Raw genomic sequence first — 50,390 nt, 5'->3', positions numbered from 1 at the left:
CTCACTTGAATAAGATTTACGCATATCCAAACACCTCAGATTTGGGCGCCATCATAGCGCCCGATTGAGGTGTCCAAAATCATTAGGCCAGTTCACAGCGGCCCCCAATTAGAGTATTTCAATAAACCGAGTTCTCAGATCTTGCGACTGCTTCGCAGCCGAACGGGGGCAAGCCCCCTCGCCACAAAAGCCCCACTTGCCACAAAAGCTCACTTGCCACAAAAGCCCCACTTGCCACAAAAGCTCACTTGCCACAAAAGCCCACTTGCCACAGAAGCTCACTTGCCACAGAAGCCCACTTGCCACAAAAGCTCACTTGCCATAAAGACACTTGCCACAAAGGGTGTGTGAGTTCGATGGATGCTATCAGCCTAGAACCACCAACCGGTTCGGCAATTCATTGCGCACTTGCGTCACCGGCACGTGCACCTTCAGCAACTCGCCGCAGGCCTCGATGCACGTGACAAATCCTTGCAAGGTCTGCCCTTGTTTCACCTGCTGGGTGAACGCCGCGACAATCCCCTGCCAATGCGTGTTGTCTAGCCGTTTCGAAATCCCTTCGTCCACCAGAATTTCCACGTAGCGCTCCGCCTCGCAGACGAAAATCAGCATGCCGGTGCTGCCGACCGTGTGGTGCAGGTTCTGCTCGAGGAATTGCCGACGCGCCAGATTCGATGCGCGCCAGTGACGTACCGAGCGCGGCACCAGGTAGGGGGTGACTTTGGGAATGCGAAACACCAGGCACAGCACGATGAAGCTGATCCACTGCACCAGCAACAAACTGTGCATCGTCAGCCAACCGGTCAGGTAATGCACGATGCCCGGCACCATCAGCGCCAGCAGGCTCGCCCACAGCAACGGGATGTAGGCGTAGTCGTCGGCACGGGCGGCGAGCACAGTCACCAGCTCCGCGTCGGTGTCGCGCTCGACCCGGGCTATCGCCTCGGCGACTTTGCGTTGTTCGTGTTCAGTCAGTAATGCCATGTCACCCATGCCTGTTCATTATTGTTATCACCAGCCGCCCGACGAACCGCCGCCCCCGAAACTGCCCCCGCCGCCGCTGAAGCCTCCGCCTCCCCCGCCGCCACCAAAACCACCACCGCCAAAGCCGCCGCCGGAACCGCCCGAGCCTCCCCGGCCGGCGGGCAGCAGCCCAAGCATCTGCAACACGAAAATCGTCAGGATGAACAGCATCACCAGAAACACGAAAACGCCCGGATGTCGCGAAACGAAGTCGCTGTCTTCATCGCCGCGCGGTTCGTAAACCGTCGACGGCTCATCCAGTGGACTGCCGCCCAAGACCACCAGCATTGCCGCGACCCCGTCGCTGATACCTTTGCTGAAGTTGCCGGCCTTGAACGCCGGGGTGATGACCTGATTGATGATCACCGAACTCTGCGCGTCGGTCAGGCGATCTTCCAGGCCGTAACCGACTTCGATGCGCAACTTGCGCTCGTCACGCGCGACGATCAGCAGCGCGCCGTTGTTTTTGTCCTTCTGGCCGATGCCCCAGGCCCGACCGAGTTGATAGCCGAAATCGGCAATGTCGGTGCCCTGCAAATCCGGCAGCGTGACCACCACCAGTTGCTCGCCGGTCGCGGCTTCATGGGCCTGCAGTTGCTGCGTCAGTTGCTCGCGCACCGACGGCTCGATCATCTGGGCGTTATCGACCACCCGCCCGGTCAGCAGCGGGAACTTCAACCCGGCCTGTGCCGTCAGGGCAAACATCCAGACCAACAGGATCAGGCCCACCTTCAACGCGCGCATTGGCAACCTCTTCCGTGATGACGTTTCAGCCGATCAAAACTTCACTTGCGGCGCTTTATCGGCATCCGGCGTGGTCGCTTCGAAGGTCTCGCGAATCGGCAAATCGCTGTACATCACCGAGTGCCACAGGCGACCGGGGAAGGTGCGAATTTCCGTGTTGTATTTCTGCACGGCGAGGATGAAGTCGCGTCGTGCCACGGCGATGCGGTTTTCGGTGCCTTCAAGCTGCGACTGCAATGCGAGGAAGTTCTGGTTGGCCTTGAGGTCCGGATAACGCTCGGACACCACCATCAAACGGCTCAAGGCACCGGTCAACTGGTCCTGCGCCTGCTGGAATTGCTTGAGCTTTTCGGGGTTGTCCAGGGTGCTGGCATCCACTTGTATGGAGGTCGCCTTGGCCCGCGCCTCGATCACTGCGGTCAGGGTTTCTTCTTCGTGTTTGGCGTAGCCCTTGACGGTTTCGACCAGGTTGGGAATCAGATCGGCGCGGCGCTGGTACTGGTTCTGCACCTGGCCCCAAGCGGCTTTGGCCTGTTCGTCGAGGGTCGGAATGGTGTTGATGCCGCAGCCGGCCAGCAGCGTGGTCAGCAACATCAAGGCTGCAACGTGCAGGCTCGACCGAGTGTGGTGTCGTACGTTCATCTGGTTGACGCTCCCTTGCACATTCCGTTGAAAAAGCAACCGGCGAACTTTGCATGCGCCTCTTGGGGCATAATCGGCGCCGCCACTGGATTGAAGCGTGCCGATGGGCTAAAAGATGCCCCAGCACAAAAAACAGTTCGCGAGTTTGCTGCATTTACCTGAACAACAATAGTCGCTCCCTAAATTTTGGCTGACCGGCGCGTGATTCACGGCCGTTTAGGCTTTTGAGAAAACTATTCATGAAGAAGCTGTGTTTGCTGGGCCTGTTCGTCAGCCTGGCCAGTCATAACGTATTGGCCGCCACGACCCCCGCACCTCTGGAGAACAAGGACGCCTTCATCAGCAACCTGATGAAGCAAATGACCCTCGATGAAAAAATCGGCCAGTTGCGCTTGATCAGCATCGGCCCGGAAATGCCTCGGGAGCTGATCCGCAAGGAAATCGCCGCTGGCAACATCGGCGGCACGTTCAACTCGATCACCCGTCCGGAAAACCGTCCGATGCAGGACGCGGCCATGCGCAGCCGCTTGAAGATCCCGATGTTCTTCGCCTACGACGTGATCCACGGTCACCGCACCATTTTCCCGATCCCGCTGGCCCTGGCCTCGAGCTGGGACATGGACGCCATCGGCCTGTCCGGGCGCATCGCCGCCAAGGAAGCCGCGGCTGACAGCCTCGACATCACCTTCGCGCCGATGGTCGATATCTCCCGCGACCCACGTTGGGGCCGCACCTCCGAAGGCTTCGGCGAAGACACCTACCTGGTTTCGCGCATCGCCGGCGTCATGGTCCGGGCGTTCCAGGGCACGGGCGCCAACGCCGCCGACAGCATCATGGCCAGCGTCAAGCACTTCGCCTTGTACGGCGCGGTCGAGGGCGGTCGCGACTACAACGTCGTCGACATGAGCCCGGTCAAGATGTACCAGGACTACCTGCCGCCGTACCACGCCGCGATTGACGCCGGCGCTGGCAGCGTCATGGTCGCGCTGAACTCGATCAACGGCGTGCCGGCCACCGCCAACACCTGGCTGATGAACGATCTGTTGCGCAAGGAATGGGGCTTCAAAGGCCTGGCCGTCAGCGACCACGGGGCGATTTTCGAGCTGATCAAACACGGCGTCGCCGCTGACGGTCGCGAAGCCGCGAAGCTGGCGATCAAGGCCGGTATCGACATGAGCATGAACGACACCCTGTACGGCAAAGAGCTGCCGGGGCTGTTGAAGGCCGGCGAGATCGAGCAAAGCGACATCGACAACGCCGTGCGTGAAGTGCTGGGCGCCAAGTACGACATGGGCCTGTTCAAAGACCCGTACCTGCGCATCGGCAAGGCTGAGGATGACCCGGCCGACACCTACGCCGAGAGCCGTTTACACCGTCCGGAGGCCCGTGACGTCGCACGCCGCAGCCTGGTGCTGCTGAAGAACCAGAACGAAACCCTGCCGCTGAAGAAAACCGCGAAAATCGCCCTCGTCGGTCCGCTGGCCAAGGCGCCGATCGACATGATGGGCAGTTGGGCCGCCGCCGGTAAACCCGCGCAGTCGGTCACCCTGTTCGACGGCATGAACGCCGCCGTGGCCGACAAAGCCACGCTGATCTACGCCCGTGGCGCCAACATCACCAGCGACAAGAAGGTCCTGGATTACCTGAACTTCCTCAACTTCGACGCCCCGGAAGTGGTCGATGATCCGCGTTCGGCGCAAGTGCTGATCGACGAAGCGGTCAAAGCCGCCAAGGACGCTGACGTGGTGGTCGCGGCGGTCGGCGAGTCCCGTGGCATGTCCCACGAATCGTCGAGCCGCACCGACATCAACATCCCGGCCAACCAGCGCGAGCTGATCAAGGCCCTGAAAGCCACCGGCAAACCGCTGGTATTGGTGTTGATGAATGGCCGTCCGCTGTCGATTCTCGACGAGAAAGAACAGGCTGACGCGATTCTGGAAACCTGGTTCAGCGGCACCGAGGGCGGCAACGCCATCGCCGACGTGCTGTTCGGCGACTACAACCCGTCGGGCAAACTGCCGATCACGTTCCCGCGTTCGGTGGGTCAGATTCCGACCTACTACAACCACCTGAGCATCGGCCGGCCGTTCACGCCGGGCAAACCGGGCAACTACACCTCGCAATATTTCGATGACACCACCGGGCCGCTGTTCCCGTTCGGTTTCGGCCTGAGCTACACCGATTTCAGCCTGAGCGACATGGCGCTGTCGTCGACCACGCTGAACAAGACCGGCAAGCTCGACGCCAGCGTGATGGTGAAGAACACCGGCAAGCGTGATGGCGAAACCGTGGTGCAGCTGTACATCCAGGACGTGACCGGGTCGATGATTCGCCCGCTCAAGGAACTGAAGAACTTCCAGAAAATCATGCTCAAGGCCGGCGAACAGAAAGTCGTGCACTTCACCATCACCGAGGATGACCTGAAGTTCTACAACACCCAGCTCAAATACGCGGCAGAGCCAGGCAAGTTCAACGTGCAGATCGGCCTGGACTCCCAGGACGTGACGCAGCAGAGCTTTGAACTGCTGTAATTTCTCAGGCAATACATAACAACTGTGGGAGCGAGCTTGCTCGCGATGAGGCCATAACATTCAACATCTCAGTTGACTGTTACGCCGCCATCGCGAGCAAGCTCGCTCCCACAATTGGTTTTGAGGTGTGACGACTAGCCCCGCCGATCCAGCAGATTCACCACCACCCGGTCCACCCATCCCCAAATCCTCTGCTTGACCCGCCGCCACAGCGGTCGGCGTTGCCATGCCTCCAGGCTGATTTCCTGGCTCAACGCAAAATCCTTGTCGAAACTCGCCGCCACCGCCCTCGTCAGCGCTGGGTCCAGCGCCTCCAGATTCGCTTCAAGGTTGAAGCGCAAATTCCAGTGATCGAAATTGCACGAGCCGATGCTCACCCAATCGTCAATCAGCACCATTTTCAGGTGCAGGAAACACGGCTGGTATTCAAAGATCCTCACCCCGGCCTTGAGCAATCGCGGGTAGTAGCGGTGCCCGGCGTAGCGTACCGACGGGTGATCGGTGCGCGGCCCGGTCAGCAGCAGGCGCACGTCGACGCCTCGGGACGCCGCGCGGCGCAGTGAGCGGCGGACTTTCCAGGTCGGCAGGAAATACGGGGTCGCCAGCCAGACTCGTCGCTTGCCGCTGTTCAATGCGCGAACCAGCGATTGCAGAATGTCGCGGTGCTGACGGGCGTCGGCGTAGGCCACGCGACCCATGCCCTCGCCCATCGACGGCACACGTGGCAGGTGCGGCAGGCCAAAGTGCGAGGCCGGTTTCCAGGCATGACGATGGCGGTTGGCGATCCATTGGCGGTCGAACAGCAGTTGCCAGTCGATGACCAACGGACCGCTGATTTCCACCATCACTTCGTGCCATTCGCTGACGTCTTCGCCCGGCGTCCAGAATTCATCGGTGACGCCGGTGCCGCCGACCACGGCCAGGCGTTGATCCACCAGCAACAGCTTGCGGTGATCACGATAGAAATTACCGACCCAGCGCCGCCAGCTCAGGCGATTGTAAAAACGCAATTCCACCCCGGCGGCCGTCAGGCGTTGACGCAAGGTCAGGGTGAACGCGAGGCTGCCGTAATCATCAAACAGGCAGCGCACGCGCACCCCGCGTTCGGCGGCCTGCACCAGCGCTTGCACCATGGCTTCGGCGCAGGCGCCCGCCTCCACCAGGTACAGCTCCAGTTCGACCTGTTCTTCGGCGCGGGCAATCGCGACCAACATCCGCGGAAAGAACTGCGGGCCGTCGATCAGCAGCTCGAAGCTGTTGCCTTCACGCCAGGGGAAGATCGGGCCGGCCATGTCAGCGGGCCGTGAAAATCAGCACCGCACCCACCGGCACCGACAGACTGATCGCCGACAAACCGGCGAGCTTGCGCAACGTTTCCAGGCCGGGTGCCAAGGCGAAATCCTCGGCATTGATTACCAGCGGTTCAAGCGTCACCACTTGAAAGCGCCGGTCATCGAGCCGGGTCGCCAGCAGTTCGGCGTTGTATTCATGGGTTTTGCCGTGAAGGTTGACGGTCAGCGGCAGGCGCAGCTCCAGTTGCGCGCCGGGGGCGAGGTCGTTGATCGGGCGCAGATCGATTTGCGCGGTGATCAGGGCTTCGGGGTAGGTCTGGATCTCGAACAGCTCTTTGCGCATGCGCTCATCGCGCAACGGAATGCCGCTGTTCACCGAGTCCATCTCGACTTCCAACTCGGCCAGCCCCGTAGGGCTGACCTTGCCGTGCAGCACCAGAAAGCGCTGCACTTCGGAGAGGTGGGCGTTTTTGGTGCTGACAAACGACAGCCGCGAAGACTCGCCGTCGAGGTACCAATTGGCCTGGGCCGAGAGCGAGGCGCCGGCCAGCAGCACGAACGCCAGGGTTTTGTGGAGGCAGCGGTTGAGCATAAAGACTCGTAGGGCAGATAAACCTGCAGGAACCTTAACCGTCCGTGAGCTGGATGCAAACTTTCTGTCACTGGCATTCGGCATTTTTGGGAGTGCTTCGCACTCCAACGGGGGCGAGCCCCCTCGCCACAGGAGCTTTGCGTGAGCTGTCCGTGACTGGCATCCGGCATTTTTGGAGTGCTTCGCACTTCAACGGGGGCAAGCTCCCTTGCCACAAGAGCTCCGGGTTGCAGTCAGGGGTTCAGGCGGCAACCTTGGCGTTCGCCGAGCCACGCGGCGCTGTGGGTGCGACCCATGCCGCTGACGGTGATGCGTTTGCTGTCGGGCTCATCGGTGAAACCGCTGGTCGGCAGCCATTGCTTCACGTAGCTGTGGCAATACTCGGTGGAGTTGTTCATCACGTAGCGGCACGAACAGTATTCCTTGGCGGTGTAGGCACCAATGATGTCGGGGAAAGCCCACAGCGCGACGCGCTCGTGCCAGACCCAACCGAGCAAGGCGATCAGCAGCACCAGCAACAGCGTGCCGAAGGGGCGGCGGCGACCAACACTGCGGCGGTTCATGGCTGCACCGTTCCGGCGAATGCCGCGCGCGCGAGTTTGAGCAATTGGTTGTGGTCGTAGCTGTCGTCGCGGTCATCGCCGTAACGCACGATCACCAGATTTTCGCTGGGGATCACGTACATCGCCTGGCCCCAATGACCCAGCGCGGCGAAGGTGTCTGCGGGGGCATCAGGCCAGGGTTGGGCCGCGCCATCGACGGCGCGATTGAGCCACCACTGGCCGCCGGGCACGGCGGTGTCCTGTTTCGCCCGGTAGTGAACGAAGGGCTCGCGATTGAACGCGACCCAGTCTTTGGGCAGCAATTGCCGATCGCCCCACCGGCCGTCGCGCGCCATCAGCAAACCGACTCGCGCCAAGTCCCGAGCCGTGAGATAGGCATAGGACGACGCGACAAACGTGCCGGTGGCGTCGGTTTCCCACACCGCGTGGCGAATGCCCAGCGGCTCGAACAACGCGGTCCATGGGTAGTCGGCATAACGTGCCGGGCCGACGATGTTTTTCAACGCGGCGGACAGCAGGTTGCTGTCGCCGCTGGAATAACGAAAGGCCTGACCGGGTTTGGCGTATTCAGGGTAATCGGCGGTGAACGCGGCCATGTCGGCGTGACCACGGGTGTAGAGCATCGCGACCACTGACGATTGCAACGGCGCGTATTCGTAATCTTCCTGCCAGTCCAGACCGGAGGCCCAGTGCAACAGGTCGGCCAGGGTCAGGGTCGGATGCCTGGCCAACGCGGGATAGAACGTGAGCACCGGGTCATCGAGTTTGAACAGGCCTTCGCCGTAAGCGACACCGAGCACCGTGGCCATCAGGCTTTTGCTGATCGACCACGTCAGGTGCGGCGTGTCGGCGGTGGTCGGGCCGGCGTAGCGTTCGTAGATCAACTGACCGTCGCGGATCACCAGCAAGGCGTCGGTGCGGATGCCTTTGCGGGTGCTGTCGTCGCGGGGTGGGAAAGCGTAACTCTCCAGGATCTGCAGCGCCGGGCCGGTGGCGTTCGGAGCGGTCGGCCATTGCTCGGCCGGCCAGTTTTCGGCGCGGGCCGTGAGGCTGAGCAGCAGCATCAAAATCAGGGTCAAGCCTTTGGACATGGCAGGGGCTCGGCGGGGTTGGCTTGCTGAGCCTAGTTGAGGTTGATGACAGTTCCGGGATTTGTGTTGCCAATGGGCCGCCAGTCACTCAAGCGAAGATCCCGCAAGCGCCTTTGCCAACCGCTTCCCGCGCGCGCCCGCCGCCAGATCCATCACCGACTGATCGCGCTGCCACATCGCCGCCCAATGCTGCGGTCCGGCGGCCAACGCTTGGTCCACTTCAGGCTTGAGCCCCTCGAATTGTGCAAACAACCCGCCCAGCAACACATGCCCCGCCGAATTGTTCGGCGCCTGCCGGCTGACTTCCGCGCAGCCGGCCAGCAGCGCCAGCAAGCGCAGTTGCAAAGCCTGCGGCCAGTCACTGTCGTGACCGATGCCATACAACCACGCCGTCATCGCGCTCAGCACGTAAACGTCTTCCAGGGTCCGGAACGGTTTGACGTACGCATCCCAGCCATCCCCGGCCAGCAGTTCACACAAGGCATTGTCGAGAAACAGCCGACCGTGGCTGATGTCCGGCATCAATGGGATCGCCGGCAGTTTTTCCAGACGCACGCCCGGCTCATCGGGGTAAACCACCGCCAGACTCAGGCGCGGTGCTTCGCCAGACGCTTCACTGCGCGCGGCGATCAGCAGCCAGTCCGCCGCATCACCGGCAGTGACGAAATCCTTGCGCCCGCTGACGCGCAAACCGCTCAGGCGCGTCTGCATCTCGGCCACGCGCAAACTGCGCCGTTCGGTCGCGCACAACGCGCCAAGGCTCGGCGGCGCGCTCGGCCAGAGCATGCGCAACGCCGCTTGATACCCCACCAGAAACGCCAGCCCGGGCGTCGTCATCATCCGCCCTCCGGCCACGGCCAGTTCAAACGGCGTAACCGAGCCCAACTGGTGCAACAAGGTTGCATAACCTTGCGCCAGGTCTGCATTGGCGGGCAGGCGTTCGTGGCGCTTGAGCAGGGTTTGCCAGGGCATAAGAGGCTCCTTGGGGGCTGTCATATAAGCATCACCAAAGCTTCATGGCGATGACACCGGGGCTAAATAGCCTGACTTTGCACAACACGGCTGCATAAAGAAAGTCGATCGGCTCTAACCCAAGACGGGTTGACCAGCCCGCACGGAGATTCGCAATGACTCAGATCGCCCGCATCAGCGACACCGGCAATGAACGCCGCCTGCAAGCCGAACGCCTGGTGGGCGCCGAAGCCTTGCAGGAAGCCCAGGCGTTGCGTTTCAACGTATTCAGCGGCGAATTCAACGCCAAGCTGAAAGGCGCCGAGCTGGGTCTGGACATGGATGACTATGATGTTCACTGCGCCCACATCGGCGTGCGTGACCTGAACACCGGACGACTGGTGGCGACCACCCGCTTGCTCGATCACACCGCCGCCAGCAGCCTCGGCAAGTTTTACAGCGAAGAAGAATTCAGCCTGCACGGGCTGCTGCACTTGAAGGGCCCGATCCTCGAAATCGGCCGCACCTGCGTCGACCCGGCTTACCGCAACGGCGGCACCATCGCCGTACTCTGGGGCGAACTGGCCGAAGTCCTGAACCAGGGCGGCTACAGTTATTTGATGGGCTGCGCGAGCATCCCGATGCAAGACGGCGGCATCCAGGCTCACGCGATCATGCAGCGTTTGCGCGAACGTTACCTGTGCACCGAACACCTGCGGGCCGAGCCGAAAAAACCACTGCCGGTGCTGGACATCCCGTCCAACGTCATCGCCGAAATGCCGCCGTTGCTCAAGGCGTATATGCGTCTGGGTGCGAAGATCTGCGGCGAACCGTGCTGGGATGAAGACTTCCAGGTCGCCGACGTGTTCATCCTGCTCAAGCGCGACGAACTCTGCCCGCGTTACGCCAAGCACTTCAAGGCGGCCATGTAATGAGCCGCCTTCGGGTGTACGCGCGAATTGCGCGAGTGCTGGTGGTGGTCGCGCTAGGGTTGAGCATGGCCGGTGTGTTCGGCTTGTTCGAGCGGCTGGGCATCGCCCATTCGATGGTCCGGCGCCAACACTGGTCGCGGTTTTTCATGGCACGTCTCGCCAATGCCCTGCCTTTTCGCGTGACGGTGCACGGCGAGGTGCCCAAGGAACCGATGCTGTGGGTCAGCAATCATGTGTCCTGGACTGACATTCCGCTGCTGGGCATGGTCGCGCCGCTGTCGTTCCTGTCCAAGGCCGAAGTGCGCACCTGGCCCGTCGCCGGCTGGTTGGCGGCCAAGGCTGGCAGCCTGTTTATCCGCCGTGGCGCGGGCGACAGCCAGTTGATTCGCAAACAGATGACCCGTCATCTGCAACAGGCGCATCCGCTGCTGATGTTCCCGGAGGGAACCACCACCGATGGCCGTTCGTTGCGCACCTTTCATGGGCGTTTGCTGTCGGCGGCGATTGATTCGAAGGTGAAACTGCAGCCGGTGGCGATCCGGTATCAGCGTGAAGGTGAAATCGATTCGCTGGCACCGTTTATTGGCGACGATGATTTGTTGTCGCACTTGATGCGTCTGTTTGCCAATGATCAGGGCGATGTGGAGATTCATCTGCTCCGGCCGATTGCCTGCGAAGGCCGGGAACGCGCGGCGCTGGCGTTCGAAGCGCAGCAGGCGGTGCAGAAGGCGTTGTTTGGGGCTATTCCCGAGAAGCAGCAAGTTCCAATGCGCCCCGCCATCGCGGCTTAACACATATCGAATGTGGGAGCGGGCTTGCTCGCGAAAGTGGTGTGTCATTCAACATTGATGTCGACTGACACACCGCTTTCGCGAGCAAGCCCGCTCCCACATTAGACCTGTTTTGTCTGGGCGAACGCCTGCAACTGCGGGTAGAACAGCCTGAAGTCTTCGCTCAATGGCTCATACAGCACCCGCAATTCCTGCATCGCACCGGCCAGTTCTTCAGGCTTGGTCAACCGCCGCGAAATCCCCCGCAGCACCTGCTCCAACACTTCGAATTCCTGATAAGAGCCCAGCCAGTCATGCGCCACCATGTGCGGCGCGATCTTCGCCAGGCGTTCCGGCAATTGCGGCTGCGCAGAAAGCACTCGGTACACGTCGGCGGTAAATCGCTCCAGCGGCTGATCCGCGTACAGCGCCCAGTCCCGCGCCAGGCAGTGGTCGAAAAACACGTCGAGCACGATTCCGGCGTAACGCCGGCGAGTGAGGGAAAACCGTGACAACGCCACATCCACCAATGGATGGCGATCGGTATACACATCGATGCTGCGGTGCAACTGGATGGCCGCTTCGATCTCCGGATCGAACTGCCCTTGCAGCCGTCCCTTGACGAAATCGCCATAGAGGCTGCCGAGCAATTGTCCGGGGCGCTGACCGCCGAGGTGCAGATGGGCGAGATAGTTCATGCCGCGCAGCTTAGCACCGCGTCTTTGTACTTTTACAGTCGGCCTATCGTTATAACCCGATATAGCGAATTACTCAGTCGCAAGAGCAAAATCATATTTGTATATCGGAATGTAACGATTTAAAGTTCGCCCCATCGCGATATAGCGTTTTACTCATCACGAGCTGACACCATGCCTCTTAATCTCGACGAAATAATAAAAGCCCTGGCACACCCAGTACGGCGAGAAATCCTGCACTGGCTCAAGGACCCGGCGGTTGAATTTCCCGACCAGTCCCACAGCAATGAGCACGGTGTCTGCGCCGGGCAGATCGATCAGCGTTGCGGTTTGTCGCAGTCCACGGTCTCCGCACACCTGGCCACGCTGCAACGCGCCGGCCTGATCAGCAGCCGCAAAGTCGGCCAATGGCATTTTTTCAAACGCAACGAGGAAACCATTCAGGCGTTCCTCAGCACTTTCAGTAAAGAGCTCTGACCCTTCACGTCAGCCAGCCGACAAGGAATCAACGATGCCCCTTTCGCTCCTCATTCTCGCCTTGAGCGCCTTCGCCATCGGCACCACCGAGTTCGTCATCATGGGCCTGCTGCCCGATGTGGCGGCCGACCTCGGTGTGTCGATCCCCGGCGCTGGCTGGCTGGTGACCGGTTACGCCCTCGGCGTGGCCATTGGTGCGCCGTTCATGGCACTGGCCACCGCCAAACTGCCGCGCAAGGCCGCGCTGGTTGCGTTGATGGGGATTTTCATCATCGGCAATCTGCTCTGCGCGCTGGCCACCGACTACGAAGTGCTGATGTTTGCCCGTGTGGTCACCGCCCTCTGCCACGGTGCGTTTTTCGGCATCGGTTCAGTGGTGGCGGCCAATCTGGTGCCGGCCAACAAACGTGCATCGGCCGTGGCGTTGATGTTCACCGGCCTTACCCTGGCCAACGTGCTGGGCGTGCCGCTGGGCACCGCGCTTGGTCAGCAATACGGCTGGCGCTCGACCTTCTGGGCGGTGACCGTGATTGGTGTGATCGCCTTGATCGGCCTGATCCGCTTCCTGCCGGCCAAGCGTGACGAAGAAAAACTCGACATGCGCGCCGAACTGCGCGCCCTCAAAGGCGCCGGGATCTGGTTGTCGCTGAGCATGACCGCGCTGTTCGCCGCGTCGGTCTTCACCTTGTTCACTTACGTCGCCCCGCTGCTGGGCGAGGTCACCGGTGTTTCGCCACGCGGCGTGACCTGGACCCTGATGCTGATCGGCCTGGGCCTGACCGTCGGCAACATCATCGGCGGCAAGCTGGCCGACAAAGGCATGGCGGCGACGCTGATCGGTGTCTTCATCACCATGGCGGTGGTGTCGACCGTGCTGACCTGGACCAGCGTTGCGCTGATCCCGACCGAAATCACTCTGTTCCTCTGGGCCACCGCGTGCTTCGCCGCCGTACCGGCCCTGCAAGTGAACGTGGTGACCTACGGCAAGGCCGCACCGAACCTGGTGTCGACCTTGAACATCGGCGCCTTCAACGTCGGCAACGCACTTGGTGCCTGGGTCGGCGGCAGCGTCATCGCCCACGGCTTCGGCCTGACCAGCGTGCCCCTTGCGGCCGCCGCACTGGCGGTGCTCGCCCTGCTGGTGACGCTGATTACTTTCCGTCAGAGCGGCAATCCCGAACTGGCCCCTGCTACCCACTAACTCACCACTACCTCACGAGGGTTGTTTGCATGACGACTATTTTCGATCCGATCAAATTGGGCGACATCGAGCTGGCCAACCGCATCATTATGGCGCCACTGACCCGCTGCCGCGCCGACGAAGGCCGTGTGCCGAACGCGCTGATGGCCGAATACTACGTACAACGCGCTTCTGCCGGCCTGATCCTCAGCGAAGCCACCTCGGTGGCACCAATGGGCGTGGGCTACCCGGACACCCCCGGCATCTGGTCCAACGATCAGGTGCGTGGCTGGGCCAACGTGACCAAAGCGGTCCACGGCGCCGGCGGCAAGATCGTCCTGCAACTGTGGCACGTCGGCCGGATTTCCCATGAGTCGTACTTGAACGGCGAAGCGCCGGTCGCCCCGAGCGCCATTCAGCCTAAAGGCCACGTCAGCCTGGTCCGCCCGCTGGCTGATTACCCAACGCCACGTGCGCTGGAAACCGCTGAAATCGCCGACATCGTCGACGCCTATCGCACCGGTGCCGAGAATGCCAAGGCTGCCGGTTTCGACGGTGTGGAAATCCACGGCGCCAACGGCTACCTGCTCGACCAGTTCCTGCAAAGCAGCACCAACCAGCGCACCGACAATTACGGTGGCTCGCTGGAAAACCGTGCGCGCCTGTTGCTGGAAGTGACTGACGCGGCCATCGAAGTCTGGGGCGCCGGCCGTGTGGGTGTGCACCTGGCACCACGCGCCGACTCCCATGACATGGGCGACGACAATCTGGCCGAGACCTTCACCTACGTGGCTCGCGAACTGGGCAAGCGCGGCATCGCCTTCATCTGCTCTCGCGAGAAAGAAGCCGGCGACAGCCTGGGTCCACAGTTGAAAGAAGCGTTTGGCGGGCATTACATCGCCAACGAACGTTTCACCAAGGACAGCGCCAACGCCTGGCTGGCGAGCGGCAAGGCTGATGCGGTCGCCTTCGGCGTGCCGTTCATTGCCAACCCGGATTTGCCGGCACGCTTGAAAGCCGATGCGCCGTTGAACGACGTTCGTCCAGAACTGTTCTACGCCAAGGGCCCGGTGGGTTACATCGACTACCCGGCGCTGTAAGCCTGGGCCTCTGAAACGCAAAAGCCCCGACTCGAAAGAGCCGGGGCTTTTTGTTGCGCCGCGCTTATTTACATCGATTCACACGCACGACACAAAATCCCTACAAAATACGTAGCTCGCTACCTTTCAACCTGACGAGCAGGCGTATATAAAAGCACCCCATTGCGACAAGGCAAACGTTGAAAGGATCAGCGCACGCCGTAATAGTTGACAGGGCAGGATCCAATTACGCATTTTGTATCATTTGCGCAAGCTGGGGCTCAGGCGCAGCATGTCCAATCCTGTATCAACCCAACGCTCGGCGTCGACGTGCAGTTGAAAACTGTCGGGCGCCAATAGCCACTGATACAGCATCCCATCGATGTAAGCATGCAGGCTGATGGCTGCGCGGACGGTGTCCAGATTTTCGGGCATTTGTCCCCGATTGACCGCATTACTCAGGGCCAGTGAGATTCGCAGATTGCAATCAAGGCTGACCGCTCGGCGCTGCTGGCGCAGGTCGCACATTTCATCGGTGAATTCGCACTTATGAAACAAAATCTCATTAATGCGTCGGGTTTTCGGGTCCAGTGCAACTTGATGAAACAAATGAATCAGCAATTTGCGCATGCAGCCCAGCGGATCGAGTTCATCTTCGCTCTCACTGGCCCGCGCCATTTCATCCAGCGGTTCCTGCAGCGTATCGAGCATGGCCTGCACCAGATCGGCCTTGTTGCTGAAGTGCCAGTAAATGGCGCCGCGCGTCACGCCGGCCAGGGTCGCAATGTCCGCCAGCGTCGTGCGGGCCACGCCTCGCTCAAAAAAGGCTTTCTCGGCGGCTTCGAGAATCTGGCTTCGAGTTTCTTGAGCTTCCTCTTTGGTACGACGGACCATGGCAGTAAAACCTCAATCGGGATACTTCTGTGATGTCTGAACATCCGCTGAATAAAAGTGGGGCGAACGCTCTTGGGTATCGTCCCCGGCATACACTTCAAACCTTTGATCGACCTTTTGTAACCGTGTGGGTACGCAGTCAAGGTATTTACAAACAACCATGAACGTAAGTATATTCATTAGCAAGCTACTTATCCACCCGGCACCTTTTTTTTACCCTTCCACCTTTCGAGTGCGTTTCTTGCGCGCCTGACCCGAGGATCTTCATGCAATTCAAGCCAGCTGTTACCGCCCTGGTCACTGCCGTCGCCCTGGCATCGCTGCTCAGCGGATGTAAAAAGGAAGAGACGGCCCAAGCCGCTCCACCGCCTCAGGTCGGCGTCGTTACCCTGCAATCTCAACCCTTCACCCTGACATCCGAGCTTCCCGGTCGCACCAGCGCGTACCGCATTGCCGAAGTTCGACCACAGGTCAACGGCATCATTCTCAAGCGTCTGTTCAAGGAAGGCGGCGACGTCAAGGCCGGTCAGCAGCTGTATCAGATTGATCCAGCCGTATATGAAGCGACCCTGAAAAGCGCCGAAGCCAACCTGCAACAGACCAAATCGATCTCCGATCGTTACAAGCAACTGGTCAGCGAGCAGGCTGTGAGCCGTCAGGAATACGACACCGCCGTGGCTAATCGCATGCAGTCGGAAGCTTCGCTGCAAACCGCTCAGATCAATGTGCGCTACACCAAGGTCTACGCGCCACTGACCGGTCGCATCGGTCGCTCCAATGTGACCGAAGGCGCGTTGGTCACCAACGGCCAGTCGGATGCCCTGGCGGTGATCCAGCAACTGGACCCGATCTACGTCGACGTCACGCAGTCGTCCGTCGAGCTGCTTGAGCTGCGCCGCGAACTGGAAAGCGGTCGCCTGCAAAAGGCCGGCGACACCGCCGCCGCGGTCAAGCTGACCCTGGAAGACGGCAGCCAGTACAAGCTGGAAGGCAAGCTCGAATTCTCCGAAGTCTCGGTTGACCAGACCACCGGTTCCGTGACCTTGCGCGCTGTGTTCCCCAACCCCGATCACACCCTGCTGCCCGGCATGTTCGTTCACGCCCAGCTGCAATCCGGTGTAAACGCGGCGGCGATCCTGGCCCCGCAACAAGGCGTGACCCGCGACCTCCGGGGCACCCCGACCGCGCTGGTTGTCGGCCCGGATAACAAGGTTGAACTGCGTCAGCTCAAGGCCAGCCGCACCGTCGGCAGCCAGTGGCTGATCGAAGACGGCCTCAAGGCGGGCGATCGCTTGATCACCGAAGGCCTGCAATTCGTCAAGCCTGGCGTTGAAGTCAAGGTCACCGAAGCAACTAACGTTGGCGCAAAGAACCCGGCCCCCGCACAGACAGCTGACAAGGCTAACAGCGGCAAAGGGGAGTAAACCATGTCGAAATTTTTTATCGACCGTCCGATTTTCGCCTGGGTAATTGCCCTGGTGATCATGTTGGTCGGGGCTCTATCGATCCTCAAACTGCCGATCAACCAATACCCGAGCATTGCGCCTCCGGCCATTGCGATCCAGGTGACCTACCCAGGCGCGTCCGCACAAACCGTGCAGGACACCGTGGTGCAGGTCATCGAGCAGCAGCTCAACGGTATCGATAACCTGCGTTATGTCTCCTCGGAAAGTAACTCCGACGGCAGCATGACCATTACCGCGACCTTCGAGCAGGGCACCAACTCCGACACCGCACAGGTTCAGGTGCAGAACAAACTGAACCTGGCCACCCCACTGCTGCCGCAAGAAGTGCAGCAACAGGGCATCCGCGTGACCAAGGCAGTGAAAAACTTCCTGTTGGTCATCGGTGTGGTCTCGCAAGACGGCAGCATGTCCAAGGACGATTTGTCCAACTACATCGTGTCGAACATGCAGGACCCGATCTCCCGCACTGCCGGCGTCGGTGACTTCCAGGTGTTCGGTGCCCAGTACGCGATGCGGATCTGGCTCGACCCGGCCAAGCTGAACAACTACAACCTGACCCCGGCCGACGTCAGTGCGGCAATTTCGGCGCAAAACGTCCAGGTGTCCTCCGGTCAACTCGGTGGCTTGCCAGCGAAGCCTGGCCAGCAACTGAACGCCACGATCATCGGCAAGACCCGTTTGCAGACTGCCGAACAGTTCAAGGCGATCCTGCTGAAGGTCAACACGGATGGCTCGCAAGTGCGCATCGGTGATGTCGCCGAGGTCGGTCTGGGTGGCGAGAACTCCAGCATCGCGGCCCAGTTCAACGGCAAACCGGCCTCCGGTCTGGCGGTCAAGCTGGCCAACGGCGCGAACGCCCTCGATACCGCCAAGGCCTTGCGCAAAACCATCGACAGCCTGAAACCGTTCTTCCCTGAAGGGATGGAAGTGGTATTCCCGTACGACACCACTCCGGTGGTGACCGAATCGATCAAGGGTGTGCTTGAAACCCTGGTCGAAGCGATCGTACTGGTGTTCCTGGTGATGTTCCTGTTCCTGCAAAACTTCCGCGCCACCGTCATCACCACGATGACCGTACCCGTGGTGTTGCTGGGTACGTTCGGGATCCTCGCGGCCTTCGGCTTCAGCATCAACACCCTGACCATGTTCGGTCTGGTGTTGGCCATCGGCTTGCTGGTGGACGATGCCATCGTCGTGGTGGAAAACGTCGAACGGGTGATGAGCGAAGAAGGACTGTCGCCCAAGGAAGCCACCAAGAAATCCATGGGACAGATCCAGGGTGCTCTGGTGGGTATCGCGCTGGTACTGTCGGCGGTACTGCTGCCGATGGCATTCTTCAGCGGCTCGACCGGTGTGATCTACAAACAGTTCTCGATCACCATCGTTTCGGCCATGGCCCTGTCGGTAATGGTTGCCTTGATCTTCACCCCGGCGCTCTGCGCCACGATGCTCAAGGCGATTCCCAAAGGCGAGCATGGCGTCCCCAAACGCGGCTTCTTTGGCTGGTTCAACCGTAACTTCGACCGTGGCGTCAAAAGCTACGAGCGCGGTGTCGGCAACATGCTCACGCACAAGGCCCCGTACCTGCTGGCCTACTTGCTGATCATTGTTGGCATGATCTGGCTGTTCACCCGCATCCCGACGGCGTTCCTCCCGGAAGAAGACCAGGGCGTACTCTTCGCCCAGGTGCAGACCCCGGCCGGTTCCAGCGCCGAACGCACGCAAGTGGTGATCGACGAAATGCGCACCTACCTGCTGGAGAAAGAATCCGGCGCGGTGGCCTCGGTGTTTACCGTGAACGGCTTCAACTTCGCCGGTCGCGGGCAGAGCTCCGGTCTGGCGTTCATCATGCTCAAACCGTGGGACGAGCGTGATGCGAGCAACAACGTGTTTGCCCTGGCAGGCCGCGCCCAGCAGCATTTCTTCAGCTTCCGGGACGCGATGGTATTTGCCTTCGCACCGCCAGCGGTATTGGAGTTGGGTAACGCCACCGGTTTCGACGTATTCCTCCAGGACCGCGCCGGCATCGGTCACGAGAAACTCATGGAAGCCCGCAACCAGTTCCTCGGCATGGCGGCGCAGAGCAAGGTGCTGTATCAGGTGCGTCCGAACGGCCTGAACGATGAACCGCAGTACCAGCTGGAAATCGACGATGAGAAAGCCAGCGCCCTGGGCCTGACCCTCGCCGACATCAACAGCACGCTGTCGATCTCCTTCGGTAGCCGATACGTCAACGACTTCATCGACCGCGGTCGGGTGAAAAAGGTGTACGTGCAAGGTCAGGCCGGTGCTCGCATGAGCCCTGAGGACCTGAAGAAGTGGTATGTGCGCAACAGCGCGGGCACCATGGTGCCGTTCTCCGCGTTCGCCAAGGGTAAGTGGGTTTACGGTTCGCCGAAACTGGCCCGATACAACGGCGTGGAAGCGATGGAGATCCTCGGTTCTCCGGCGCCGGGTTACTCCACCGGTGAAGCCATGGCCGAAGTCGAAGCCATCGCCAAGAAACTCCCGGCCGGTGTCGGTATTTCCTGGACCGGCCTGTCGTACGAGGAACGCTTGTCCGGCTCGCAAGCACCGGCGCTGTACGCCCTGTCGCTGCTGATGGTGTTCCTGTGCCTGGCGGCGCTGTACGAAAGCTGGTCGATTCCTATCGCGGTGATGCTGGTGGTGCCGCTGGGGATCATCGGTGCGCTGATGGCGACCAGCCTGCGCGGTTTGTCCAACGACGTGTACTTCCAGGTGGGCCTGTTGACGACCATCGGCCTGGCGGCGAAAAACGCCATTCTGATCGTCGAGTTCGCCAAGGAACTGCACGAGCAAGGACGCAGCCTGCGCGAGGCGGCGATTGAAGCCTGCCGCATGCGTCTGCGACCGATCATCATGACGTCGCTCGCTTTCGTCCTCGGTGTGGTACCACTGGCTATTTCCACGGGCGCGGGTTCGGGCAGCCAACATGCGATCGGTACGGGTGTGATTGGCGGTATGCTCACGGCCACGATCCTGGCGATCTTCTGGGTCCCGCTGTTCTTCGTTACCGTGTCTTCCATTGGCCAGCGCAAGAAAACTGACCCGGATGACACCACTGAAACTCCTAAAGAGGCTGGCCAATGAGCAAGTCGCTACTCTCCCTAGCCGTCGCCGCGTTCGTGCTCGGCGGCTGCTCGCTGATTCCCGATTATCAGCGGCCCGCCGCACCCGTGGCAGGGCAATACCCGCAAGGCCCGGCGTACTCGCCGGCCCAGGCGCCGAACCAGGCAGCGGCAGAGCAAGGCTGGAAGCAGTTTTTCCATGACCCGGCGCTGCAACAGCTGATTCAGGTCGCGCTGGAAAACAACCGTGACTTGCGTGTCGCGGCGCTGAATATCGACGCGTTCGCGGCTCAATACCGCATCCAGCGGGCCGATCTGTTCCCGGCGGTGTCGGCCAACGGCACTGGCAGCCGCCAGCGCGTTCCGGCTGACGTCTCGCCATCCGGTCAGGCAGGCATCACCAGTTCCTACTCGGCCACGGTCGGCATCAGCGCTTATGAACTCGACTTGTTCGGTCGGGTTCGCAGCCTCAGCGAAGAAGCGTTGCAACAGTACTTCGCCACCGAAGAAGGCCGTCGCAGCACCCAGCTCAGCCTGGTGGCCAACGTCGCCAATGCCTACCTGACCTGGCAAGCCGACAAGGAATTGCTGAAGGTCACGCAGGACACCCTCGGCGCGTTCAACGAGAGCTACAAGCTCACCGCGCGCAGCAACGAAGTCGGTGTCGCCTCGGCGCTGGACCTGGCCCAGTCGCGTACCTCGGTGGAAAACGCCCGGGCGCAACTGGCCAAGTACACCCGTCAGGTCGCCCAGGATGAAAACAGTCTGGTGCTGCTGCTCGGCACCGGTATCCCGGCCAATCTGCAACCGGCCAGGCCGCTGTCTGACGAGCTGCTGAGCGATGTGCCGGCCGGCCTGCCGTCGGACTTGCTGCAACGTCGTCCGGACATCCTTCAGGCCGAATACAACCTGAAAGCGGCGAACGCCAACATCGGCGCGGCACGGGCTGCATTCTTCCCGAGCATCAGCCTGACGGCCAACGCCGGCACCTTGAGCCCGGACTTGTCCGGTCTGTTCAAGGGTGGTTCGGGCACCTGGCTGTTCTCGCCGCAGATCAACCTGCCGATCTTCAACGCCGGCAGCCTGCGCGCCAGCCTGGATTACTCGAAAATCCAGAAAGACATCGGCGTGGCGAACTACGAGAAGTCCATTCAAACGGCCTTCCAGGAAGTCGCCGACGGCCTGGCCTCACGCGCGACCTACACCGATCAGGTACAGGCCCAGCGTGATCTGGTCGCCGCCAACCAGGATTACTACCGTCTGGCCGAGCGTCGCTACCGCATTGGTGTCGACAGCAACCTGACCTTCCTCGACGCTCAGCGTCAGCTGTTCAACTCCCAGCAGGTGTTGATTACTGATCGTCTGTCGCAGTTGATCAGTGCGGTCGACCTGTACAAGGCATTGGGCGGTGGCTGGAACGAGCAGACCGCGAAAGCCGAACCGCTGAAAGAAGAAGCGCCGAAGATGAGGCTGTTCTGATAGCGCCGTGAAAACGACAAGCCCACCTTTTGGTGGGCTTTTTGTTGTCTGCGGGGAAGGTGGTGCTGTTGCTACTGGACCCTTCGCGAGCAAGCCCGCTCCCACAGTTGACCGTGCCCGTCTGGACATGTGGGAGCGGGCTTGCTCCGGGCGGCGTTCCGACGAAGGCGCCAGTTCATACACCATCGAATCCAGGATCACTCCCGCGATTCAACCCCCAGCTCATCCCACACCGACTCCGCCAAATGGAACGTCGCATTCGCCGCCGGGATGCCGCAGTAGATCGCGCTCTGCATGATCACCTCCTTGATCTCGCCACGGGTCACGCCGTTGTTGGCGGCGGCGCGCAGGTGCAGTTTGAGTTCTTCGTTGCGGTTCATGCCGATCAGCATGGCGATGGTGATCAGGCTGCGCGTAGGGCGCGGCAGGCCTGGGCGGGTCCAGATATCGCCCCAGGCGTGGCGGGTGATCATTTCCTGGAACTCCGCGTTGAACTCGGTCAATGCGTTGAGGCTGCGGTCGACATGCGCATCACCGAGTACCGCGCGACGCACGGTCAGTCCTTCGTCGTAACGTTGTTTTTCGTCCACCAGAAAATCCCTCAATGACCCAGCAAAAAGCCAACCACGCGCTCGCTGAACGCCGCATCGGCCTGAACGTTGGACAGGTGCGCGGCGTAGAACTCGGCGTACTCGGCGCCCGGCACGTGTTGCTCGATAAAGTGCCCGCCGGACGGCGGCGTCACGGCGTCTTCGGTGCCGGCGATCACCAGCAGCGGCACGCGGATCGAGGACAACTGATCACGGAAATCGGCATCGCGCACAGCGGCGCAGTTGGCCGCGTAACCTTCAGGCGAAGTGGCCGCGAGCATGTCGGTAATTCGTTTCGCGGCCATCGGATTGGCTTGGGCAAAATCCACGGTAAACCAGCGTGCAATCGATGCATCGCGCAAGGCGACCATCGCTGCCGTACCGTCACGCAGCACCGTTTCGATGCGCGGGTTCCAGATCGACGGGTCGCCGATTTTCGCCGCCGTATTACACAGCACCAGTTTGAGCAGTCGATCGCCGGCATTGATCCCCAGCCACTGCCCGATCAAACCGCCCATCGACAGCCCGCAGAAATGCGCTTTTTCGATGTGCAGCGCATCGAGCAAGGCGAGCACGTCATGGCCCAATTGCTCGATGCGGTAAGGCCCTGGCGTCACCAGCGACTTTCCATGGCCACGGGTATCAAAACGCAGCACGCGAAAATGTTCGGTGAACGCGGCCATTTGCGCGTCCCACATGTGCAGGTCGGTGCCCAGCGAGTTGGACAGCACCAGCACTGGCGCGTTTTGCGGCCCTTCGAGTGTGTAATGCAGTTCGTCCTCGGCGAGTTGTACGAAAGCCACAGCAATCTCCTTCAGGCAATCAACGCAGAATGTTCAGCCACCGCTCGCTCGACCCAGGTGCGGGCCTGGCCGAGATAATGGGCGGGGTCCAGCAGACGATCCAGTTCGGCCGCCGTGAGTTCGGCGGTCACCTGCGGCTCGTCACCGAGGACGGCGCGCAGGTGACGCTGTTCAGCCACGGCGCGCTGGCAGCATTGCTCGAGCAAATGGTGCGCGGTGTCGCGCCCGACGCGCTGGGCGAGGACGATGCTCACCGCCTCGGCCAGCACCAGCCCTTGAGTCAGGTCGAGGTTGCGCGCCATGCGCCCGGCGTCCACTTCCAGCCCCTGTGCCACCAGCAGCGCTTGCTTGAGGCTGCCGGACACCAGGCAGCAAATCTCCGGCAAGGTTTCCCACTCGGCATGCCACAGCCCCAGGCTGCGCTCGTGTTCCTGGGGCATGGCGCTGAACAAGGTCGAGAGCAAACCGGGAACGCGGGTGGCGGCGCCGATCAGCACCGCCGCGCCGACCGGGTTGCGTTTGTGCGGCATGGTCGAGGATCCGCCCTTGCCCGGCGCCGACGGTTCAAACACTTCGCCCGCTTCGGTCTGCATCAACAGGCTGATGTCGCGCCCCAGTTTGCCGAGGCTGCCGGCGATCAACCCGAGCACCGCACCGAACTCCACCAACCGATCACGCTGGGTGTGCCAGGGTTGCTCGGGCAGGCTCAATTGCAGTTCGTCCGCCAAGGCCTGGGCAACCGGCAGCGCCTGTTGGCCAAGGGCCGCAAGCGTTCCGGAGGCGCCGCCGAATTGCAGCACCAGCAAGCGCGGTTTGAGTTGCTGAAGACGTTGACGACTGCGAGTGACAGCACCCAGCCATCCGGCGATTTTCATGCCCAGGGTGACCGGTGTCGCGTGTTGCAACCAGGTGCGGCCGGCCAGCGGCGTGGCAGCGTAGTGCGTGGCTTGAGTGGCGAGGATGTCGCCCAGTTGTGCCAGATCGCTTTCGATCAACGCCAGCGCCTGCCGCAGTTGCAGCACCAGACCGGTGTCCATCACGTCCTGGCTGGTCGCGCCCAGATGCACGTAGCGCTCAGCCTCGGCGTCATTGCCGGCAATCTGTCGACCCAAGGCTTTGACCAATGGAATCGCCGAATTGCCCGCCGTGGCAATCGCTTCACCGAGTGCCGAGAAGTCGTAATGGCCCGCCTGACACGCCGCTTCGATAGACGCCACCGCCGTGTGCGGAATCAACCCGACACGCGCCTCGGCCCGAGCCAGCGCCGCTTCAAAATCGAGCATCGCCTGAACCCGGCCTTGATCGCAGAACACCTCACGCATATCGCGGGCAGTGAAATAGGCATCGAACAATTGATTGCCCGGTCGCTGGTTCATAAACAGTTCCTGGAGGCGTGGGCCGCTGGGGCCCACGGGTAATGATCAAAGATCGTGGTGCAGGTATTTCGCTTGTTTGGGCAACCGCAGACTGAACAGGAACGCCACCGCCATCATCACCGTGACGTACCAGTAGAAGGAGTTTTCCATGCCCACGGCTTTGAGGCTAAGCGCCACGTATTCCGCCGAACCGCCAAAAATCGCGTTCGCCACGGCATAGGCCAGGCCAACACCCAGCGCGCGCACTTCCGGCGGGAACATTTCGGCTTTCACCAGACCGCTGATCGAGGTGTAAAAACTGACGATCGCCAGCGCCAACGTAATCAGGACAAAGGCCAGGAACGGGCTGCTGATGCTTTTCAGACTGAGCAGAATCGGCACGGTGAACAGCGTCCCGAGCGCGCCGAACCACAGCATCGAATTACGGCGACCGATCTTGTCCGCGAGCATGCCGAACAGCGGCTGCATGCACATATAAAGGAACAGCGCGCCGGTCATGATGTAGCTGGCAGTCTTGGCATTCATGCCGGCGGTGTTCACCAGGTATTTCTGCATGTACGTGGTGAAGGTGTAGAAAATCAGCGAACCGCCGGCGGTGTAGCCGAGCACGGTGATGAACGCGGCCTTGTGGTCGCGGAACAAGGCGCGGATGCTGCCGGCGTCTTTGTTTTCACGCATTTCCTTGCTGCTGGTTTCCTTGAGCGAACGTCGCAGGAACAGCGAGATCACCGCAGCCACGGCACCGACCACAAACGGAATCCGCCAACCGTAGGCACGCAAATCATCTTCGGTGAGGAACTGTTGCAGGATCACCACCAGCAACACCGCCAGCAGTTGCCCGCCGATCAGCGTCACGTACTGGAACGAGGCGAAAAAACCGCGCTGGCCCTTGAGGGCGACTTCGCTCATGTAAGTGGCCGTGGTGCCGTACTCGCCACCGACCGACAAGCCTTGCAGCAAACGCGCGAACAGCAGCAGGATCGGCGCCCATACGCCGATGCTGGCGTAGGTCGGCAGGCAGGCGATGAGCAACGAGCCGAAGCACATCATCAGCACCGAAATCATCATCGAGTTCTTGCGCCCGTGCTTGTCCGCCACACGGCCGAAAATCCAGCCGCCAATGGGTCGCATAAGAAACCCGGCCGCGAACACACCGGCCGTGTTGACCAATTGCACCGTGGGGTTGTCGGAGGGGAAAAACGCAGGGGCGAAATAGATCGCGCAAAAGGCGTAGACGTAGAAGTCGAACCATTCGACAAGGTTGCCGGACGAGGCGCCGACAATGGCGAAGATACGCTTTTTGCGCTCTTCCCCGGTGTAGTGCTCGGTTGCAGCGGTGGTCGTTGTCATTGTTTTTCACTCAATGGGGACAGTGACAGTCTAGACATACTTCGCAACAATCCCGTTCCCCAGATACATAACCCGAGGGCAATGCAAACTCCGTGGTGAGGGGGCTTGCCCCCGTTCGGCTGCGAAGCAGTCGTAATTCAAACACCGTGTTTTATGTGAAACATCGAGGCGGCTGGTAGTGGGGTTGCTTCGCAACCCAACGGGGGCAAGCCCCCTCACCACAAAAGCCCATTCACTACAGAAGCCTTCTCATCACAGAAGCCCCCTCACTACAGAGCCCCTTCACCACAGAGCCCCTTCACCACAGAAGTCCTTCACTACAGAAGCCCCCTCACTACAGAACCCCCTTCACCACAAAAGCCCATTCACTACAGAAGCCCATTCACTACAGAAGCCCTCTCATCACAGAAGCCCCCTCACTACAGAGCCCCTTCACCACAGAAGTCCTTCACTACAGAAGCACCCTCACTACAGAAGCCCCCTCACCACAGACGTAATGTGATCTCAGTAATCAAAGAACACCGTCTCCGCATCGGTGCCCTGCAGAATCACGTTCCACTGGTAAACGCCGGGCACATCGGCTTTTGCCAGCAAGGTATTGCGGCGATCAGCCGGCACGCACTCCAGCAGCGGGTCCGCGATATTCGCTGGCTCGCCTTCAAAGTAAATCCGCGTCAGCAAGTGCTTCACCAACCCGCGAGCAAACACCAGCACCACCAGATGCGGTGCCTGGGTCGTGCCGTTCAGCCCTTGCACGGTGCCCGGTTTGATCGTGGTGAAACGAAAGCGTCCTTCGGCGTCGACCGGCACTCGGCCAAAGCCTTCGAAGTTCGGGTCCAGCGGCTTTGGCTGCTCGTCTTCCGGATGGTCGTACTTGCCGGCGGCGTTGGCTTGCCAGACTTCCAGCATCGCGTCGTTGACCACGTCGCCGTTGCCATCGATGACTTGCCCGGTGATCGCCACGCGCTCGCCCAGGGTTTGCTCGACGGTCAGGTCTTCGCGGTTCAGCCAGGTCAGGCCGATGTGGTAATACGGCCCGACGGTGTGGGACGTAGTCGCAGTCAGCGTCATCTTATTTCTCCATCGGCGTGGCTTCGCGGCCGCGCAAGACGATGTCCCAGCGATAACCGAGGGCATAGGAAGGGATGGTTTTTTCCAGATCGAACGTCGCTATCAATCGCTCCTTGGCGCTGGTGTCCGGCACGCAGTTGTAGATCGGGTCGTAGGCCAGCAGCGGATCGCCCGGGAAATACATCTGGGTCACCAGGCGCGTCAGGATGCTCGGCCCGAACAGCGAAAAATGGATGTGCGCCGGGCGCCACGCGTTGTGGTGATTACCCCACGGATAGGCGCCGGGCTTGATGGTCTGGAATTGATACCCGCCGTCGGCATCGGTCACGGTGCGGCCGGTGCCAGTGAAGTTCGGGTCCAGCGGCGCGTCGTGCAGGTCGCGGGCGTGGTTGTAACGGCCGGCGGCGTTGGCCTGCCAGATCTCCACCAGAATTCCCGGCACCGGCAGCCCGTTTTCATCCAGCACACGGCCGTGAATGATGATGCGCTCGCCCTGGGGTTCGCCCTCGTGCTGAGCCGTCAGGTCGTTGTCCTTCTCGCTCACACGGTCGGCACCGATGGTCGGGCCGGTAATTTCTGACAACGAGTGCGGCAAAAACACCAGGGGCCTGGACGGCGAGCGCTTGTTGGTGGATTGATAGGTCGGGTGCAGGTATTCCGGCTGGGTGCCTTCTTGTGGGCGACGGTAACCAGGCTTGTCAGTCATTTCGCTTTTCCTCTGTTCTTATTGGTCGGCGGCGGTCAGACGCGTTCGATCGCCAGTGCCAGACCTTGGCCGACGCCGACGCACATGGTCGCCAGACCTTTCTTGCCTTGAGTCTTTTCAAGCTGATGCAACGCGGTCAGCACCAGACGCGCACCGCTCATGCCCAACGGATGACCGAGCGCGATGGCGCCGCCGTTCGGGTTGACCTGCGCGGCGTCATCCGCCAGACCCAGTTCACGCAGCACCGCCAGGCCCTGGCTGGCGAATGCTTCGTTGAGTTCGATCACGTCAAAATCACTGACGGCCAAACCGAGGCGTTCGGTCAGTTTGCGCACCGCCGGCACCGGGCCGATGCCCATCACCCGAGGCGCAACACCGGCGCTGGCCATGCCCAGCACTTTGGCGCGGGCGGTCAAGCCGTGCTTTTGCACGGCTTCGGCCGAGGCCAGAATCAACGCCGCAGCGCCATCGTTCACACCGGAGGCATTGCCGGCCGTCACCGTGTTGTCGGGGCCGTTGACCGGTTTGAGCTTGCCCAGGGTTTCCAGCGTGGTGTCGGCGCGCGGATGCTCGTCCTGGCTGACGACGGTGTCCCCTTTCTTGTGGGCAATCCGCACTTCAACGATTTCTTCAGCAAAAAATCCTGCGGCCTGCGCGGCGGCGGCGCGCTGCTGGCTGCGCAAGGCAAACGCGTCCTGATCGGCGCGGGACACTTGGTAATCGTCGGCCACGTTGTCGGCGGTCTGCGGCATCGCATCGACGCCGTATTGCGCCTTCATCAACGGGTTGATGAAACGCCAGCCGATGGTGGTGTCTTCCAGCTTCATGGAGCGCGAGAACGCCGCGTCGGCCTTGCCCATCACGAATGGCGCGCGGGACATCGATTCGACGCCACCGGCAATCGCCAGCTCCATTTCGCCACTGGCGATGGCGCGGAACGCGGTGCCGATGGCGTCCATGCCCGAAGCGCAGAGACGGTTGAGGGTCACGCCCGGAATGGTTTCCGGCAGCCCCGCCAGCAACAGCGCCATGCGCGCAACGTTGCGGTTGTCTTCGCCGGCCTGGTTGGCGCAACCGAGGAACACTTCGTCGACCGCGTTCCAGTCCACTGAGGGATTGCGCGCCATCAAGGCCTTGATCGGCACAGCGGCCAGGTCATCGGCACGAACCGTCGACAGGCCACCGCCGAAACGGCCGATGGGCGTGCGAATTGCGTCGCAGATATAAACGTCGCGCATCAGGCTTCTCCCGGCGCTTGGCCGTGGGCGGCCGCCGTGCGGGCTTCCAGATCCCGCAGCGCTTTGAGTTCAATCGCGGTGGGCTCGGCCGTGTGTTCAACCGTGGCGGCGAACCGAATCGACCAACCGGTGGCAGCGACCACTTGCTCACGGGTCACGCCCGGATGAAGTGCCGTGACCACAAATTCGTGGGTCTCGGCTTCCGGCTCCATGATGCACAGGTCGGTGATGATGCCGACCGGACCGGCGCCCGGCAGGCCAAGACGCTTGCGCGAATCGCCGCCCTCGCCATGGCCGACCGAGGTAATGAAGTCGAGCTTGTCGACGAAGGAACGCGCCGACTGTTTAAGGATGATCAACACGCTCTTGGCGGAGCCGGCGATCTCCGGCGCGCCACCGGCACCCGGCAGGCGCACTTTGGGCTGGTGGTAATCGCCGACGACGGTGGTGTTGATGTTGCCGAAACGGTCGACTTGCGCCGCACCGAGAAAACCGACGTCGATGCGCCCGCCCTGCAACCAATAGCGAAAAATCTCACCGGTCGGCACCACGGTGTCAGCGGTTTCCGCCAGCTCACCGTCACCAATCGACAGCGGCAGTACGCTCGGCTTGGCACCGATCGGACCCGATTCGTAGATCAGCACCACGTCCGGCGAGGAAGTCAGCCGCGCCAGGTTGGCCGCTTTCGACGGCAGGCCGATACCGACGAAGCACACCGAACCGTTCTTCAGCCGGCGAGCGGCGGCGACGGTCATCATTTCATTGGTCGTGTAAGCCATCACTTGGCCTCCGAAGCAGCGGCCAGCTTGGCCTGGAACTCGCTGAAGTCAGCGCAGCCATGGATGTACTCGTTGATCCACGCGGTGAAGGTTTCACGGTCGCGGGCAATCGGGTCCCAGGCCTGGTAGAAACGGTTATCGCGCTCGTTGTAACCGTGCGCGTAGGACGGATGCGCGCCGCCAGGAACGTGGCATACGGCGCTCAAGGCCCAGGTCGGCAGCACACAGGAGTTCATTGGCGCATTGAGGTCGTCGACGATTTCTTCAACGGTGACGATGCAACGCTTGGCGGCCAGCGCGGCTTCTTTCTGTACGCCGAGAATGCCCCACAGCAGCACGTTGCCCTTGCGGTCGGCTTTCTGCGCGTGGATCACGGTGATGTCCGGACGCACCGAAGGCACGGCGGCCAACACTTCGCCGGTGAACGGGCAGGTCACGGTTTTGATCAGCGGGTTGACCTTTGGCAGGTCCGAACCGGCGTAGGCCCGCAGCACCGCGAACGGTAGGCCGGAGGCGCCAGCCACGTAGGCATTGGCCAGGTCGGCGTGGCTGTGTTCTTCAATTTCCAGTGGGTGCGGCCATTGCTTCTCGACCGCGTCGCGCAGGCGGTGCAGCGAACCGACGCCGGGGTTGCCGCCCCAGGAGAAAATCAGCTTGCGAGCACAACCGGCGCCGATCAACTGGTCGTAGATCAGGTCAGGCGTCATCCGCACCAGCGTCAGATCTTTCTTGCCCTGACGAATGATTTCGTGGCCCGCCGCCGTAGGAATCAGATGCGTGAAACCTTCGAGCGCGACGGTATCGCCGTCGTTTACGAACTGCTTCACCGCGTCGTGCAGCGAAAGGATTTCAGCCATGGGGCAGGCTCCCGTTTTGTTATCAACCGACAGTGGATAAAAGGCGCGATGCGAGCGCCGGAATGACTGAAGAGTAAGCCCGTGAAAAACGCCAAACAATCCGATAATCGACTAAGTGTTCGTTTATCGAACGGATTGTCATGTGGCTATCGATCATTAAAGCTTCGTCGGAACGTCGCCCGGACACTCAACGAAGAACTGGAAACCTCCCTCAGGTCGCATCCGCATGACTGACCATGCCCTTGATCAGCACCGCCGCCGTCGCCACCGCCGCCGGAATCACCAGCGCCGTCAGCACTTGCTCGAAATTCCAGCCCAGCCCAAGCAGCGTCGCGCCCATCCACGCACCGAGGATCGCGCCGAAGCGGCCAATCCCGAGCATCCACGACACACCGGTCGCGCGCCCTTGGGTTGGATAAAACCGCGCCGCCAACGACGGCATCGCCGATTGCGCACCGTTGACACACATCCCGGCCACCAGCACCAGGGTCGCCAGAATCGTGATATTGCCCAGGCTCTGCCCCACCGCGTAGGCAAACACCCCGGCGAGCAAGTAGAAAACGCCGATGACCTTGTGCGGATTGAACCGGTCCATCGCCCAGCCCACGCCCACCGCACTCAACACCCCGCCGAACTGGAACAACGCGCCGATGAATGCCGCTTGCTCCATGCTCGCGCCACTGTCGCGCATCAGCGTCGGCAGCCAACTGGTCAGCAGGTAAACGATCACCAGCCCCATGAAATAGGTCAGCCACAGCAGCAACGTGCCCGCGCTGTAGGTACCGGAGAAAATCACCGCGAACACATTGCGCGCCTTTACGGTTTTCTGTTCCGGCACACTGAAGCTCGACGCCTGCGCGACGATTGACGGCTCGATCGGCGCCAGGGTCTTGCGCACCTTGTCGGTGCCACGATTGCGCACGACCAGATACCGCGCCGATTCCGGCAGCCAGAACCACAGGACGACCGCGAGGATCAGCGGCAAAATCCCGCCGATCAGCAACAAGCTGTGCCAGCCGAACGCCGGGATCAGCTTGGCCGAGATGAACCCGCCGCCCGCCATGCCGAGGTTGAAGCCGCAGAACATGCTGGTCACCAGCAGCGATTTTTTGCGCTCCGGGGTGTATTCCGACAGCAGTGTGGTGGCGTTCGGCATACCGGCGCCCAGGCCCAGGCCGGTGAGGAAGCGCAACACCAGCAATTGATCGACATTGGTGCTGTAAGCGGAAGCCAGGCTGAACGCGCCAAACAACAACACCGCGCCCACCAGTACTACTTTTCGCCCGAAACGATCAGCCAACGGGCCGGAACCCAGTGCGCCGAAGACCATGCCGATCAACGCGGCACTCATCACCGGGCCGAGGCTGGCGCGGTCGATGCCCCAGTCCTGGGACAAGGCAGGCGCGATGAAACCCATCGCCGCGGTGTCGAGGCCATCGAGGAAAACAATCAGGAAACACAGAATCACCACCCGCCACTGGTAGCGCGAAATGGGTTGAGCATTGATGAAGGACTGCACGTCGAGGCAGTTTCCTACAGCAGACTGGGGCTGGTTCATTATTTTTATTCCACGCAAGAACGCAGTCGGACGGTGCCAGCCTGGGCTGGCGCTGCGGCGACAGTAATGACCTTGGGGAAAGAGCGTCAATTCGATAAACGCGACTCTGTGCGTTTATCGAACAACTTGAAGAAAGGGCTCAGGCAAACAGTTGCGCGCTGAGGTCGCGGCTGGCGCTGAGCAGCCCTGGCAGGAAGCGTTGTTCCAGTTCGTTGCGGCTGACGCGACCGGCGTGGGTGCTGACGTTCAGCGCCGCGACGACCTGGCCGGACGCGTCGTACACCGGCACGGCAATCGAGCGCAGGCCTTGTTCCAGTTCCTGATCGACGATGCACCAGCCTTGCTGCCGTACTGCTTGCAGGCATTCGAGCAACGCCTCGGGCGTGTGCAGGGTGCGGCTGGTCTTGGCTTGAAGTTCCGCGTGATCGAGGTATTCGCCCAGCGACGTGTCGTCCAGCGCGGCGAGCAGAATTCGCCCCATCGACGTGCAATACGCCGGCAAGCGTCCACCGACGGAAAGATCAACGGAAATCAGCCGCTGAGTGGTGGCCGAGCGCGCGATGTACAAAATGTCATCCCCTTCCAGCGTGGCCATGTTGCACGCCTCGTGCAGTTGCTCGCTCATGCGGTCCAGGTACGGCTGGGCCGATACGGCCAACGGGGTCGAGGATAAATAGGCATGACCCAACGTCAATACCTTGGGCAGCAGCGAATAAGTGCGGCCGTCGGTGGTGGCGTAGCCGAGTTTGATCAGGGTGTGCAGGCAACGTCGAACCGCGGCGCGGGGGATTTCCGTGCGGTGGCTGATCTGCGCGATGGTCAGGTGGCGCTTGCGCTCCTGAAACGCTTGCACCACCGCCAGGCCCCGGGCCAGCGAAGTCATGAAATCCGGGTCGCCGGTCAGGGCCTGAATTCGCTTGGCGGGTGAGGCGACGATGGGCGGCGCCACTGAAGCGAAGGAATTGCGCATTTGATCGTTCATATCGGGTCCTTTCCTACACGGATCAGCGGCTATTACAGACGGCTCCGGCCCCGACACACAAGATCGGACCGGCCAGACTGGGCGATTATCGAACCGTCAACCGATAATCGCAATCAGCGCCCGCCCGTGACCGACCGCTCATCACCCCTGGCCTGCATGTTTTTAAACTTATTGGCCTGCTCCCTTTAAAAGACGATGTAACGGCACAAACTTGTTCGGCTTAATGGCGCCAGAAAGACATCGCCACCAACTGCCAGGCTTGACGTTGTAGTTGCGGTTGAAACTTGTGGGTAACAAAACAATCACACATGGAGAACTACTTTTAACAGCACGGAGATAGTGTTATTCAAATCGACCGCTATAATGCCACCCAGTGGCGAATCGGCTGTTTATCCACCGACTCCGTCACCCGGCAACTCGATGTCCCATCGCCGTTGCCCGCAACAAGTGCCTGACGCTCATTTCATAGACGTCGCCAATGTGCTTGCTGCAACAGGAACCTGATGCTGCGTCAGCTGTTTTCTCTGGTGTCGTGGCCGCCTGCAACATGGAAGTATTGTTCACATGCCGTCAAAAGTTGCCTGCTTGGGCAGCGTCCTTTCTACGAGCGTGGACAATCGACACGGTGCAGCGCGTTTCACCGGAATTAATCTCAACTCATACAGGTAGCACTGTGACGAAAGACGAACTGCGCGCGGAACTTGAGCGCCAGGAACAACGTTACAAGGATGTTTACGGCGGGGAAGTCACCACCTACGCCGCCCAGCCAGAACCCGAACGCAAACCCTGGCGTAAACGCGCCACCGTTCAGGATCAGGCCTTTACCCAGGAATTGCAGAAGATGGAAAAGGAACTCAAAGCCGAAGAGCCTTGACCGCCTCGGCCTGTTTCCTATCAAGGGTCTGCGTCGGCACCCGTTAAAAGCGGGTGGTAGCGATGAAGCCATTCGCGCCCGTTACAAGCGGGCAGCGGCCACCTCAGCCATCGGATGAGGGGAATGGCTCATATCCGACCCTCTTCTCAGATATTTCATACAAGCATCGAAGCCTCTCGACTCCGCGAGAGAAACCCCTGTGCCTGTTGCCTTTGCACCGAAATTCAATGGCTTGCGACACCCGGCAGAAACCGCGAGCCTGATCTATTGTCAGAAACTAATTCGTTGAAGAATGTTACCGATGAGCAGCTAGTGCATCGATTAACCGTCTTTTCTGGCATAATCGCGCCCCCTTATGACCGGGTCAGAAAACCTTCATGATCGATTTATTCAGCGGACTGGATGCTTGGGTGCTTGTGAGCCTCTTGCTCGCCCTGGCCTTTGTCCTCGCCTTCGAGTTCATCAACGGCTTTCATGACACCGCTAACGCGGTGGCCACCGTTATCTACACCAAAGCCATGCCGCCTCATCTGGCGGTGTTCTTTTCCGGTGTGTTCAACTTCCTCGGCGTGCTGCTGGGCGGCGTTGGCGTGGCGTATGCCATCGTCCACCTGCTGCCGGTCGAGCTGCTGATCAATGTGAACACCGGTCATGGACTGGCCATGGTGTTCTCTTTGCTCGCCGCCGCCATCACCTGGAACCTGGGCACCTGGTACTTCGGTATCCCGGCCTCCAGTTCCCATACGCTGATCGGCTCGATCCTCGGTGTCGGCCTCGCCAACGCGTTGATCAACGACATTCCGTTGGCCGACGGCGTGAACTGGCAGAAAGCGATCGATATCGGTGCTTCGCTGGTGTTCTCGCCGATGGCGGGTTTCCTGGTCGCCGCGCTGATCCTGATCGGCCTTAAATGGTGGCGTCCCCTGTCGAAGATGCACAAGACACCGGACCAGCGCCGCAAGCTCGACGACAAAAAGCACCCGCCGTTCTGGAATCGCCTGGTACTGGTTATTTCGGCCATGGCCGTGAGCTTCGTGCACGGCTCCAACGACGGCCAGAAAGGTATCGGCCTGATCATGCTGGTGCTGATCGGTATCGTGCCGGCGCAGTTCGTCCTCGACCTGAGCAGCACCACTTACCAGATCGAACGCACCCGCGATGCGACGCTGCACCTGAGCCAGTTCTACAAGCGCAACGCCGACACCCTGGGTGAATACCTGGCCTTGGGCAAAAGCGTGGAAGGTGATCTGCCGGAGAAATTCCGTTGCAACCCGCAACAGACCGAACCGACCATCACCGCCCTGCTCGGCACCCTAAAAGGCGTAGCGGATTACCACTCGCTGACCTCGGAAAGCCGCATTGAAGTTCGTCGCTACCTGCTCTGCCTGGACGACACGGCGAAGAAAGTCGGCAAGTTGCCTGGCCTCGGAGCCCGTGAAAAGGCTGACCTGGACAAACTGCGTAAAGACCTGACCACCACCACCGAATACGCCCCGTTCTGGGTGATTCTGGCCGTCGCCCTGGCCCTGGGCCTCGGCACCATGATTGGCTGGAAACGCGTGGTACTGACCATCGGCGAGAAGATCGGCAAGCAAGGCATGACGTACTCTCAAGGCATGTCGGCGCAAATCACCACCGCAAGCCTGATCGGCCTGGCCAACATCTTCAGCCTGCCAGTCTCGACCACCCACGTCCTGTCTTCAGGCGTGGCCGGCACCATGGTCGCCAACAAAAGCGGCCTGCAAGGCGGCACCGTCAAAACCATCCTGCTGGCCTGGGTCCTGACCCTGCCAGCCACAGTGGCCCTGTCGGCCGGCCTGTTCTGGCTGGCATCGAAGGCACTGGGCAGCTGATTTATTGCTGCGACAGAAAAGGCGCGTTCCGTGAGGTTCGCGCCTTTTTATTGTCAGCAATTCGGCATTGCCGGTCTTTTGTAAGAGATGGGTTGACCGTGCGGACGTCATCGCGAGCAAGCCAGCTCCCACAGGGGAATGGGGTGTATCTGGGAGTGATTGGTTGGCTGTTGGGTAGTCTTCGCTGGCAAGCCAGCTCCCACAGGGGAATGGGGTGCGGCTGGGAGTGATTGGTCGGCTGGCAGGCCGCCTTCGCAGGCAAGCCAGCTCCCACAGTGGGGATGGGGTGCGGCTGGGAGTGATTGGTCGGCTGTCAGGCCGCCTTCGCGAGCAAGCCCGCTCCCACAAAAATCAAAACGCCGCAAACCCGCTGTTGACCTTCACCACTCATCAGGCCGAGCGTTAGCTCGCCTGCAGCTTTTGATCTGCCCGCCCCTTCGGGAGGCTGAGTGGAGGTGTGCATCTGGGGATCAGGCGCGTAGCGCCGTGCGGCGAAGCCGCACACATCGAGAGGAGGTGCAGCGAAGCAAACCGTAGGCGATGTCCCCAGATGGACACCGGAGCGAAGGAACGCCGAGCCCCAGCGAGGGGCCGGACGCCGGGGCGAAGCCTTTTGGTTCCTTTTTGGCGTTTGAAAAAGGGACTCGCTGTAAGAGCGAAACCATAAGTAGCCGTTACCGCAGGAATGGATATGTACACCTGAAAGAAATTGGCCAGCCTTCAGACCGCTTTCGCAGGCAAGCCAGCTCCCACACTTTGAACTGTGTACATCAATAAAAAGACCACCTTCTCAAGCAGACTCAATTTCACAAAAGCCCCCCTCACCAAATCGCAGACAAAAAAAAGGGCAACCGAAGTTGCCCAAAATGCCTTGCGTGCTCATTACATCCAGAAAGAACTACGGCTTGCGCTTCTGCGAGTCCTTCCAGATAAAAAACCCAAACCCAGCGAAAAACACAACCATGAGGCTGACAGTCAGCACCCCGGCGATCACCACGTTGTCGAAAAACATGACGGGCCTCCTGGACTTGCCCTGTTGCGATAGGGCCAAGTTAACCAAACAGGCGAAAGAGAAAATTGACCAGGATCAATATCGCCCGAGACAGGGCGCAAAGGAGGGGAAATAACTGACCTGCATCAAAAGATGCAGGGTGTATCAGCGCTTTTTCGGCTTGTTCTTCGACTTCTTCTTGGCTTTACCCAACGGCATCGCCTGCTCAAACGCCTGACGCACTTCATTCAGCCGCTTTTCATTAAGGTCATGAACCCGCTTGGCGCGTTCGGAATCGAGGTCAATCAACTTGTCGTCTTGGCTCATGGTGCTCAATACATCGCTTAACGGGTGTGGCGCAATAATGCAGTCTGACGGCAGCGCTGAACAGCCACCCGCTCAAATCTGAATATCGACCCACAACCCCTGACGCGGCTGATCCTCCATCAACGGCGCCACCGGCACCGTGTTGTCAGCATTAAGCTCATCGCCAGGAATCGCCAGATGCTCCTCGGGATCGTCATCCGCCTCACGGCGCCGCCGGTCACGCTCAAGTTTGCGGCGCTGTTCCTCGCGCAGCTGGAACGCCGCCTCTTCCGGGTCGCGCTGCTGCAAGTCGATCGTGCTTTCGTTGGAGCTTTCCTGCACCGGCACCACAGGCGGAATGTCCGGGCGCTGGCGGATCGGGTCCTGCTGTGAAGTGATCGGCACGGCACTCAAGGGGAGCATCGGAAGCAGCATAATTATTAGTCTCCTGTCAGCAAGCTGTCGGCTGCGGGGATGGCGACTTGAGCCATCGGTCGTAAACTGTGACCCGTTTGGCACTGCAGGCGCTGCCGCAGGCCGCGATCTTTTATCGGACACCACAGAACTCAAGCGTTCCCCAAGATCAAAAGTTCGTAGCGTTCGGCAGCTCCTGCGCCGTAAACCTTTTGGTCTGCAGGTCCGATTCCGTTAAGATAGCCCGCTTTTTCAAGGTGGGAGTCAGGCAGCATGGCGCAGCAGTATCAACCGGGGCAACGCTGGATCAGTGACAGCGAAGCCGAGCTGGGTTTGGGCACCGTTCTGGCACAGGACGGCCGCTTGTTGACCGTGCTCTATCCGGCCACTGGCGAAACTCGCCAGTACGCGCTAAGGAATGCGCCCCTTACCCGCGTGCGATTTTCGCCGGGGGACTCCATCACTCATTTCGAAGGCTGGAAGCTGACCGTCCAGCAGGTCGACGACGTCGATGGCCTGTTGGTCTACCACGGTCTCAACGCCCAGAACGAAGCGGTCACCCTGCCGGAAACCCAGCTGTCGAACTTCATCCAGTTCCGTCTGGCCAGCGACCGTCTGTTCGCCGGGCAGATCGATCCGCTGGCCTGGTTCTCCCTGCGCTACAACACCCTGGAACACACCAGCCGCCAATTGCAGTCCGCGCTGTGGGGCCTGGGCGGCGTGCGAGCGCAACCGATCGCGCACCAACTGCACATTGCCCGTGAAGTCGCCGACCGCATTGCACCGCGCGTTCTGCTGGCCGACGAAGTGGGCCTGGGCAAAACCATCGAAGCCGGTCTGGTGATCCATCGCCAACTGCTGTCGGGCCGCGCCAACCGCGTGCTGATCCTGGTGCCGGAAAACCTCCAGCATCAGTGGCTGGTCGAGATGCGCCGCCGCTTCAACCTGCAAGTCGCGCTGTTCGACGAAGAACGCTTCATCGAAAGCGATGCCGCCAACCCGTTCGAAGACACCCAGCTCGCGCTGGTGGCCCTTGAATGGCTGGTCGACGATGAAAAAGCCCAGGACGCGCTGTTTGCCGCCGGCTGGGATTTGCTGGTGGTCGACGAAGCTCACCACCTGGTCTGGCACGAAGACAAGGCCAGCCCGGAATATTCGCTGGTCGAGCAACTGGCCGAAGTCATTCCCGGCGTGCTGCTGCTGACCGCCACCCCGGAGCAACTGGGCCAGGACAGCCACTTCGCGCGTCTGCGCCTGCTCGATCCCAACCGTTTCCATGATCTGGCCGCTTTCCGCGCCGAGAGCGAAAACTATCGCCCGGTGGCCGAAGCCGTTCAGGAGCTGCTGGACAAGGGGCGCCTGTCGCCGGAAGCACACAAGACCATTCACGGTTTCCTCGGCAATGAAGGCGAAGCCCTGCTGACCGCCGTGAACGATGGCGACACCGAAGCCAGCGCCCGTCTGGTGCGCGAGCTGCTTGACCGCCACGGCACCGGCCGCGTGCTGTTCCGTAATACCCGCGCCGCCGTGCAGGGTTTCCCGGAACGCAAGCTGCACCCGTACCCGCTGCCGTGCCCCGACGAATACCTCGAACTGCCGCTGGGCGATCACGCCGAGCTGTACCCGGAAGTCAGCTTCCAGGCTCAGCCGGACGCCAACGAAGAAGAACGCTGGTGGAAATTCGACCCGCGCGTCGAGTGGCTGATCGATCAGCTGAAAATGCTCAAGCGCACCAAAGTGCTGGTGATCTGCGCCCACGCCGAAACCGCCATGGACCTCGAAGACGCGCTGCGCGTGCGCTCCGGCATCCCGGCCACGGTGTTCCATGAAGGCATGAACATCCTCGAACGTGACCGCGCCGCCGCCTACTTCGCCGATGAAGAATTTGGCGCGCAAGTGCTGATCTGTTCGGAAATCGGCAGTGAAGGTCGCAACTTCCAGTTCTCGCACCACCTGGTGCTGTTCGATCTGCCGGCGCACCCGGACCTGCTGGAGCAGCGTATCGGCCGTCTGGACCGGATCGGCCAGAAGCACATCATCGAAGTGCACGTGCCGTACCTGGAAACCAGCCCGCAAGAGCGCTTGTTCCAGTGGTATCACGAAGCGCTGAACGCGTTCCTCAATACCTGTCCGACCGGTAACGCCTTGCAGCATCAGTTCGGCCCGCGCCTGCTGCCCCTGCTGGAAAACGCCGACGACGGCGAGTGGCAAGCGCTGATCGACGAAGCCCGCAGCGAGCGTGAGCGTCTGGAAGCCGAGCTGCACACCGGCCGCGACCGCTTGCTGGAACTCAATTCCGGCGGCGCTGGCGAAGGCGATGCGCTGGTCGAGGACATCCTCGAGCAAGACGATCAATTCACCCTGCCGATCTACATGGAAACCCTGTTCGACGCCTTCGGTATCGACAGCGAAGACCATTCGGAAAACGCACTGATCCTCAAACCGAGCGAAAAAATGCTCGACGCCAGTTTTCCGCTGGGCGACGACGAAGGCGTGACCATCACTTACGACCGCAACCAGGCGCTGTCTCGCGAAGACATGCAGTTCATCACCTGGGAGCACCCGATGGTGCAGGGCGGCATGGACCTGGTGTTGTCCGGTTCGATGGGCAACACCGCCGTGGCGCTGATCAAGAACAAGGCGCTGAAACCGGGCACCGTGTTGCTGGAACTGCTCTACGTCAGCGAAGTGGTTGCCCCGCGCTCGCTGCAACTGGGTCGCTACCTGCCGCCGGCCGCCTTGCGCTGCCTGCTCGATGCCAATGGCAACGACCTGTCGGCCCGGGTCTCGTTCGAGACCCTGAACGATCAGCTGGAAAGCGTGCCCCGTGCCAGCGCCAACAAGTTCATCCAGGCCCAGCGCGATCAGTTGACGCCACGGATCAACGCCGGCGAAGAGAAGATCTTCCCGCGTCACGCCGAGCGCGTGGCTGAGGCGCAGCGTCGTCTGGCGGCCGATACCGACGAAGAACTGGCGCGCCTGACCGCGTTGCAAGCGGTCAACCCGACCGTGCGCGACAGCGAACTGGTGGCACTGCGTAACCAGCGCGAGCAAGGCCTGGCGATGCTCGACAAGGCTGCGTTGCGACTGGAAGCGATTCGGGTGTTGGTGGCGGGTTAAGTCCCCTGCTCCACCGCTTAAAAACAAGGCCCGCAGCGATGCGGGCCTTTTTTTATGCCTGGTTTTTGTTTTGCGGCTGATGGCCTCTTCGCGAGCAAGCCCGCTCCCACAGGGGATCTGTGGTGTACACAAAATCCAATGTGGGAGCGGGCTTGCTCGCGAAGAACGATAACGCGGTCTTTCAGCTAAACCGCAGTGTTCCCTTCGCGGGCAAGCCTCGCGCCCACAGGGCTTGGCGGCTCAACTACCGCTACCAACCCATCCTTCATTCGCTTCGCATCGCGCACAAAACACCGCGAGGCCAGAAACAGAAACACCATGGTGAAGAACAGAGCCACCGGAATCAGGTACATCGCATCATGCAGGCCGACTGCCTTGAACGCCTCGGTCATCTGCTCGGCGCCTTCCGCCAGCATCGCCGTGTGGGCGAAGTGATCGGATAGACCACCCACCACCACCGGCCCCAAACCACCGCCCAGCAAATACAGCCCGGCAAAGAACAACGCCATCGCCGTGGCCCGCAAGCGTGGCTCGACCACGTCTTGAATCGCCGTATAGACGCAGGTGTAGAAGTTGTAGGCGAACAACCAACCGACGCTGAACACCGCGACAAACACGCCAATCTCGATCCGCCCCGAATGCAGCGCCCACGCCGTGCACACGGTTGAAATGATCAGGCTGAACGCGGCAAACAACAGCCGTCCGTTTGCGACGCGCTGGTGAATTTTGTCTGCCACCCAACCGCCCAGCGTCAGGCCGAACAGCCCGGTCACGCCGACGATCACCCCGGTCGCCACTGCCGCTTCCTGCAAGGGCATCAGGAAGTAACGTTGCAGCATCGGCACCATAAACGAGTTGCAGGCATACGTTGCGAAGTTGAAGCACAGCCCGGCCATTACCAGCCACAAGAACGTCGGCACCGCCAGCACCCGGCGGATCGGCCGATCTACGCGCTCCTGCGATATCTGCACGGTTTCTGCGGCGCCGCGTTTCGGCTCCTTGATGAAGAACATGAAGATCGCGAGGATCAGCCCCGGCACCGCCGCGATGAAGAACGGGGCACGCCAGCTGTCGAACGCCTTGACCATCCAGCCGATGGTGAAGAACGCCAGCAACAGCCCCAGCGGCAGACCCAGCATAAAGATACCCATCGCCCGCGCGCGGCGGTGCGCCGGGAACAGGTCGCCGATCAGCGAGTTGGCAGCCGGTGCGTAACTGGCCTCGCCAATGCCGATGCCCATGCGCACGATCAGAAAGCCCCAGAAACTGCCGACCAGACCGTTGACCGCCGTCAACCCGCTCCACACCGCCAGGCCCCACCCCATCAATTTGCTACGCGAACCGGTATCGGCCATGCGCCCCAACGGCAGGCCGGCAATCGCGTAGACCAGGGTGAATGCGGTGCCGACGATCCCCAGCTGAAAGTCGCTGAGGTGCCATTCCATACGGATCGGCTCGATGATGATCGCCGGAATGGTGCGGTCGAAGAAGTTGAAGAGGTTGGCCAGAAACAACAGGAACAGAATGCGCCAGGCATTCGCCGCTTGGGTCGAGTTCTGCATGGGTCCGTCTCTTTTATTGTTATGAGGCTTCACTGCCCCCGGAGTCTGCAATCTAGTCACGCGCGAGCGCCGCGTCTGCGATCATTTGCCAGCCTGATATCAGACCATCGCACCCGCCCCAGCACAGTGACCCTCTGTGGGAGCGCACTGTGGATTTTTGGTGGGTTCGAGCATCCGACCGGCTGCTGAAATATACCTGCCCGCCCCCCTTCCCAAGTCCGGGGCGAAGCCTAGAATAGCGGCCTTGTCTGCCTCACCGTTACCCCCATCCCTCTTTGACTATCGCCCATGTCCGAAGCCAGTCCGTGTCTGAATTGCGGTGCCTGCTGTTCTCATTTCCGCGTGTCTTTTTTCTGGGGTGAATGCACCTCGGCCGGGGGTACGGTGCCCGACGAACTGGTCGCGCCGATCAGCCCCAGCCGAGTGGCCATGCTGGGCACCGACTGTAAACCGACCCGCTGCGTCGGGCTGGTCGGCGAAGTCGGCAGCACCGTGCAATGCTCGATTTACGATCAGCGTTCCAGCACCTGCCGGGAGTTCGATGCGTCGTGGGCCAATGGCGAAGCGAACGTCGATTGCGACGCCGCGCGGGCCGCGTTCGGCCTGCCGGCCTTGCAACCGGAATACGAAATAGCGCTATAACCACAGCGCTGGAGGCTTAGCGCCAATCGCTATTGTATTAATACCAAAATCATTAGCATCAACATGCCATCACGGCTTGCGCTCGGTGCAAGGCACCTATACTTCAAGACATTCGCCAGCGCGCAGGTCGCCGGCCAGATGACCTGATGGGGCATGGCTATGGATTGGCTTGGTTTGCATTTTGTTACCGAGTTGCCACGGAGCGGCCAAGTCATTCTCCAGTGCAGCCACGAGCCGATTCTGGTGGCCATTGCTTACCTCGTCGCCTGCGCCGCAGCCTTCGCCACGCTGGACATGGCGGAACGTGTCGGGCATGCCGAAAAACCTTCCGCCCGACGGCTGTGGTGCTGGGTCGGCGCCGGTTGCCTGGCCGGCGGAGTCTGGGCCATGCACTTCATCGGCATGCTCGCCTTCAAGACGCCGATCCAGGTCCACTACCAATTGCCAGTCACCCTCGTCTCACTGGCCGTCGCGCTGCTCGCCTCGTGGCTGGCGATGCACACGTTGAGTCATCCGCACCTGAACCTGCGCCAATACCTGCAAGCTTCCCTCTTCATCGGCCTGGGCATCGCGACGATGCATTACGTGGGCATGACCGCCCTGCATTCGGACGCCGTGGCCTATTACCACCCGGGCCTGTTTGCCTTGTCGATCACCTTCGCCATCGCGGCCGCGCTGGCCGCGTTGTTGCTGTCCCGGTACTTGCGCACCGGCAGCGGCCTGTTTCACCAAGTGTTCAAATACAGCGCCAGCCTGGTGCTGGGGGCCGGCATTGTCAGCATGCACTTCACCGGCATGGCCGCGATGGACCTGGTGCTGCCCGCCGGCATACCGATGGCCCTGCCCTCCGAAAACAATCACCTGCAACTGGGCCTGATGATTGCGGTGATCATGTTGCTGATTATCGGCAGCTGCATCAGCGCGGCGCTGGCGGATAAAAAACTGCAACACAAGGAACGCGACCTGCAACGCGTCAATACCCTGCTCAGTCAACTCGACCAGGCGCGACTGTCGCTGCAACAGGTGGCGCACTACGACGCCTTGACCAATCTGGTCAACCGTCGTGGCTTCAACCAGATCTTCGCCGAGAAACTGCTCGAGAAGACCCACGAAGGCGGGATGCTGGCGGTGATCTTTCTCGACATCGACCACTTCAAGCGCATCAACGACAGCCTCGGCCATGACGCCGGGGATGAACTGCTCAAAGTCATCGCCAGCCACATCAAAGGCTCGGTACGCGGTCACGAAGACGTGGTCGCGCGGTTCGGCGGCGATGAATTCTGCATCCTCATCAGCCTGCATGACCGCGAAGAAGCGCGGCACATGGCCCAGCGCATCATGCTGAAAATGAAAGAGCCCATCGAGCTGTCCGGGCGGCGCATGGTCATGACGACCAGCATCGGCATCAGCCTGTTTCCGCAAGACGGCACCACCTGCGAAGAATTGCTCAAACACGCCGACCTGGCGCTGTATCAGTCCAAGGGCAGCGGCCGCAATGGCCTGAATTTCTTCAGTTGCAACCTGAAAAACCGCGCCACGCTGGAACTGCAACTGGAAGAAGAACTGCGCCATGCCCTGCGCGAAGAAGCGGGGCTGGTGCTGTATTACCAGCCGATCTATGACCTGAAAACCGGCACGGTGGCCAAACTCGAAGCGCTGATTCGCTGGCAACACCCGGTGCACGGTCTGCTGGCCCCGGACCGATTTATCGCGATTGCCGAAGCCAACGACCTGATCGCCGAACTGGACAACTGGGTGCTGCGCAAAGCCTGCGAGGATTTGGGCGAGCTGTCCCGCAGCGGCTGCGAAACGCTGAAGATCGCGGTGAACTGCTCGCCCCTGAACCTGGCCCGGGAAGAGCTGGCCGATGAAATCGAACACGCGTTGCGGGTGTCCGGGGTGGCGCCGCAACGGCTGGAACTGGAGGTGACCGAAAATGCGCTGATGGGCAACATCGCCAACACACTGGTGTTGCTGCGCCAGATTCGTGCCCTCGGCGTGTCGCTGTCCATCGACGACTTTGGCACCGGTTATTCGTCCCTGGCCTACCTCAAGCGCCTGCCACTGAACACATTGAAAATCGACCGCTCGTTCATTCAGGACATTCCCAAGGCCACGCAGGACATGGAGATCGTCCAGGCCATTATTGTCATGGCCCACACCCTGCATTTGCAGGTGGTCACCGAAGGCGTCGAGACCCTCGAGCAATACGAATTTCTTGAACGCCACGGTTGCGATTACGTCCAGGGTTACCTGCTCAGCCGGCCGGTGCCGCTGGAGGAGTTGCGGCCGGTCCTGAACGAAATCAACCAGCGCAAACACTCGCGCGGCGTCAGCGCTCTGACTCTGGCTCGCGGTACCCCCGCTCCCCTGCAAGCGCATCCGTTGTGCGCCCCATCCGCTGATCGGCGTGGCTGACCCCTTGCTCGCGGGAGAATGTCTCAATTCGGCGACCCCCAACAAAGGTCGGGTTGACATCATTTAGCCTCCTCACGATTAAAGATCGCCGAAAATCGGCCGATTCATCATGACTAAGGAAAGGATTCCCCCGAGCGAAACGCCGAACCTGGTGACACCGCTTGGGCAAAATACGCGCTTGAAAAGTCGCGAGTTCCTATTCCGTGAAGGTCCGGTGACCCTTTGTCGCCGAGCCACCCAGCCCAGGTACATGGCGCCCAATGACTTCTAAAAACAATCCGGCCACTACGGTTTCCGATCTGACACTGAGCCCTGCGACCAACAGCCCCTCACCGTCGAAGCCATTGATCCCGTCGCGTCCGCTGGCCAGTCAGCAATACCTGTATTTCACCGAAACCAACACCGACCGCATCCTCGATAACCTCGACGGCCTGCGTGACATGGTGTTCCCGCGTCCACCGCACATGGAAGGCGACAACGAACAGCACAACGACCAGGAATTCCCGTCGGTGTGCCTGATCGGCCTCGGTCGCTGCGGCTCCAACATTGCGCTGGATGTGGCGGAGCTGGTGTACAACGCCCGAAAGTTCTACCTCAACGAATTCAACAACGAAGACCGCCTGTCGCCGGACAAACGCTTCGCCGAAAAGGGCTACAGCCCGGCGCAATGGATCCGCAACAACCTGCGCCTGGGGCCGAACAAGGCCACCAAACCGGTGTTCCTGGTCGAGCCGCTGGTGATGCTCGGCGACCTGGACAAAGACATTGCCGGTCGCATCCGCTTCTCGCGCAAGGGCGAAAAAAGCGGCTTCCTGCGCGACTACAGCAAGATGAAAATCATGGACTTGTCGGAAGTCCACGCCGGTGGCGCCGGTAACGCGCCGATCCTCGGTCAGTACCTGGCCAAGATCATCCTGAACAAGGACACCCAGCGTTTCTCCAGCCCCGACTGGAAGATGATTCACTCGTACCTGATCGACAGCTGCGGCATCAAGGCCAACCAGTCGCGCCTGTATTTCTCGATTTTCAGTGCCGGCGGCGGTACCGGTTCGGGCATGGCCTCCGAATTCGGCTTGGCCCAGCAGCACTCGTACATGAACAAGACGTTCGATACCAAACCGATGGATGAGCACGACGGCAAAAGCGGTCACTCCTTCGTCTTCGAGCCGATCTTCACCAGCGGCATCTGCGTGCTGCCGAACATTTCCGACCACCGCAGTGAAATGTCCGAGGCGTTGCACATCAACGCCGGTCGCCTGTTATGCAAATACCTGTCGGAAGAATGGGACTTCTCCTACAACTTCGACAACGAAGACAGCAGCGAAGCCAGCGTCATGGGCCGTATCCGCCCATGGAACGCGATGATGCTGATCTCCAACGACATCATGCGGTACGCCGAAGAAAGCGATGACGGCAACATTCAGAACATCGACGTCAACGCCATGGAAAAGCACGCCAACCAGTACATTTCCCAGCAGATCTTCAACATTCTGACGGCGCAAGCGGTCACGACCGACTACGACCAGAACTATTTCCGTCGCGCCGGCATCGACATCGGCGAAACCATTCGCCTCGACGCCAACGACCTGTTCATGAGTCTGGCCGGCCCGGTGGCGATTGCCTACGCCGAGTCCGTGGTGCCGGAAACGCCACCGCCGAGCAACGACAAGTTCAAGGTGTTCGAGAAAGAGCCGCAGCGCCTGAACATCGACGACTTGTTCTTCCGCTCCATCGACTTGCCGCACTTCAACAAAGTGACCCAGGCGATCGAGGGCATCAGCCTGTTGCCGATCGAGTCCAAGCGTTATCGCGCCTCGCTGGAGCAATACAAGAATTCCGGCTATGACGCCGCCGCGCTGCACGACCTGCACTTCTTCAAGAACTGCTCGTCGGTGGTGTCGATTGTGTCGCTGCCCAAGGATTACAAGCTGTCCTACATGGACCTGAACCGGTTGAAGACGCACCTCAACAGCCTGTTCCCCAATACCACGCTCAAGCGCTATGCGCTGGTGATCGGGGCGTCGGCCAACTTGTCGTTGACCACGTTGATCGCCAAGAGCCCGTGCCTGTCGGACGACTTCCTGACGCTGATCGTCGCGTTCATCAAGCGCTGCTTCGCGAAAAACCCGTACCGCTTCGACGACACGCTCGATAACTCGCTCCTCGACTTCATCATCAACGAAGACTTCGACGAAGACCGGATCGACGACTTGCTCAACGAGTTCGAGAACCCGGCGAAGATCCTCGATACCAACTGGTACGCGATCAAACCGATGTACGAGAAGAAGTACCGCGAGCTGATCAGCGACAAGGACAAGTTTGTCTCGATCAATGACATTCGCCTGTCGCGCGACTGCGTGAAGAAGGCGATCAAATACCTGCGTGAGATTTACCGCCACCGGATTGGCAAGACCAAGGTTATTTCCCTTAATAACCATACCGGCAAGAGTTTTACGATCTGAGGCAAGACCGTTTCTCGGCCATTCGCGAGCAAGCCCGCTCCCACCGTTGATCGCAATCCTGCCCAAGGAAGCCGATCAAATGTGGAAGCGGGCTTGCTCGCGAAAGCAGCCGCCATTCAGCGCAAATCTCAACATTCAGAAACAATTAAGCAGCCCGAAGGCTGCTCGTTAAACTGTTCCCGTTACGTGCACGTCACCCTCATCCAGACCGGGCTGTGGCCTTTCTCCACGGCAACCTGCCAGCACGCTACTCACCTACACACTTTCACCTGACGCAAAGACGCACCAACAGAGTGCAAGACCTCAGCTCGTCGCCCTTTCCTGGATCAAAATCCACGGCGAAACCACCACTGCCCACAGCTCGGGATCACGTTCGAAAAGATCCAGCGCCCGCGTTTCAGACAGCTTGGCGAGTTTGTCGGCGGCCAGCCAGGCAGCGACTTTCTCGCCTTCGTCCGTGGCTACGGCTTCGGCCGCGACAATCAAATCCAGCCCGGGGTCGACCCACAATAGGGCACCCTTGGCGAAGAACGGCTCCAGCTCTTTCCAGGTAATAGATGCGGTTTCACCAAGCAGCTTGGCATAGAGGGTGCTAGGTTCTTGATTCATGGGCGCTGTCCGGAAAAGAAATCGACGCGAATGATAACGTCGGTGGTCCGTCAGAAAAACCCGGATGCAATTGAGTCACCGATTGAAAAGAGCAGGAGAGCCAAGGAATGCCGCTGAATCAAGCAATTAGCCAGCTAACATCCCGCCGCGATTCTGTCTTTTTCTTTCAATAAAGCGACACCCTCAGGTTTTGCCCCCCGACGCCAGCTTCCCAGGCTAACAATTGGCGCTCTACACTGTACCGGTACAGTTGCCGGGGGCATTTTCCGGAGGATATCCAAGATATCTGACCCGGTTCTGCTGCTACGGCACCAGGACTATAAAAACTACAACAGTAAGAGTGGAGCACTATGACTAAGGCTACTAAGCAGATTTCCAAACTGTTTGCCGCTATGGTTCTGGCCGGGGTTGCCAGCCATTCGTTCGCAGCTGACACCATCAAGATCGGCATCGCCGGCCCTAAGACCGGTCCTGTAGCCCAATACGGCGACATGCAGTTCAGTGGCGCCAAAATGGCCATCGAGCAAATCAACGCCAAGGGCGGCGTAGACGGCAAGCAACTCGAAGCCGTTGAATACGATGACGCCTGTGATCCAAAACAAGCGGTCGCGGTCGCGAACAAAGTCGTCAACGACGGCGTCAAGTTCGTGGTCGGTCACCTGTGCTCCAGCTCCACCCAACCGGCTTCGGACATCTACGAAGACGAAGGCATCATCATGATCACCCCGGCTGCCACCAGCCCGGACATCACCGCTCGCGGTTACAAAATGATCTTCCGTACTATCGGTCTGGACAGCGCCCAGGGCCCTGCCGCCGGTAACTACATCGCCAAATTCGTCAAACCAAAAATCGTTGCGGTTTTGCACGACAAGCAGCAGTACGGTGAAGGCATCGCCACCGCCGTTAAGCAGACCCTCGAGAAAGATGGCGTGAAAGTCGCCGTGTTCGAAGGCATCAACGCTGGCGACAAGGACTTCTCGTCCATCATCGCCAAGCTCAAGCAAGCCAACGTCGACTTCGTTTACTACGGCGGCTACCACCCTGAGCTGGGCCTGATCCTGCGTCAAGCCCAGGAAAAAGGCCTGAAAGCCAAGTTCATGGGTCCGGAAGGCGTGGGTAACGACTCCATTTCGCAGATCGCCAAAGACGCTTCCGAAGGCCTGCTGGTAACCCTGCCGAAATCCTTCGACCAGGATCCGGCCAACATCGCCCTGGCTGACGCGTTCAAAGCGAAGAAAGAAGACCCAAGCGGTCCGTTCGTGTTCCCGGCCTACTCGGCGGTGGAAGTGATTGCTGACGGTATCAAGGCTGCCAAGTCCGAAGACACCGCCAAAGTGGCTGCTGCCATCCACGCCGGCACTTTCAAAACCCCGACCGGCGACCTGAGCTTCGACGCCAAGGGCGACTTGAAAGACTTCAAATTTGTGGTTTACGAGTGGCACTTCGGCAAACCAAAAACTGAAGCTTCGCCTCAGTAAGGCTATGCCTGACTGACTGCCAATAAAGCCCACGGCGTGCCGTGGGCTTTGTTTTACGAACGTATAGGGCCGCGCTGGCGTGATCCGCCAGTCTCCCCACCTGAAAATCTCAAAACCGTCATCAGCGGTTCGCTGGCAATCCTCGAATTCGAAGTGGATGCAGATCCACGGGGCTCGAGCGGGAAAATGACTCCACCAGTGAAATGCGTATCAGGTTTTTAGGAGCGCAGTAATGCCTGACATCTATCACTTTTTCCAACAGCTGGTTAATGGTCTGACCATTGGCAGCACGTATGCCCTGATCGCCATCGGCTATACGATGGTTTACGGCATCATTGGAATGATCAACTTCGCTCACGGCGAGGTGTACATGATTGGCTCCTACGTGGCGTTCATCGCCATCGCCGGGCTGACCATGATGGGACTCGACAGTGTTCCGCTGTTGATGACCGCCGCTTTCCTCGCGACGATCGTCGTGACCAGTGCCTACGGCTACAGCATCGAACGGATCGCCTATCGCCCCTTGCGTGGCAGCAACCGTCTGATCCCGCTGATTTCCGCCATCGGCATGTCGATCTTCCTGCAGAACACGGTTCTGCTGGCGCAAGACTCCAAGGACAAATCCATCCCCAACCTGATTCCGGGCAACATTGCCTTTGGGCCAGGTGGCGCACATGAAGTGCTGATTTCCTATATGCAAATCGTGGTGTTCGTGGTGACCCTGGTCGCCATGCTCGGCCTGACGCTGTTCATCTCCCGCTCTCGCCTGGGTCGCGCCTGCCGTGCCCTTGCGAGTCGACTTTATCCAGTGGGATGGTGGGCTACTAATAAGGAAAACATTCAATCCCTGAATGATCGGAT

At 60.5% G+C, this 50,390-nt stretch carries 43 protein-coding genes; 17 read left to right on the top strand and 26 right to left on the bottom strand.

Going from position 1 to position 50,390, the window contains the following annotated elements; translation table 11 throughout:
* Positions 1 to 366: 366 nt before the first annotated feature.
* The 3 genes from ACQKP4_RS14915 to ACQKP4_RS14905 are packed head-to-tail and all read right to left on the bottom strand — an operon-like array spanning position 367 to position 2,409.
* Positions 367 to 984: a TPM domain-containing protein gene (locus ACQKP4_RS14915; protein WP_427634274.1), complete on the bottom strand. Its 618-nt coding sequence runs from the start codon at positions 982 to 984 to the stop codon at positions 367 to 369.
* 27 nt (positions 985 to 1,011) lie between these two features.
* On the bottom strand, positions 1,012 to 1,767 hold the full coding sequence (locus ACQKP4_RS14910) for a TPM domain-containing protein (protein ID WP_427634272.1): 756 nt from the start codon (positions 1,765 to 1,767) through the stop codon (positions 1,012 to 1,014).
* 33 nt (positions 1,768 to 1,800) lie between these two features.
* Positions 1,801 to 2,409 (bottom strand): LemA family protein, encoded by a 609-nt coding sequence (locus ACQKP4_RS14905; protein WP_427634271.1) that lies wholly within the window; start codon positions 2,407 to 2,409, stop codon positions 1,801 to 1,803.
* A 239-nt stretch (positions 2,410 to 2,648) separates the two neighbouring features.
* On the opposite strand from ACQKP4_RS14905, the gene bglX reads away from it, so the two are divergent.
* Positions 2,649 to 4,940, top strand: coding sequence for a beta-glucosidase BglX (gene bglX / locus ACQKP4_RS14900; RefSeq protein ID WP_427634269.1), 2,292 nt, complete (start codon positions 2,649 to 2,651; stop codon positions 4,938 to 4,940).
* Positions 4,941 to 5,074: 134 nt separating this feature from the next.
* On the opposite strand, the gene ACQKP4_RS14895 is transcribed toward bglX, so the two are convergent.
* From ACQKP4_RS14895 to ACQKP4_RS14875, 5 genes are all read right to left on the bottom strand, one after another.
* Positions 5,075 to 6,232 (bottom strand): phospholipase D-like domain-containing protein, encoded by a 1,158-nt coding sequence (locus tag ACQKP4_RS14895; protein WP_427634267.1) that lies wholly within the window; start codon positions 6,230 to 6,232, stop codon positions 5,075 to 5,077.
* Position 6,233: 1 nt separating this feature from the next.
* Complete coding sequence (locus ACQKP4_RS14890; RefSeq protein ID WP_427634266.1) at positions 6,234 to 6,824, bottom strand: YceI family protein; 591 nt, start codon at positions 6,822 to 6,824, stop codon at positions 6,234 to 6,236.
* 233 nt (positions 6,825 to 7,057) lie between these two features.
* Complete coding sequence (locus tag ACQKP4_RS14885) at positions 7,058 to 7,387, bottom strand: amidase (RefSeq protein WP_427634263.1); 330 nt, start codon at positions 7,385 to 7,387, stop codon at positions 7,058 to 7,060.
* Positions 7,384 to 8,478, bottom strand: a complete 1,095-nt coding sequence (locus ACQKP4_RS14880; RefSeq protein ID WP_427634261.1) for a serine hydrolase domain-containing protein — start codon at positions 8,476 to 8,478, stop codon at positions 7,384 to 7,386. Before ACQKP4_RS14880 ends, ACQKP4_RS14885 begins: the two co-directional genes overlap by 4 nt.
* 84 nt (positions 8,479 to 8,562) lie before the next feature.
* Complete coding sequence (locus ACQKP4_RS14875) at positions 8,563 to 9,450, bottom strand: acyl-CoA dehydrogenase (protein WP_427634259.1); 888 nt, start codon at positions 9,448 to 9,450, stop codon at positions 8,563 to 8,565.
* 155 nt (positions 9,451 to 9,605) lie between these two features.
* Between ACQKP4_RS14875 and olsB the strand changes: the two genes are divergently transcribed.
* Positions 9,606 to 10,361 (top strand): L-ornithine N(alpha)-acyltransferase, encoded by a 756-nt coding sequence (olsB, locus tag ACQKP4_RS14870; RefSeq protein WP_427634258.1) that lies wholly within the window; start codon positions 9,606 to 9,608, stop codon positions 10,359 to 10,361.
* On the top strand, positions 10,361 to 11,152 hold the full coding sequence (locus tag ACQKP4_RS14865; RefSeq protein ID WP_427634256.1) for a lysophospholipid acyltransferase family protein: 792 nt from the start codon (positions 10,361 to 10,363) through the stop codon (positions 11,150 to 11,152). Before olsB ends, ACQKP4_RS14865 begins: the two co-directional genes overlap by 1 nt.
* Positions 11,153 to 11,253: 101 nt before the next feature.
* Here the strand turns inward: ACQKP4_RS14865 and ACQKP4_RS14860 are convergent, their stop codons facing one another.
* Positions 11,254 to 11,829: an ACP phosphodiesterase gene (locus ACQKP4_RS14860; protein ID WP_427634254.1), complete on the bottom strand. Its 576-nt coding sequence runs from the start codon at positions 11,827 to 11,829 to the stop codon at positions 11,254 to 11,256.
* Positions 11,830 to 12,000: 171 nt separating this feature from the next.
* Here ACQKP4_RS14860 and ACQKP4_RS14855 point away from each other — a divergent pair, with 171 nt between their 5' ends.
* Genes ACQKP4_RS14855 through ACQKP4_RS14845 form a run of 3 tightly spaced genes read left to right on the top strand, consistent with a single transcriptional unit; the run spans position 12,001 to position 14,583 of the window.
* Complete coding sequence (locus tag ACQKP4_RS14855; protein WP_427634252.1) at positions 12,001 to 12,303, top strand: ArsR/SmtB family transcription factor; 303 nt, start codon at positions 12,001 to 12,003, stop codon at positions 12,301 to 12,303.
* 34 nt (positions 12,304 to 12,337) lie between these two features.
* On the top strand, positions 12,338 to 13,504 hold the full coding sequence (locus tag ACQKP4_RS14850) for an MFS transporter (protein ID WP_427634251.1): 1,167 nt from the start codon (positions 12,338 to 12,340) through the stop codon (positions 13,502 to 13,504).
* A 29-nt stretch (positions 13,505 to 13,533) separates the two neighbouring features.
* Positions 13,534 to 14,583, top strand: a complete 1,050-nt coding sequence (locus ACQKP4_RS14845; RefSeq protein WP_427634250.1) for an alkene reductase — start codon at positions 13,534 to 13,536, stop codon at positions 14,581 to 14,583.
* 240 nt (positions 14,584 to 14,823) lie between these two features.
* On the opposite strand, the gene emhR is transcribed toward ACQKP4_RS14845, so the two are convergent.
* Positions 14,824 to 15,456 (bottom strand): efflux system transcriptional repressor EmhR, encoded by a 633-nt coding sequence (emhR, locus tag ACQKP4_RS14840; protein ID WP_427634249.1) that lies wholly within the window; start codon positions 15,454 to 15,456, stop codon positions 14,824 to 14,826.
* 266 nt (positions 15,457 to 15,722) lie between these two features.
* Between emhR and ACQKP4_RS14835 the strand changes: the two genes are divergently transcribed.
* The 3 genes from ACQKP4_RS14835 to emhC are packed head-to-tail and all read left to right on the top strand — an operon-like array spanning position 15,723 to position 21,490.
* Positions 15,723 to 16,880, top strand: coding sequence for an efflux RND transporter periplasmic adaptor subunit (locus ACQKP4_RS14835; protein WP_427634248.1), 1,158 nt, complete (start codon positions 15,723 to 15,725; stop codon positions 16,878 to 16,880).
* 3 nt (positions 16,881 to 16,883) lie between these two features.
* Positions 16,884 to 20,033 carry an efflux RND transporter permease subunit EmhB gene (gene emhB, locus ACQKP4_RS14830; protein WP_427634246.1) on the top strand — a complete coding sequence of 1,050 codons (3,150 nt, stop codon included), beginning with the start codon at positions 16,884 to 16,886 and terminating at the stop codon, positions 20,031 to 20,033.
* The gene (emhC, locus tag ACQKP4_RS14825; protein WP_427634244.1) at positions 20,030 to 21,490 is read left to right on the top strand and encodes an efflux RND transporter outer membrane subunit EmhC; all 1,461 of its coding nucleotides are present in this window, start codon (positions 20,030 to 20,032) and stop codon (positions 21,488 to 21,490) included. Before emhB ends, emhC begins: the two co-directional genes overlap by 4 nt.
* 197 nt (positions 21,491 to 21,687) lie before the next feature.
* Here the strand turns inward: emhC and pcaC are convergent, their stop codons facing one another.
* The 11 genes from pcaC to pcaR form a co-directional block, all read right to left on the bottom strand.
* Positions 21,688 to 22,080, bottom strand: coding sequence for a 4-carboxymuconolactone decarboxylase (pcaC, locus tag ACQKP4_RS14820; RefSeq protein WP_427634243.1), 393 nt, complete (start codon positions 22,078 to 22,080; stop codon positions 21,688 to 21,690).
* 11 nt (positions 22,081 to 22,091) lie between these two features.
* Positions 22,092 to 22,883, bottom strand: a complete 792-nt coding sequence (gene pcaD / locus ACQKP4_RS14815) for a 3-oxoadipate enol-lactonase (RefSeq protein WP_427634241.1) — start codon at positions 22,881 to 22,883, stop codon at positions 22,092 to 22,094.
* Positions 22,884 to 22,894: 11 nt separating this feature from the next.
* Positions 22,895 to 24,259 carry a 3-carboxy-cis,cis-muconate cycloisomerase gene (locus ACQKP4_RS14810; protein WP_427634239.1) on the bottom strand — a complete coding sequence of 455 codons (1,365 nt, stop codon included), beginning with the start codon at positions 24,257 to 24,259 and terminating at the stop codon, positions 22,895 to 22,897.
* Positions 24,260 to 24,304: 45 nt separating this feature from the next.
* Positions 24,305 to 25,609 (bottom strand): MFS family transporter, encoded by a 1,305-nt coding sequence (locus ACQKP4_RS14805; RefSeq protein ID WP_427634237.1) that lies wholly within the window; start codon positions 25,607 to 25,609, stop codon positions 24,305 to 24,307.
* Between the two features lie 504 nt (positions 25,610 to 26,113).
* Entirely contained in the window at positions 26,114 to 26,680 is a 567-nt protein-coding gene (pcaG, locus tag ACQKP4_RS14800) for a protocatechuate 3,4-dioxygenase subunit alpha (RefSeq protein WP_427634236.1), read from the bottom strand.
* 1 nt (position 26,681) lies between these two features.
* The gene (pcaH, locus tag ACQKP4_RS14795; RefSeq protein ID WP_427634234.1) at positions 26,682 to 27,386 is read right to left on the bottom strand and encodes a protocatechuate 3,4-dioxygenase subunit beta; all 705 of its coding nucleotides are present in this window, start codon (positions 27,384 to 27,386) and stop codon (positions 26,682 to 26,684) included.
* A 35-nt stretch (positions 27,387 to 27,421) separates the two neighbouring features.
* On the bottom strand, positions 27,422 to 28,627 hold the full coding sequence (gene pcaF / locus ACQKP4_RS14790; protein WP_427634276.1) for a 3-oxoadipyl-CoA thiolase: 1,206 nt from the start codon (positions 28,625 to 28,627) through the stop codon (positions 27,422 to 27,424).
* Positions 28,624 to 29,406, bottom strand: coding sequence for a CoA-transferase subunit beta (locus tag ACQKP4_RS14785; protein WP_427634233.1), 783 nt, complete (start codon positions 29,404 to 29,406; stop codon positions 28,624 to 28,626). The genes pcaF and ACQKP4_RS14785 overlap by 4 nt, the downstream gene beginning before the upstream one ends.
* Positions 29,403 to 30,260, bottom strand: coding sequence for a CoA transferase subunit A (locus ACQKP4_RS14780; RefSeq protein WP_123507421.1), 858 nt, complete (start codon positions 30,258 to 30,260; stop codon positions 29,403 to 29,405). Before ACQKP4_RS14780 ends, ACQKP4_RS14785 begins: the two co-directional genes overlap by 4 nt.
* Positions 30,261 to 30,471: 211 nt before the next feature.
* The gene (locus ACQKP4_RS14775) at positions 30,472 to 31,818 is read right to left on the bottom strand and encodes an MFS transporter (protein WP_427634232.1); all 1,347 of its coding nucleotides are present in this window, start codon (positions 31,816 to 31,818) and stop codon (positions 30,472 to 30,474) included.
* A 139-nt stretch (positions 31,819 to 31,957) separates the two neighbouring features.
* A complete protein-coding gene (gene pcaR / locus ACQKP4_RS14770; RefSeq protein WP_427634230.1) occupies positions 31,958 to 32,800 on the bottom strand; it encodes a pca regulon transcriptional regulator PcaR in 843 nt (280 codons plus the stop codon).
* 673 nt (positions 32,801 to 33,473) lie between these two features.
* Between pcaR and ACQKP4_RS14765 the strand changes: the two genes are divergently transcribed.
* Complete coding sequence (locus ACQKP4_RS14765) at positions 33,474 to 33,674, top strand: hypothetical protein (RefSeq protein ID WP_133837358.1); 201 nt, start codon at positions 33,474 to 33,476, stop codon at positions 33,672 to 33,674.
* A gap of 377 nt (positions 33,675 to 34,051) precedes the next feature.
* The gene (locus ACQKP4_RS14760) at positions 34,052 to 35,527 is read left to right on the top strand and encodes an inorganic phosphate transporter (protein ID WP_427634228.1); all 1,476 of its coding nucleotides are present in this window, start codon (positions 34,052 to 34,054) and stop codon (positions 35,525 to 35,527) included.
* 898 nt (positions 35,528 to 36,425) lie between these two features.
* Here ACQKP4_RS14760 and ccoM read toward each other — a convergent pair.
* The 3 genes from ccoM to ACQKP4_RS14745 all read right to left on the bottom strand — a co-directional run bounded on the left by ccoM (position 36,426) and on the right by ACQKP4_RS14745 (position 37,259).
* Complete coding sequence (ccoM, locus tag ACQKP4_RS14755; RefSeq protein ID WP_427634226.1) at positions 36,426 to 36,539, bottom strand: cytochrome c oxidase subunit CcoM; 114 nt, start codon at positions 36,537 to 36,539, stop codon at positions 36,426 to 36,428.
* Positions 36,540 to 36,683: 144 nt separating this feature from the next.
* Positions 36,684 to 36,845 (bottom strand): hypothetical protein, encoded by a 162-nt coding sequence (locus ACQKP4_RS14750; protein WP_427634224.1) that lies wholly within the window; start codon positions 36,843 to 36,845, stop codon positions 36,684 to 36,686.
* 72 nt (positions 36,846 to 36,917) lie between these two features.
* Positions 36,918 to 37,259 (bottom strand): aspartate-semialdehyde dehydrogenase, encoded by a 342-nt coding sequence (locus ACQKP4_RS14745; RefSeq protein WP_427634223.1) that lies wholly within the window; start codon positions 37,257 to 37,259, stop codon positions 36,918 to 36,920.
* Between the two features lie 252 nt (positions 37,260 to 37,511).
* On the opposite strand from ACQKP4_RS14745, the gene rapA reads away from it, so the two are divergent.
* Positions 37,512 to 40,358, top strand: a complete 2,847-nt coding sequence (gene rapA / locus ACQKP4_RS14740; protein WP_427634221.1) for an RNA polymerase-associated protein RapA — start codon at positions 37,512 to 37,514, stop codon at positions 40,356 to 40,358.
* Positions 40,359 to 40,543: 185 nt separating this feature from the next.
* Here rapA and ACQKP4_RS14735 read toward each other — a convergent pair whose 3' ends face one another.
* Positions 40,544 to 41,920, bottom strand: coding sequence for a spinster family MFS transporter (locus tag ACQKP4_RS14735; protein WP_427634219.1), 1,377 nt, complete (start codon positions 41,918 to 41,920; stop codon positions 40,544 to 40,546).
* Positions 41,921 to 42,208: 288 nt separating this feature from the next.
* Here ACQKP4_RS14735 and ACQKP4_RS14730 point away from each other — a divergent pair, with 288 nt between their 5' ends.
* From ACQKP4_RS14730 to ACQKP4_RS14720, 3 genes are all read left to right on the top strand, one after another.
* Entirely contained in the window at positions 42,209 to 42,562 is a 354-nt protein-coding gene (locus tag ACQKP4_RS14730) for a YkgJ family cysteine cluster protein (RefSeq protein WP_427634218.1), read from the top strand.
* 159 nt (positions 42,563 to 42,721) lie between these two features.
* A complete protein-coding gene (locus ACQKP4_RS14725) occupies positions 42,722 to 44,980 on the top strand; it encodes a putative bifunctional diguanylate cyclase/phosphodiesterase (protein WP_427634216.1) in 2,259 nt (752 codons plus the stop codon).
* A gap of 260 nt (positions 44,981 to 45,240) precedes the next feature.
* Entirely contained in the window at positions 45,241 to 47,442 is a 2,202-nt protein-coding gene (locus ACQKP4_RS14720; protein WP_427634214.1) for a hypothetical protein, read from the top strand.
* A 303-nt stretch (positions 47,443 to 47,745) separates the two neighbouring features.
* On the opposite strand, the gene ACQKP4_RS14715 is transcribed toward ACQKP4_RS14720, so the two are convergent.
* Positions 47,746 to 48,051 carry a DUF2288 domain-containing protein gene (locus ACQKP4_RS14715; protein WP_427634212.1) on the bottom strand — a complete coding sequence of 102 codons (306 nt, stop codon included), beginning with the start codon at positions 48,049 to 48,051 and terminating at the stop codon, positions 47,746 to 47,748.
* A 350-nt stretch (positions 48,052 to 48,401) separates the two neighbouring features.
* Between ACQKP4_RS14715 and ACQKP4_RS14710 the strand changes: the two genes are divergently transcribed.
* Both ACQKP4_RS14710 and ACQKP4_RS14705 read left to right on the top strand, forming a co-directional pair.
* Positions 48,402 to 49,529: a branched-chain amino acid ABC transporter substrate-binding protein gene (locus ACQKP4_RS14710; RefSeq protein ID WP_427634210.1), complete on the top strand. Its 1,128-nt coding sequence runs from the start codon at positions 48,402 to 48,404 to the stop codon at positions 49,527 to 49,529.
* Between the two features lie 232 nt (positions 49,530 to 49,761).
* On the top strand, positions 49,762 to 50,390 hold a 629-nt coding region (locus ACQKP4_RS14705), incomplete at its 3' end, for an ABC transporter permease subunit (protein ID WP_427634208.1).

Origin of the sequence: Pseudomonas sp. NPDC086278, assembly GCF_050280905.1 — a bacterium.
In the GTDB taxonomy this organism is placed as follows: Bacteria; Pseudomonadota; Gammaproteobacteria; order Pseudomonadales; family Pseudomonadaceae; genus Aquipseudomonas.
This window is presented reverse-complemented; position numbering and strand designations above follow the sequence as displayed.

What these genes read in the sequence shown, in the direction of transcription:
- ACQKP4_RS14915 (WP_427634274.1), bottom strand. Translation starts at nt 984, where the DNA reads ATGGCATTACTGACTGAACACGAACAACGCAAAGTCGCCGAGGCGATA.
- ACQKP4_RS14910 (WP_427634272.1), bottom strand. Translation starts at nt 1,767, where the DNA reads ATGCGCGCGTTGAAGGTGGGCCTGATCCTGTTGGTCTGGATGTTTGCC.
- ACQKP4_RS14905 (WP_427634271.1), bottom strand. Translation starts at nt 2,409, where the DNA reads ATGAACGTACGACACCACACTCGGTCGAGCCTGCACGTTGCAGCCTTG.
- bglX (WP_427634269.1), top strand. Translation starts at nt 2,649, where the DNA reads ATGAAGAAGCTGTGTTTGCTGGGCCTGTTCGTCAGCCTGGCCAGTCAT.
- ACQKP4_RS14895 (WP_427634267.1), bottom strand. Translation starts at nt 6,232, where the DNA reads ATGGCCGGCCCGATCTTCCCCTGGCGTGAAGGCAACAGCTTCGAGCTG.
- ACQKP4_RS14890 (WP_427634266.1), bottom strand. Translation starts at nt 6,824, where the DNA reads ATGCTCAACCGCTGCCTCCACAAAACCCTGGCGTTCGTGCTGCTGGCC.
- ACQKP4_RS14885 (WP_427634263.1), bottom strand. Translation starts at nt 7,387, where the DNA reads ATGAACCGCCGCAGTGTTGGTCGCCGCCGCCCCTTCGGCACGCTGTTG.
- ACQKP4_RS14880 (WP_427634261.1), bottom strand. Translation starts at nt 8,478, where the DNA reads ATGTCCAAAGGCTTGACCCTGATTTTGATGCTGCTGCTCAGCCTCACG.
- ACQKP4_RS14875 (WP_427634259.1), bottom strand. Translation starts at nt 9,450, where the DNA reads ATGCCCTGGCAAACCCTGCTCAAGCGCCACGAACGCCTGCCCGCCAAT.
- olsB (WP_427634258.1), top strand. Translation starts at nt 9,606, where the DNA reads ATGACTCAGATCGCCCGCATCAGCGACACCGGCAATGAACGCCGCCTG.
- ACQKP4_RS14865 (WP_427634256.1), top strand. Translation starts at nt 10,361, where the DNA reads ATGAGCCGCCTTCGGGTGTACGCGCGAATTGCGCGAGTGCTGGTGGTG.
- ACQKP4_RS14860 (WP_427634254.1), bottom strand. Translation starts at nt 11,829, where the DNA reads ATGAACTATCTCGCCCATCTGCACCTCGGCGGTCAGCGCCCCGGACAA.
- ACQKP4_RS14855 (WP_427634252.1), top strand. Translation starts at nt 12,001, where the DNA reads ATGCCTCTTAATCTCGACGAAATAATAAAAGCCCTGGCACACCCAGTA.
- ACQKP4_RS14850 (WP_427634251.1), top strand. Translation starts at nt 12,338, where the DNA reads ATGCCCCTTTCGCTCCTCATTCTCGCCTTGAGCGCCTTCGCCATCGGC.
- ACQKP4_RS14845 (WP_427634250.1), top strand. Translation starts at nt 13,534, where the DNA reads ATGACGACTATTTTCGATCCGATCAAATTGGGCGACATCGAGCTGGCC.
- emhR (WP_427634249.1), bottom strand. Translation starts at nt 15,456, where the DNA reads ATGGTCCGTCGTACCAAAGAGGAAGCTCAAGAAACTCGAAGCCAGATT.
- ACQKP4_RS14835 (WP_427634248.1), top strand. Translation starts at nt 15,723, where the DNA reads ATGCAATTCAAGCCAGCTGTTACCGCCCTGGTCACTGCCGTCGCCCTG.
- emhB (WP_427634246.1), top strand. Translation starts at nt 16,884, where the DNA reads ATGTCGAAATTTTTTATCGACCGTCCGATTTTCGCCTGGGTAATTGCC.
- emhC (WP_427634244.1), top strand. Translation starts at nt 20,030, where the DNA reads ATGAGCAAGTCGCTACTCTCCCTAGCCGTCGCCGCGTTCGTGCTCGGC.
- ACQKP4_RS14810 (WP_427634239.1), bottom strand. Translation starts at nt 24,259, where the DNA reads ATGAACCAGCGACCGGGCAATCAATTGTTCGATGCCTATTTCACTGCC.
- ACQKP4_RS14805 (WP_427634237.1), bottom strand. Translation starts at nt 25,609, where the DNA reads ATGACAACGACCACCGCTGCAACCGAGCACTACACCGGGGAAGAGCGC.
- pcaG (WP_427634236.1), bottom strand. Translation starts at nt 26,680, where the DNA reads ATGACGCTGACTGCGACTACGTCCCACACCGTCGGGCCGTATTACCAC.
- pcaH (WP_427634234.1), bottom strand. Translation starts at nt 27,386, where the DNA reads ATGACTGACAAGCCTGGTTACCGTCGCCCACAAGAAGGCACCCAGCCG.
- ACQKP4_RS14780 (WP_123507421.1), bottom strand. Translation starts at nt 30,260, where the DNA reads ATGGCTGAAATCCTTTCGCTGCACGACGCGGTGAAGCAGTTCGTAAAC.
- ACQKP4_RS14775 (WP_427634232.1), bottom strand. Translation starts at nt 31,818, where the DNA reads ATGAACCAGCCCCAGTCTGCTGTAGGAAACTGCCTCGACGTGCAGTCC.
- pcaR (WP_427634230.1), bottom strand. Translation starts at nt 32,800, where the DNA reads ATGAACGATCAAATGCGCAATTCCTTCGCTTCAGTGGCGCCGCCCATC.
- ACQKP4_RS14760 (WP_427634228.1), top strand. Translation starts at nt 34,052, where the DNA reads ATGATCGATTTATTCAGCGGACTGGATGCTTGGGTGCTTGTGAGCCTC.
- ccoM (WP_427634226.1), bottom strand. Translation starts at nt 36,539, where the DNA reads ATGTTTTTCGACAACGTGGTGATCGCCGGGGTGCTGACTGTCAGCCTC.
- ACQKP4_RS14750 (WP_427634224.1), bottom strand. Translation starts at nt 36,845, where the DNA reads ATGAGCCAAGACGACAAGTTGATTGACCTCGATTCCGAACGCGCCAAG.
- ACQKP4_RS14745 (WP_427634223.1), bottom strand. Translation starts at nt 37,259, where the DNA reads ATGCTGCTTCCGATGCTCCCCTTGAGTGCCGTGCCGATCACTTCACAG.
- rapA (WP_427634221.1), top strand. Translation starts at nt 37,512, where the DNA reads ATGGCGCAGCAGTATCAACCGGGGCAACGCTGGATCAGTGACAGCGAA.
- ACQKP4_RS14735 (WP_427634219.1), bottom strand. Translation starts at nt 41,920, where the DNA reads ATGCAGAACTCGACCCAAGCGGCGAATGCCTGGCGCATTCTGTTCCTG.
- ACQKP4_RS14730 (WP_427634218.1), top strand. Translation starts at nt 42,209, where the DNA reads ATGTCCGAAGCCAGTCCGTGTCTGAATTGCGGTGCCTGCTGTTCTCAT.
- ACQKP4_RS14725 (WP_427634216.1), top strand. Translation starts at nt 42,722, where the DNA reads ATGGATTGGCTTGGTTTGCATTTTGTTACCGAGTTGCCACGGAGCGGC.
- ACQKP4_RS14720 (WP_427634214.1), top strand. Translation starts at nt 45,241, where the DNA reads ATGACTTCTAAAAACAATCCGGCCACTACGGTTTCCGATCTGACACTG.
- ACQKP4_RS14715 (WP_427634212.1), bottom strand. Translation starts at nt 48,051, where the DNA reads ATGAATCAAGAACCTAGCACCCTCTATGCCAAGCTGCTTGGTGAAACC.
- ACQKP4_RS14710 (WP_427634210.1), top strand. Translation starts at nt 48,402, where the DNA reads ATGACTAAGGCTACTAAGCAGATTTCCAAACTGTTTGCCGCTATGGTT.